Genomic DNA, 51,106 nt, shown 5'->3' with positions numbered 1-51,106 from the left:
TGCTTTGGTTTGTTGGCGGCGGGCGATCTCCGGGGATTCAGGGAGGGGCGGGGGGCGGGGGATCTCTTGGGGCGGTTTTGGCTGGCCCCGGGCCCGGCCCGCCTCGTGCGCGGCGCGCCGCGCGCCGTCCTGCTCGCTGTTCATTCTGTCTCCTCAAGGTCCCGCAGCACCCGCTGGGTGCTGACGGCGATCAGGTCCGCGCTGTGCGCGTCGCGGACCACGACGTCGACGAGCTCCTCGCGCGGGTCGGCCACTGCGGCCCGGACGGTGACGGCGATCTCGAACTCGCTGTCCGGTTCGGCGTTGCCGACGTAGCAGAGCTGCTGGTCGACCGTCCGGCGCCGCAGGAACGACCGGTCGCTGCGGCCCAGCGCGCGCCACTGGCGCAGCACCGCCTGGTCGACGAAGGAGAAGTAGGACGCGAAGTAGACGAGTCCGACGCCGTTGAGGTCCCGGGTGATGTCGATGCCGTACCGGGTGGTGAAGCCCTGGGCGACGGTGCGGTACTCCCCCGCCGTGTCCTCCTGGAAGGTCAGCACGCGCCGGGCGCGGCCGTAGAGCGGGCGGGGCGAGTACTCCTCGGGCAGGGCGGGCAGCCGGGTGTGGTGGAAGTCCGGCGGCGAGGCCGGCACCAGGCCCCGGTTGCTGTCGGCGTGCCGGCGGCTGACCCAGCGGTTGAAGTTCTCCACGTGCAGGCAGCCGGGCGCCGGGCCGCGGTGGAAGGCGGCCGGGTCCCAGGGCTCGGGCGGGTCGCCGGCGGCGGTGGTCGAGGAGATCCGGTGGACGGTCAGCACCGACTCGCTGCCGAAGTCGAACGAGCGGGAGAGCACGTCGAGTTCGTCGCCGAAGGTGGGGCTGCGCAGGTGGAAGTCCCGGCTGCCGCGCACCCGGTAGTAGAAGAACGCGAGGTAGGCCGGGTCTCCCCCGGCGCCCTTGGCCGCGAGGACGTCGGTGTCGCAGAGCGCGCCGACGGTCTCCCAGGTCCAGTCCCCGACCTGGCCGAGGAAGAGCGAGTTGTGGCCGCACATGGCGGGCGAGACGGTGATCCGGCGGCGGACGGTGCCGGGGTCCAGCACCTGGAAGGGGGCGTGGGCGGCGCTGGGGGCCGGGGAGTGGGCGGGGGTCGGGTTCATCGGGTGGTCTCCGGTCGGCCGGCCGCGTCGATGCCGGCCAGGAAGTCGGCGAGGACCTGGTTGAAGCGCTCCGCGGCGGTGAGGCTGGGGAAGTGTCCGGCGTCCTCGAACTCGTGGAAGCGGACGTCGGGCAGGGTGCCGTGCAGCAGGTGACCGGTCTTCAGCGGGACGACCGTGTCGTGGCGGCCGTGCACGATCAGCGCGGGCGCCGTGAGGCCGGGGAGCCCGGGCAGCAGGTTCGTCGCGAGGTCGAACTCGTCGAGGTAGCGCAGCCCGATCCGGGCGTCGAGGCTCTCGCAGCGCAACAGCAGCTCCTCGTGGCCCTGGCGGTGGCCGGCGATCGGCGCGGTGCCGGGCTGGGCCAGCAGGTGGTCGAAGTCCTCCCGGGCGACGAGGGCCAGGCGGTTCATCTCGCCCTGCCGGTTGCCGATCCGGTAGGACCCGCCGATCAGGGTCAGCGAGGCGACGTCGTGCGGGTGGCGCAGCGCGAGGGACATCGCGGGCAGCGCGCCGAAGGAGGCGCCGGCCAGGTGGACCGGGCCCCGGACGTCCAGGGTGTCGAGCGTGCGGCGCAGCAGTTCGGCCAGGCCCTCCACCGACAGGTCGGCGGCGGCCGTCGTCGCACCGACGCCCGAGTGGTGCACGGAGATGACCTGGTGGCGGTCGGCCAGGGCGGCGAACTGCGGGCCGAAGAAGCCGGCGCCGATGTTGAAGGGGTGCAGCAGGACCAGCGGGCTGCCCCCGCCGGCGGTGAACACCTCGACGTCGCCCTCGCTCAGGGCGACCAGGTGACGCTGCACGTCCGGCTGGTGCTCGCGCAGGACGGCGTGGTTGTCGCTCAGCGGCCGGTGGCCCTCGTCCAGCGCGGCGCGGACGTCGGCCGGGAGGGCGGCGGCCGGGTGGTAGGCGGCGGTCGCCGGGTGCGCGGCGGCGCCGGGCCCGTCGGCCGGGACGAGCAGCGGGGCCGGGCCCCCGTCGCGGTGCAGTGCCGCCAGCCGGCGGCCGGCCTCCGCCGCCCGCTCGGTCCCGAGGCCGAGCGGCACGGCCAGCCGGACCAGCGCTGCGCCCGCGTCCGGGTCGGTGGCCAGGTGCGGGGCGGCCCGGACACCGGTGTGGCGGTAGCTCCAGGCCAGCCAGTCGGCCGCCGGGTTGGGTGAGCGGTCGGCCCCGGGCAGCCGGGCCGCGTCGATCAGCACGCAGTGGGCGCCGGCCGCCACCACCGGCAGGCCGGCGTCGGCGAGGATCCGCCGCAACTCGCGGACGGCGGCCATCCGTTCGGCCACGGCGGCGGCCGAGCGCTCGCGGTCGGCCAGGGCCGCGGCCATCAGCCGGCGCTGGGCGACGCCCGGCTCGCGGCCGCGCCGCATGACGTCCTCGTGGAGCAGCTCGGCGAGCCGGCTGTCGTCGGTGGCGACGATCCCGCCGTGGTCGATGCCGAAGTCCTTGGACAGGCCGAGGGTGACGGCGGTGGCCAGGGCGAGGATCTCCTCCGCGACCTCCCACACCTTGCGGCCCCGCTCGCCGTCCTCGTGCTCGGCGACGAAGGCCGCGTTCTCCAGCACGCGCGTCGCGTCCAGGACGAGCGGCACCCCGTGGGCGTCCGCGGCGGCCCGGACCCGGCGCAGGTTGGCCAGCGACAGCGGGAGCCCGCCGAGCGCGTTGGTGCTGGTCTCCACGCAGACGAAGGAGACCGTGCCCGGGTTGGCGGCGAGCGCCCGCTCCAGCGCGTCGACGTCCACGTCCCCCCAGAGCGGCTGCGCCCCGTTCGAGGCGGCGGCCGGGACGACCAGCGGGGCGAAGCCGTGGTCGATCTGGCTCAGCGCCCAGGTCGGGAAGAGCGCGTTCTGCACCACCAGCCCGCGCCGGCCGGGCCAGGCCCGGCAGAGCAGGGCCTCGGCGGAGCGGCCCCGCAGGGTCGGCACGACGTACCGGAAGGGCAGCAGGGCCGCGAGGTCCTCGGCCGGGCCTGGCCGGGCGGCCGTCTGCGCGCGCAACGCGGCCATGCCCTCGGCCACGTAGGCGGTGTCGAGTTCCGTCCAGGAGTCGGTGACGAGGTCGATGTCGGCCTCGCCGGAGTCCAGCAGCAGCGGGTTGTGGCCGTGGGCGGCCAGGCGCCGCGCCCGTTCGGCGGCGGCCTCGGTGACGAAGGCCTCGGTGACGGCGGCCTCGGCGACGACGGCGGGGTGCGGGGCGGGCGGCGGGGCCGTCGGGCGGGCGGGCGCCCGGGTCGGGAGCGGGGCCGGGACGGGCACCGGGACGTGGGTCGGTGCGGGGACGTGAGTAGGTGCGGGGGCCGGACGGGCGGTCGCTGCCCGGGCGGCCGGGGGCCGGCCCGCCGCGACCTCGGGGTTGGCGATCATCAGGATGAGCTCGCCGACGTCGGTCGGCTCCCCGTCGGCCGGCCGGCACAGGTAGACGGGCAGGTTGACCGGCCGGAACTTGTTCTTGAAGCGGAAGTTCCCGTCCCCCGTGAACACCTCGGCGGCGCGCAGCTCGGCCAGCGCCTGCTCGGCCGCCGGCTCGGCGTTCGGCGAGGAGCAGAGCCGCACGCCGAGGCTCGCCCCGAAGCTGAACATCGTGCAACCCTCCTCGGCGAGCAGCTCCACGATCCGCACGATCGTGTACTCCAGGCCGCCCTTCGGCGTCTGCTCGGAGTAGAACTCCAGGTCCAGCAGGTAGCCGTTCTCGGACGGGATCCGGGTGACGATGACCGCGCTGCACAGCTGTCCCCCGGAGTGTGTGAGGAACATCCGGTGCCGTTCGGCGAGCACCCCGCGGCTGATCTCGTCCCGCACGGTGGCCACATACGGATTGACCATGTCCTTGGTGGCGCACCAGCCGTCGATCAGCCCGGCGATCGCGGTGTCGGTGGCCGGGTCGGACCCGACCCGGTACTCGCGCACGCCCGCCCCGGGCATCCGCGCGAAGCGCTGCACCATGTAGCGCAGGCGCTGCATCCGGGCGCCCGAGAGGCTGAACTCCTGGATGGACTCCATCCGCTGGACCACACCGAAGGGCGTGGCCGAGTACGCGCGCCCGCCCACCTCCGTCAGCCGCACCATGGAGAGCAGGTTGGGCTTCAGCCCGTGGCCCTCCGCGTGCTCGGTGTACTCGCGGGTCAGCTCCGCGAGGTCCTGCTCCGAGCCGACGTAGCTCCACGCCAGCAGCGAGCCGTCCCGCTGGGAGAAGTTGAAGTAGGCGCTGCGGGCCGAGCCGAGGAAGACCAGCGGCGCGATGTCCCGGCCCGGCAGGCCGCCCTCCTTGGCGTGCCGGCGGTCCAGCTCCGCGATCACCGCGGCGATCTCCGGACGGTCCGCCAGCTCACGCTTGCGCACCACCACCGGGCCGCCGACCGCGGGCTCGGCCGCGAGGTCCGGCGCCGGGCCGCCGGCGGGGGCGGGGGCCGGCGCGGCCAGCAGGGCGGCCGCCGCGGCGCCGTGCGCCGCGGACAGGTGGCCGGCCAGCGCGCCCACCGTGGGGTGGTCGAACAGCAGGGACTTGCGCTGCGGACCGAACCGCCGCTCCAGCGCGGCGACGACCCTCAGCATGTCGAAGGAGGTGAAGCCCTGGTCGGCGAAGCCCGCCCCTGGGTCGACGGCTCGGTCGACCGTCGCCTCGATGAAGCCGGCGAGTTGAGTGTCCGTCAGATCACCTTCTCCGGTGTGGTGTTGTTCCAGGACGACGGGGGTGGCACGGGTGACGGGGGCCGTGGGGGCGGCAGGGGCGGCGCGGGTGACAGGGGCGGCGGGGGCGGCGGGGAGCGAGGCGATCGCGGCGGCGACGCCGGCGCTCAACAGCTCGACGGAGTCCTGCTCGTAGAGCTCGGCCGCCTTGAGGTCCAGGCTGTAGGTCTCGTTGAGCATCCGGGCCAGGTCCATCCGGAAGACCGAGTCCAGCCCCAGCTCGCCGAAGGGCTGGTCGGCGGGGAGCTCCTCCTCGGGGATGCCGAGGATGTCGGAGAGCAGCGAGGTGACGGTCCGCCGGATCTCCGGGAGCCCGACGCCGGGCGCGGCGGGAGCCACGGGGGCCACGGGGGCCATGGAAGGTACGGGGCTGGGGGCGGGCAAGGGCGCGGGGGCCGGGGCAGGGGCGGGCTCGGCTGCGCGGGGCTCGGGCTCCGGGCCGGTGGGCGCGGCGAGCGGGGGCAGCTTCACCCTCCCCCGGGCGGGCGCAGCGGGTACCGGCGTGCGGCGGTCGGCCGGGGCCCGCACGGGCGACGGCGCCGCGGACGAGGACGGTGACGCTTCGATGGTGGCCTCCAGACTCGGTTGCGGTGCGCCGGCGGCGAACCAGTGACGGGTCCCGGCGAAGGGAACAGCGGGCAGCGGGGTGCGGCGCGGCAGCGGCCCGGCCCAGAGGCGGGCCCAGTCGACCGCGGCGCCCTCCACCCAGGCACGGGCCTGCCCGTCGAGGTCCGCGTGGCTGTCGAGGTCCGCGTGGCTGTCGAGGTCCACGTGGTCACGATCCACGTGGTCACGATCCACGTGGTCGCGGTCCGCAGGGTCACGGTCCGCATGGCTGCGGTCCACGTGACCGAGGTCCGCGGGGCCGGCAACGCTCTCGTGGTCGCGGACCGCCCGGGCGGCCCGGCGGGCGGTGCCACGGTGGGCACCGGACGGGCAGGTGCCCCCGGCCGCCGCACGCAGCCCGTGCACCAGCTCGGCCCGGTCGCGCACCACCAGGGCGAGACGCTCGGGCCACTCCTCGCGCCCGGTCTGCAGGGTGCGGGCAACTGCCGCGAGCGCGGGCTCGCGAAGCTCCAGGTGGTCGGCCAACAGGCCCGCGTACTCCTGGAGTTGCGCGGCGGTGGGTGCGGACAGCACCACCAGGCGCGGGCTGCCGTCGTCGGCGGCGGGGACCGGCCGGGGCCGGGGCGACTCCAGCACCACGTGGGCGTTGGTGCCGCCGAAGCCGAACGAGCTCACCCCCGCGCACCGCACGGGCACGCCGTCGGCGCCGGCCGTACCCTCCCACCGGAGCGGACCGTCGACGATCCGCAGCGGTGTCCCGGCCAGCCGGATGTGCGGGTTGAGCCGCTCCAGGTGCAGGTGGGGCGGGAGTTCGCGGTGCTCCAGGCCGAGCAGCACCTTGATCACCCCCGCGATGCCCGCCGCCGCCTCCAGGTGGCCGATGTTGGTTTTCACCGATCCGACCGCGATGTGCGGACGGTCGGGCAGCTCCCGGCCCCGGTCGGCGTAGAGCGTCGCGAGGGCCTGCTTGATGCCCTCGATCTCCACCGGGTCGCCGAGGCTGGTCCCGGTGCCGTGCGCCTCCAGGTACCCCAGCAGGTCGGGATCGGTACCGGCCGCGCGGTGTGCCTGCACCAGGACCCGGGCCTGGGCCTCCGGATTGGGCGCGGTCAGCGAGCCGGCGCGGCCGCCGTGGCCGACCGCCGACCCGGTGACCACGCCGTAGACGTGGTCACCGTCGGCGAGCGCCCGCTCCAGCGGCTTGAGCAGGACGACCCCGCAGCCCTCGCCCCGCACGTAGCCGTCGGCCCCGGCGTCGAAGGTCTTGCAGCGGCCGTCGGCGCTGAGCATCCCGGACTGCCGGAAGGCGCTGAACAGCGCCGGACTGAGCAGCACGTTGACCCCGCCGACCAGGGCCTGCTCGCACTCCCCCGCCGCCAGCGCCCCGACCGCCCGGTGGATCGCCACCAGCGAACTGGAGCAGGCGGTGTCCACCGACTCGCTCGGCCCGTGCAGGTCCATCAGGTAGGAGACCCGGTTGGCGAGGACGGCGTGCGCGACACCGGTGGCGCTGTGCGCCTCCACCGTGACGGCGGCTTTGCCGAGCAGGTCGGCGTAATCGGAGGTCGAGACGCCCGCGAACAGGCCTGTCGCGGTGCCCGCGAGGTCGGACGGGCGGTAGCCGGCGTCCCAGACGGCCCGCCAGGCGGTCTCCAGGAACAGCCGCTGCTGCGGGTCCATCAGGGCAGCCTCGCGCGGGGCGATGCCGAAGAAGCGGGTGTCGAACCGGCCCACGTCGGCGAGGAACCCGGCCCGGAAGGGGGCCGGCCCCGCCGCCCGGCCGAGCTCGGCGCGGTCCGGCGGCACGTCGGTCACGAGGTCCCGGCCGGCCATCAGGTGGTCCCAGAACTGCGCCGTGCCGGCGGAGCCTGGCAGCACCGCCGCCATGCCGACCACCGCCACCGGGAGCGGCCGGGCGCCGGAGGGCCGTGGTGCGGGGGCGGGTGTGGGCTCGGGAGCAGGCGCCGCCGCGGCCACCGAGGCGGCGGGCTGCGCTGCGGCGGCGGGCTCGGCGGTGACGGCGGGCTCAGCGGTGACGGCGGGCTCGGCGGTGACGGCGACCGGCTGCGGCGTCTCCCGTCGTTCCGGAGCGGGCTGCGGCTCTACCGGGGCGGGGAGGGGCTGCGGCCGGTGGCGCGCCGCGACCTCACCGGCGTGGTGGCGGACCAGGTGGACCGCGAACGAGGCCAGGTCGGGGCACTCGAAGAGGACGGTCGGCAGCAGGTCGAGGCCGTAGAGCTCGTTCACCTGGTTGATCAGTTCGGTCAGCGTGAGGGAGTCGAACCCGAGCTCCAGCAGCTGGTCGTCCACGTTGACGTCCTCGGGCTCGACCAGGAGGAACCCGGCGGCCATCGCCCGCAGTTCGCGCTCCACCTCGGCCGTCGGCACCTCCTCGTGCGCCGGCGCCTGCCCGGCCGCCGGTGCCTGCCCAGTCGCCGGTGCCTGCCCGGGGGCGCGTGCCTCCTCGGGTGCACGTGCCTCCTCGGGGGCACGTGCCTCCTCGGGGACGGGCAGGGGGGCCGGCCGCTGGACGACCGTGACCCGGGTCTCCCGGCCGCCCAGGGCCGACTCCAGCGCCCGCAGCCCGTTGGCGGTGCTCATCGGCGCCATGTCCCAGCGGCGGGCGAGCAGCTCCCGGGTGGCGGCGTCCACGCTCATGCCGCCGTCCTCCCAGAGCGGCCACGCGATCGAGACGGTGTGCCCGGCGCGCAGGCCGGCCGCGTGCCGCTGGGCCCGCTGCTCGGCGAACTCGTCGAGAAAGGCGTTGGCATAGGCGTAGTCGAGCTGGCCCGGGTTGCCGCTGTAGGCCACAACGGAGGAGTAGAGGGCGAAGAAGTCGAGCGGCTGGCCGAGCGTCGCCTCGTCGAGTGCCAGCACACCGGCCGTCTTCGGGGCGAGCACGGCATCGAGGTCCGCCCGGTTCTTGGTCACCGCGCGGGCGTCACGGGTGACCCCGGCCGCGTGCACGACACCGCGTAGCGGGCCGTACTGCGTGACCGCCTCGGCGACCAGCCGGCGCATCCCGTCCCCGTCCGCGACATCGGCGCGCAGGTAGCGGACGGTACCGGTGCCCCGGTCGAGCTCGTCCACCCGGGCCTGGCGCCGGGGGTCCAGCGCGGAGCGGCCCACCAGCAGGACGGTCACCCGCGCGCGGGAGGTCAGCAGCCGGGCGGTGTGCAGGCCGAGCGGCCCGGCGCCGCCGGTGACCAGGTAGACGCCGTCCGGGCGCGGCCGCAACTCGGCTGCGGGCGCGGGCATGTGGTCGAGCAGGCCTCTCAACTGCCGCTCGCCGCCCTGGTAGCGGACCTCGGCGACGGCGCCGGGCCGGCACCCGGCCAGCTCCGCCACCAGCCGGGCGGCCCGCTGCTCGGGCGGTGCCACCGCGTCGGCCCCCTCGAAGGCCACCCGGGCGGCGCCCAGCCGGCTGTGCTCCAGCGCCAGGCTGCGCAGCGCGGCGCCGACGGCCGCGTCCTGCGGCCGGGACGACGGGGTGGGGGCGGTGAACCCGTAGACCACCCAGAGGTCGCGCGGGGCCCCCGTCCGGGCGAGCAGGGCCGTGCTGAGCGCGACCAGGGCGTGGAAGCCTCGGTCGAGACCGGTCGACAGGTCGTCACCGCCTTGGCCGGCCGCGCCCTCGGGGGCGCAGAACACCAGGCCGTCCGGCTCCAGGCCGCGCTCGGCGAGATCCGCCACGAGCCGCCGGCACTGCTCCCGGTCGGTGAGCGCCAGACGGTAGCCGCCCGTGTCGTCGGTGCGGGCGTAGTCCGGGGCAGGGGCGAGTGCGACGACCTGCACCCCGTCGGCGGCGAACCGCCCGGCCAGCGCCTCGGCCGGCCCGGGTTCCTCGGCGGCGACCAGCACCACGCGCGGCGCCGGGGCACCGACCACCGGTTCCGGCGCGGGCACCGGCTCCCAGACCGGGCGGGCGAAGTGCAGCAGGGCCTCCTCGCCCGGCTGCTCGGGGTCGCTCTGCGCGTCGGGGGCCTGCGGTGCTTCCTCGCCGAGGCCCGGCTGCGGCGTGGCGTCCGTCGCGGGGTCTTCCCCGACCTCCCCGACCTCCCCGGTGGCCACGGCGGCCCCTGCGGCCCCTGCGGCGGACGGCTCGGCCAGCCAGTAGCGGGCGCGGTCGAAGGGGTACGTCGGGAAGGCGGTGCGGCGCGGCCGGGGGCCGGACCAGAGCGTGCGCCAGTCCACCTCGGCCCCGGCCAGCCAGGCCGCCACGGCCGCCGCGCGGTCCGCGCCGTCCCGGAGCGGTGCGGCGGTGCGGGCGGCGGTGCCCGTCCGGACGCCGGGGGCCGGGCGCCCCTCGGCGAAGGCGCGCAGGCCCTCGGCCAGGGCGGGCAGGCTGTCGGCCAGCACGACCAGCCGCTCCGTCAGCTCCCGGCGTCCGGTCTGGCTGCTCCAGGCGAGCGAGCGCAGGGTCGGCGCGTCGTCGCCGGCCCCCGTCCACGTCCCGGCCCCGGTCACGGCCGCCACATGGTCCGCGACCCGGCCGGCGAGCACGGCCAGCCGCTCCCGCGTCCGGGCGGACAGGACGAAGACCTCCTCCTGCCCGGCGGGCTCGGGGGCGCTCACCGGCGCGTCCGCGCCCAGGTACTCCTCCAGCACCAGGTGGACGTTGGCCCCGCCGGCGCCGAACGAGCTCACGCCCGCCCGGCGCGGCTGGGCACCCGCCCGCCCGTCCTGGTCCGCCGCGGGCCGGGGCCACGGGGCGGCTTCGGTCAGCGGCCGGAACGGCGAGGTGTCGAAGTCGATCCTCGGGTTGATCCGCTCCAGGTTGGCGCTCGGGTAGAGCACGCCGTCCCGGAGTTGCAGCAGCACCTTCGTCAGCCCGGCGATCCCGGCCGCGCCCTCCAGATGGCCGATGTTGGCCTTGACCGAGCCGATCGCGACCGGCGGACCGTCCCAGCCGGTACCCGCCTGCCCGTCGGGCGCGGCGCCGAAGGCCCGGGCGAGCGCGGCCACCTCGATCGGGTCCCCCAGCGCGGTGCCGGTGCCGTGGGCCTCCAGATAGCCGACGGTGTGCGGGTCGACCCCGGCCGCGGCGAGCGTCCCGGCCACCAGATCGGCCTGCGCGTTGGGGTTCGGGACGGTGTAACCGCTGGTCTTGCCGCCCGCGTTGGCGCGGCTGCCCTTGATGACGGCCCAGATCCGGTCACCGTCGGCCACCGCGTCCGCCAGCGGCTTGAGCAGGACGGCGCCCACCCCCTCGCCGGGGACGTAGCCGTCCGCGGCGGCGTCGAACGTCCGGCAGGCGTCGCCGCCGGCCAGCATGCCGCGGGCCGACAGCGCGACCAGGTGGGCCGGGTGCAGGATCAGGTTGACGCCGCCGGCGACGGCCATCCGGCACTCGCCCCGGCGCAGGCTCTCGCAGGCCAGGTGAACGGCGGTCAGCGAGGACGAGCAGGCCGAGTCGACCGCGAAGCTGGGCCCGGTCAGGTCGAAGTGGTAGCTGGCCCGGTTGGCCACCGACCAGTACGCCGAGTGCGCGGCCCCGAACTCGCCCCGGGGCCAGCCGGAGGCCGCCGCGACCTGGCCGTACGAGCCGTACATCAGGCCGACGAAGACGCCGGTCTCCGGGACCCGGGTGTGCGCGCCGAGATAGCCGGTCTCCTCCAGGAGGTTCCAGCAGGTCTCCAGGAACAGCCGCTCCTGCGGGTCGATCGCGGCCGCCTCGCGCGGCAGGATGCCGAACAGCTGCGGGTCGAACTCGTCGACGCCGTCCAGGAATCCGGCCCACCGGCCGTAGCTGCGGTTCGGCCGGCCGCGTTGGGGGTCGAAGTGCTCCCGCCAGTCCCAGCGGTCGGCCGGCACCTCGGTGATGTGGGCGGCACCGGCGGCGAGGTTGCGGGCGAAGGTGTCGAGATCCGGGGCGCCCGGGTAGCGGCCGGTGACACCGACGACCGCGATGTCGAGGCTGCCGTCGCGGGCCCGCTCCTCACGGGCCTGCTCCTCACGGGCCTGGTCTTCGCCCGCGTCCTGTGCGGCCGCCGGGCGCACCGCCTCCGTTCCCGTCACCGCGTCGGCCGGCTCCGGTGCCTGCTGCGTGTCGGCGGGGGCAGCCGTGGCGAGCGGCTCGGGGCCCGCCCCCGTGCGGGTGAGGACGGCGGTCAGCGGCTCCGGCCGGACGGCGAGGAGGTGGGCGGCGAGCCGCTCGATCGTCGCGTGCTCGAACAGCAGGGTCGCCGGGAGCTCGCCAAGGTCGGCGGCGAGCCGTTCGACGATCTCGGCGCCGATCAGCGAGTCGATGCCGAAGGTCTCCAGGGTGTCCCGGTCGGTGAGTTCGTCCTCCTCGCACTTGAGGACCCCGGCGAAGACCCGCTTGAGGTGATCGCGGGCCCGGCGCTCCAGGTCCGCGTCGGCCGTCGCCGGGACCATCGGGGCAGGCTCCGGGGCCGGGACCACGGCCGCCGGGGCCGGGGCACCGGTGAGCGGCATGCCGTGCCCGGCCAGCCGGGCCGGGTCGGCCTTGATGACCAGCGCCTGCCCGGCCCCGCCGGAGAGCACGCGCTCCAGCGCCGAGGCGCCCTCCGCCGGGTCGATGGAGCCGACGCCCAGGGCCGCGAACGAGCGCTGGTGGTGCGCGGTGGCCACGGCGCCGACGCTCCCCCAGAAGCCCCAGTTCACCACCGACACCGGGAAGGCGCAGCGGCTGCGGGCCGACCAGACGCAGGCGTCCTCGAAGGTCGCGGCCGCCGCGTAGTTGGCCTGTCCGGGCGAGGCCACGAAGGAGGCCGCGGAGGAGAAGAAGACGCAGAAGTCGGGCTGCTCCCCGGCGAGTGCCCCGACCAGGACGGTGGCGCCGGCCGCCTTGGGGGCGAACACCCGGGTGAACTCCACCTCCGTCATCCGGGCGAGCGGGACGTCGCGCAGCTCACCGGCAGCGTGCAGGACGCCGTGCAGGGCGCCGAAGGAGTCGCGGGCCTCGGCCACCGCGGCCCGGACGGCGTCCGGGTCGGTGACGTCGCCGCGGACGTAACGGACCTCGCCGCCCAGCCGGGCGATCTCGGCCGCCCGGGCCGTCACCTGCGGGTCGTCGGCGGGCCGGCGGCCGAGCCAGACCAGCCGGGCGCCGTACGCGGCGGCGAGGTGCCGGCTCACCGCGCCGCCCAGGCCGCCGGTCCCGCCGGCCACCAGGTAGACACCGCCCTTGCGCAGACGCGGACCGGCGTCCCCGGTGGCGGCGTCCGTGGGGAGGGGCGCGGCGAGCGGCTCGAAGCGGCGCAGGTAGCGGTGCTCGCCGCGCAGGGCGACCACGGGGTGTATGCCGTCCTCGGCGGCGATCCGCCGGGCGGTGCGGGAGGGGTCGGCGGCGAGGGCGTCCGGGGTGACGTCCACGCAGTTCACCTGCCAGAGCGGGTGTTCGGCCGCCACCGTGCGGGAGAGCCCGACCAGGCCGGCGCCGTGCGGCTGCACCCGGTCCCCGGGGGTGACCGGCAGGACGCCGTGCACGACGAAGGTCGCGGTCAGCGGGCGGGCCGCCTGGCCCACCCGGAGCAGTTGCTTGAGCAGGTAGAAGGCGGCCAGGGTGACCGGGTCGCCGCAGGGCGCGGTGTCGGCCGGCTCCGGGACGGCGCCCGCGCGGCCGGCGAGCACGTAGAGCGCGTCGAACGGGCCGGGGACGGGTGCGGCGCCGCCCAGCGGGATACGGACCACCTCGTCGTCCGGGTGCAGCGCGGCCAGCGCGTCGGCGAGCGGGCCGTCCCCCTCCGCGTGGGCCAGGGCGACCCGGCGGCCGCCGCCGGCCGGCGGCCGCTCGCCCGGTCCGGCGTCCTCGGACCAGCTCGGCCGGCAGACCAGCAGCGGGTACTCGGGGGTGGCACCGGCGGCGGGCGCGGCCGCCGGTTCGGGCGCGCCCGGGGAGCGTCCGGGGGCCTGCGCGCCGGGCCGGACCGGGGAGGTGACGGAGGCCGGGGCGGTGACCGATGCCGGGACTGTGACGGGCGCCGGGGCGGTGACCGACGCCGGGGCGGTGGTCCAGTGGCTGGTCCGCGCGAAGGGGTAGCCGGGCAACGGCACGTTGCGGCGCGGCCGGTGGGCGTGCGCGGCGGCCCAGTCCACCTCGCGGCCCGCCAGGTACTCCTCGGCGAGCCGCCACAGCCGCTCGCCGTGGCCGTCGGTGGCCGGGCGGCCGCCGCCGAGGAACTCCTCGGCCTGTTCGCGCAGTTCGGCCGTGCTCCGGACCACGAAGGCGGCCCGGGCCGGGAAGTGCGCGCGGGAGAGCGCGAGCGTGCGGGCGGTGTCCTCCAGGTCGTGCTGCTCCGTCAGCCACCCGGCCAGCCCGCGGACCCGGTCGTGCAGGGCGCCGGCCGTGCGCGCGGAGACCGGCAGGACGACGGCCTGCCCGGACGGGCCGGCGGCGGGCGCGGCCTGCGGCGGCGCCTCGGCCAGCACCACGTGCGCGTTGGTCCCGCTGAAGCCGAAGCTGCTCACCGCGCCGGCCCGCCGCCCGGACGGACCCGGGAGCCAGGGCACCGCGGCGGTGGCGACCCGGAACGGCCCGCCGTCGAAGTCGATCACGGGGTTGGCCTGCTCGAAGTTGAGCGACGGTGCGATCACCCCCGCACGGAGCCCGAGCACCACCTTGATGAATCCGGCGATGCCCGACGCCAGGGTGGTGTGCCCGATGTTGGACTTCACCGAGCCCAGGTAGCAGACGCCGGCCTGCCCGGCCCGGTCGCGGAAGACCCGGGTGAGGGCCTTCACCTCGATCGGGTCGCCCAGCACCGTGCCGGTGCCGTGCGCCTCCACGTACCCGACCTCGTCCGGGGCGAGGCCGGCCCGCCGGTGGACGTCCGCCAGGAGCGCGGCCTGGGAGTCGGCGCTGGGCGCGGTGATGCCGTTGGTCCGGCCGTCGCTGTTGGTGCCGGTGGCCTTGATCACCGCGTACACGGTGTCGCCGTCGGCCAGCGCGCGCTCCAGCGGCTTGAGCACCACGGCGCCGACACCCTCACCGAGGACGATGCCGTCGGCCGAGGCGTCGAAGGGGGCGCAGCGTCCGGTGGGCGACAGCATGCCGGTGCGGCTGGTCCAGACGTGCATCCGGGGGGTCAGCATCACCGCGACGCCGCCCGCGACGGCGGTGTCGCAGTCGCCGGCGCGGATGGCCGCCACGGCCTGGTGCACGGCCACCAGGGAGGAGGAGCAGGCGGTGTCGATGGCGACGGCCGGGCCGCCGAGGTTGAGGTGGTAGGCGATCCGGGCGGCCAGGATGGAGGGCGCGTTGCCGAGGAACGCCTGACCAGTGCCGTCCTGGCCGTTCTCCTCCAGCAGGCGCAGGTAGTCGCCCGCGCCGGAGCCCACGAACACCCCGCAGCGGGCCCGTTCGGTGCCGGGCAGTGCGTAGCCCGCGTCCTCCAGGGCCGACCACGCCTCCTGGAGGAAGAGCCGCTGCTGGGGGTCCATCAGCTCGGCTTCCATCGGGGAGAGGTGGAAGAAGGAGGCGTCGAACCGGTCGACGTCGTCGAGCAGGGCGGCCCACTTGCTGTAGGTGCGGCCCTCGGCCCGCTGGTCGGGGTCGAAGTGCTCGGCGACGTCCCAGCGTTCGGCGGGGACCTCACGGATGCTGCTGCGGCCGGCGACCAGGTTGGACCAGAAGGTGGTGAGGTCGGGGGCGTCGGGGAAGCGGCCGGACATGCCGATCACGGCGATGTCCACCGGCCCCGCCGGCTCGGGCCGGGCGACGGAGGGGGTGACGGGCGGGACGGCGGGCAGGGTGACGGGCGGGACGGCGGCGGGGCCGGCCGCGGGTGCGGATGCGGACGCGCCGGCCGATGCGGGTGCGGACGCGGTCCTGCCGGGGACCGGGGCGAGGACCACCTGCCCGGGACCGGCCAGGGGCCCGGGCGCGTCCTGGGGCATGCCCTGAGGCACGTCCTGGGGCGAGTCCTGCGGCCCGGCGGCCCCCGTGGGGCGGAGCTGCAGCGGGGGCGGTGAGCCGGCCGACCGGCCCTGCGATGGCCCGTCACCGGGCCGGTCGGCCGGGGTCTGTGGGGGAACGGCCTGCCCGGCGGCCTGCGCGGCGGCCGACGGGGCAGCCGGGCGGACGGCGGCGGCGTGCAGGGCGCGGCCCCGGGCGGATTCGGCGCCGACGAAGTCGGCCAGCCGGTCCAGCGTCGGGTGGTCGTAGACCGCCACCGAGTCCAGGTCGAGGCCGAAGTGCTGGTTGACGTCGCGGACGATCTCGACCGCCCCGAGCGAGTCGACGCCCATCTCGCTGAAGGTCAGCCGGGCGTCGATCTCGTCCCGGTCGAGGTACAGGTGGCCGCAGAGCGTCTCCATGACCACGGCGACGACCTCGGCGCGGTCCGGTCCCCCGGCCTCCGGCAGCGGGGTCGGCAGCGGGGTCGGCTCCGGCGTCGGGTCAGGTGCCGGGGCCCGGACCGGTGCCGGGGCGTCGGCAGGCGCCCGGGAGGTGGCCGCCGGGGCAGCCGGAGCCGGCGGAGCCGCGCTCGCCGGGTGGGCGTAGCCGCGCACCTTCGCGCTGTGCTCGTGCACGCGGGTCACCGCGTCCTCGCCGAGCACGACACGGTGCAGTTCGGCCTCGCGGGCCACCACCGTGCCGAGTTCGGCGAGGGTGCGGCCGGCCAGCTCGCGTTTGAGGGCGCGCACCGGCAGGGCGGGCTGGGCCGCGACCGCCCGGGCCAGGTCGAGCGCGGCGGGGAGGACCTCGTCCCGTGGCAGGAAGGTGACCTGCGCCCCGCGCCGCTCCAGCTCGGCGCCGCTGAACGGCCTGCCGGTGTAGAACATCTCGGTGGCCAGCGACCGCCCGAACCGGCGCTCCAGCACATAGGTGGCGCCCATGCCGGGGGTGAAGCCGTACTTGAGGAAGCTGGCCGCGTACGTCCCCTCGCGTGCCATCAGCACCAGGTCGGCGTGCAGGCCGAACATCAGCCCGCCGCCGGCCGCGTGCCCGGACATCGCGGCGATCACCGGGCGGTCGCAGGAGAGCAGGCCCTCGTAGAGGAAGGGCACGTCGGTGAAGCTGCCCCGGCCGCCGGCCAGGCGCTCCAGAGCCTCGGGTGTGCCGCCCATGCTGAACGCCGGGCCGCCGCCGGTCAGCACCACGGCCTTGACGCCGTCGTCCGCGCGCAGCTCGGCGAAGGCGGACTCCAGGCCGCGCACGGTCTCCTCGGTGAACATGTTGGTGTCGCCGTGCATGACCACCAGGGCGATACCGGGATCGAGGATCCGCAGCTCGACCGCGGGCCCACCGGCCCCGGGAAGGCCCATTGGCGCCACCGGCTGATCCCCCGTCCGCTGCTGTGCCGTCGACTGCTGTGCTGTCCGCTCCTGCACCGTCGGCTGCTCCGTCTCTGCCATGGCCTTCCCGGCGGCGGCCGGCTCCTGCGGCGCGCCGCGCCAGCGGCCCAGCCAGCAGCTCTCCTCGGTGAGGGGGTGCGTGGGCAGCGGGATCCGCCGGGGCGCGGGCCCCCCGCCCGGGCCGCGGTGCGCCTCGTGCCAGGGCACCTCGGCGCCCGCCACCCACGCGGCGGCCAGCTCCCTCAGGCGCCCCTGCCGCAGGAGCTGCGCGCAGGCCTCGGACGAGGGCGGCGCTGCCGCCGGGCTGCTTCCCGGCCGGTCCGGGCCGCCCGTGAAGAGCCCGGCGTCCTCGGGCGGCGCACCGTCCGGGAAGGCATCCAGGAAGGCGTCCAGGCCCGCCCGCAGGCGGTCGAGCGCGGTGGCCCGGTCGTCCGCGACCACGGCCAGCCGGTGGGGCCGCGCCGTCCGGCCGACCTGCAGGGTGTGCGCGACGTCGGCCGGATCGGGGCCGGCGCCGGGGGCGGGCCGGCCGGCGGCCACCAGTTCGGCGATCCCGCGAAGCGAGCCGTCCGGGGCGAGGGCGGCCGGTGGAAGGTCGCAGGCCAGTTCCTGCCCGATCCGCCGGGCCAGCTCCAGCAGGCTGGACGGGTCCAGCCCGAGATCGCCCAGCCAGGCGTCCGGGTCGACCTGGTCGGTGCGCACGCCGAGCAGGTCGGCGGCGAGCCCGACGAGCGTCGCGGTGGGCGGCTCCCCGGCGGGTCCCCCGGCGTGGCCGGCGTCCAGGTGGGCCCGCAGCAGCCGCGCCTGCGTGTGCAGGGCGGCCCGGTGCGGGGCAGAGATGACGAAGAGCAGCGGCCCGTCGGGGCCGGTTGCCGGTCGGGCGGGGGCCGGGTGCTCCTCGACCACCAGGTGGGCGCCCGCACCGCCGGCGCCGAACGCGCTGATCCCGGCCCGCCGGGGGCCGCCGTCCGCCGGCCCGGCCCACTCCTGGGCCTCGCGCTGGATGCGCAGCGGCGAGCCGGTGAGGTCGAGGTGCGGGTTGGGCTCGCCCGCGTGCAGGGACGGGACGAGCCGGCGGTGGCGCAGTTGCAGCAGCACCTTGGTCAGGCCGGCGATCCCGGCGGCGCTCTCCAGGTGCCCGATGTTGGACTTCACCGAGCCCACCGCGCAGCTGCCGGGCGTCGCCGCGCTGCCGGCGAACGCCTGGCGCAGGCCCTCGATCTCCACCGGGTCACCCAGTGACGTCCCGGTGCCGTGGGCCTCGATGCAGCCGATCGTGCCCGGGTCGACACCGGAGCGCCGAAGGGCGGTGCGGATCAGCTCGGCCTGCGAGTGCGGGCTCGGGACGGTGAAGCCGCTGGTGCGCCCACTGTGGTTGACGGCCGACGCGCGGATCACGCCGTGGATGTGGTCACCGTCGGCCAGCGCCCGGCGCAGCGGCTTGAGCAGGACCGCGCCGACGCCCTCCCCCGGCACGTAGCCGGTGGCGCCGGCGCCGAAGCTGCGGCAGCGGCCGTCGTCGGAGAGGAACTGGCCCTGCGCCAGCTGGAGGTACTTCTGCGGGTGGACGGTGACGTTCACCCCGCCCGCCAGGGCCAGGGTGCTCTCGCCCCGGCGCAGGCTCTCCACGGCGAGGTGGATCGCCGTCAGGGAGGACGAGCAGGCGGTGTCCACGGCCAGGCTGGGCCCGGTGAGGCCGAAGGTGTAGGAGACCCGGTTCGGGACGGCGGCGTGCAGGGCGGTCGGTGCCACGCCCTGGTCCTGGAACAGCTGGTAGTGGTTCCACATGACGCCGGCGAAGACGCCGACCGTCTCCCCCGTCAGGGTGGGCGCCGGGCGGCCGGCGTCCTCCAGTGCCTGCCAGCAGATGGTCAGGAAGAGGCGTTCCTGCGGGTCCATCCGCTCGGCGTCGCGCCGGGAGATGCCGAAGAACTCGCGGTCGAAGAGGTCCACGCCGTCGAGGAACCCGCCCCAGCGGCTGTAGGTGGAGCCGGGCCGGCCGCGTTCGGGGGTGAAGTAGGCGCTGTGGTCCCAGCGTTCCTCGGGGACGGGGGTGATGCTGTCGCGGCCCTCGGCGAGGTTCTGCCAGAACACGTCGAGGTCGGGGGCCTGCGGGTAGCGGCCGGCCAGCCCGATGATCGCGACGGCGTCCTGGGACTCGGCGGCGTGCGGCGGCTCGGCCGGCTGCGGGGTCCCTGCGGCCGGGGCCTCGGGCCGGTCGTGCGCCCGGACCGGAGCGCCGGCCAGGGCCTCGTCCGCGACCGGGGCGGCAGGGGCGGCATCGGCGCCGGTGAACGGCGCGGTCACCCGGTCCGGGGCGCCGTGCACCGCCACCGTCGTACCGCCGGGGCCGGCCAGGACGCGCTCCAGCAGGTCCAGGGCGTCGGCGGTGGGCATCGGCCACGTCCCCCTGGTGCGGCGCGCGTGGTCGAGGGCGTCGGGGGTGAGCTTCATCGCGCCGTCGGCCCACATGGGCCAGCCGATGGCGTGGGTCCGCCCGGGCCGGTCCGCACGGCCGGCGCGGGCCTCGGCGAAGTGCTCCAGGTAGGCGTTGGCGAAGGCGTAGTCGCTCTGCCCGGGATTGGCCTGGGAGGCGGACAGCGAGGAGTAGAGCACGAACAGGTCGAGCCGGTCCCCGGCCGTCGCCCGGTCGAGGTGCACCGCGCCGAGGGCCTTGGGTGCCACCACCGCCGGCGGCGCGCCGTCCGGCTTGTTGCGCACCAGCGAGTCCGCGGTGACGCCGGCGGTGTGGAACACGCCGTCCGGCGGCCCGAACCGCTCGCGGACGAGGGCGAGCGCCGCCTCGACGTCGGCCCGGCGGGTGACGTCGGCCGTCAGGAAGGCGACCTCCGCGCCGGCGGCGCGCCACTCCTCGGCCCGGGCGGCCTGCTCGGCGCTCATCGGGCGGCGGCCGACCAGTGCGATCCGGGCGGCGTAACGCCGGGCCAGGTGGGCCGCCAGGACGGTGGCGAGGGCCCCGCCGCCGCCGGTCACCACGTAGACGCCGTGGCGCTTCAGCGGCAGGGGCGCGTCCGGGCCGGTGGCGGGCAGGGCGGCGGGCGCCAGGCCCCGCAGCTCGCGGCGCCCGTCCAGGTGCCGGGACTGCGGCGCCGTCCCGCCGGCGGCGAGTTCGGCCAGGACGGCGTCCGCGACGGCGCCGGCCGTCCAGTGCTGCACGCCGACGCAGCGGCAGGCGAGGGCGGGGGCCTCGGCCGTGACGCACCGGGCGAGTGCGCCGACCGCCAGGTGCTCCGGCGCGCCGCCACCGGCCGGGGCGGGGTGGACGAAGAGGAGCTGCGCGGCCCGGGCCGGACGGCGGCCCAGCACGGAGCGCGCCAGGCGCAGCACGGTCAGGGCCGGGCCGTGCGGGCCGTCGGACTCGGCCGGGGCGGGCTCCGCGGCGGCCGGGACCACCAGGGCCGCCGGACGGATCCCGCGGGCGTCCAACTCCGACCAGAGCTGGTCCAGTTGCCCGGGGTCGGCCGGGTCCAGGCGGTATCCGGTGGCTCCGGCCTGCTCGAACACCGGCCCGGGGCCGACCTTGACGACCGTGGCGCCGTCGCACCGGGCGGCCAGCTCGGCGGCCAGGCCGTCCGGCCCGCCGTCGGGGGCGAAGAGGAGAAGGTCGCCCTCGGGCCGGGTGGCGGCCGGGGCCGGGGCGGGGTACCAGCGCGGCCGGAACAGGGCGGTGGCTGACGGTTCGGGCCCGGCGGCGGTGGCAGCGGCCAGGGGGACGGTGGCAACGGCGAGGGCGGCAGCGGCGGAGGGCTCCGGTGCGGTGGTGACCGTCGCGCCGGCGGGGTGGGTCTCGGCGAGGTGGGCGGCGAGGCTGTCGATGTCGGTGAACTCGAACAGGAGCGTGGGGTAGAGCGGGCTGCCCACGGTCTCCTCCAGCAGAGCGCTGATGCGGACCAGGTCGGCGGAGTCCAGCCCGAGCTCGTAGAAGCCGGTGCCGCTGCCGACCTCGGCCGGGTCCCGGTCCAGCGCCTCGCCGGCGAGCTGCCGCAGCCGCGCGGTGTAGGCGGCGACGGCGTCGGGCCCGGCCGACACCGCCCCGGCCGGTTCGGCCTGGGGGGTCGGGGCGCCGGGGGCGGTCGGGGCGGTCGGGGCGGTCGGGGCGGTCTGGGCAGCCGTCTCCGGTGCCGCCGCCGTCGACCGGGCCGCGGGCTCGTCGAGCAGCCGGGTAATCAGCTCCGGACGGCGGATCCGCTTGCACGTGAGTGCGCCGAACTCGGCCAGCAGCAGGCCCTGTTCGTCGTAGAGGCCGTAGTCGCTGCGGATCACGTCGCCGGAGCCGGCCAGCCGCTCGACGCCCGGCACGTAGAGGTGGACCGTCCGGCCGAGCGGCCGGGGCGCCCGGAACCGGTCGATGTAGACCGGGATGAACGGCTCGCGGGAGACGGCCTCGGTCTGCCCGTACGCGGCGATGGTGGCGGCGTCGAGCAGTGCGGGGTGGAGGTGGAAGGCCGCCGGATCGGGTGCTTCGGCGTCGGTGGTCAACTCGGCCAGCAGATAGCCGTCACCGACGTGCAGCCGGCCGTGGCAGGCCATCGCCGGACCGTGCCGGATGTTCTCGTCCCGGGCCCGCGCGTACAGCTCGGCCATGGCGTACCGGCGCACGGCGCCGGAGCGCAGGGCGTCGAGGTCGATCGCCGCGGGCTGCGCGGTGCCGGCCGGCGCGGTGACGGCCGCTTCGGTACCGGCCGGTGTGGTACCGGCGGCTCCGGAGCCGGACGGTGCGGTGTCGAAGCCGAGGAGGGCGGTCAGGTTCTCCCGCCACGGCGAGCCGGGCACGCCCGACCAGCGGCTGTCGGCCCGCACCGGGCGCTGCCCGGAGGCGTCGGCCGCACCGACGGTGATCCGGATCTCGCGGTCCCGGCCCTCCGTGGTGGCCACCGCCTCGGTGAACAGGATCCGGGTGAGGACGGCCCGTTCGTGGTCGAGGCCCTGGCTGCGCAGGATGCGCAGCAGGATGTCCAGGAAGGTCACCCCGGGCATGACCGAGACCCCGTGCACATGGTGGTTTCGCATGATGAAGTCGGTGGCCGTCAGTACCACGCGGCACTCGATCGGTCGGTCCGTCACGGCCGTGTTCCCCTCTGCCCGAGGCTTTCTGAGATCGCGTCGTCGTCACCGGCGAAGCGGAGGTCGAGGATCGAGGCCACCGGCCCCGGGGAGGCCGGCACCGGCCCGGGAGGTACCGCCCCGGGAGGTATCGGCCCGTTCGGCACCGGCCCGTGCGGCGGCCGGGCGTCCGGCCCGCGTTCCAGCCAGTGGCGGCGCCGTTTGAGCTCCGGTTGCGGCAGCGGCTCCCGGACGGGGTGGTGGTCTGCCCGCAGGCCCGGGTCGAGCTCGCCGACGACGGCGTGCGCGTTGGTCCCGCCGAGGCCGAACGCACTGACGCCGGCGATCCGGCGGCTCCCGGCCGGCCAGGCGGAGAGTCCGGTGTTCACCCGGAACGGCGAACCGGCCAGGTCGAAGCGCGGGTTGGGCCGTTCGCAGCCGACGGTGGGCGGGATCGCCGCGTGTTCCACCGCCAGCAGTGCCTTGATCAGCCCGGCGATCCCGGCCGCGCTGAGCAGGTGGCCCAGGTTGGACTTCACGCTGCCGATCGCGCAGCGGCCGGCCTCGGCGGTGCCGTCGGCGAAGGCGTCGGTCAGGGCCCGCAGTTCGATCGGGTCGCCGATCAGGGTGGCGGTGCCGTGCGCCTCGACCATGCCGATCTGCCCGGCCCGCAGCCCGGCGTCGGCCAGCGCGCGGCGGATCACGGCGGCCTGGGCCCTGGGGTTGGGCGTGGTCAGGCCCATCGTCCGGCCGTCGTTGTTGACGGCCACCGCGTCGATGACGCCGTGGATGCGGTCGCCGTCGCGCAACGCCGCGTCGAGGCGCTTGAGCAGCAGCACCCCGCAGCCCTCGCCCGGGACGAAGCCGTCCGCCCGTTCGTCGAAGGTCCGGCACCGGCCGGACGGGGAGAGTGCCCGGGCCGCGCTGAACTCCAGGTAGGGCTCCTCGTCCAGGAGCACCTCCACGGCTCCGGCCAGGGCCAGTTCGGACTCTCCGGCGAGCAGGCTGCGGCAGGCGAGCTGGACGGCGACCAGCGCGGAGGAGCAGGCGCTGTCCACCACCATGGCCGGGCCGCGCAGGTCGTACTGGTGGGCGATCCGGGCCGCGATGAAGTTCTGGTCGCCGCCGAGTCCGGCCGGGCCGCCCGCCCCGGCCCGGTGCCGGTAACCGGACATCCGGGCGCCGGCGAAGACGCCGACCTGGCGGCCGGCCAGCTCCTCCTCCGGGTAGCCGGCGTCGCACAGGGCGCTCTCCGCGCCCTCCAGGAAGAGCCGCACCGCCGGGTCGAGGCCGGTGGCCTCCTCCTCGGTCATGCCGAAGTGGTCGGGGTCGAAGTCCTCGATGGCGTCGAGGAAGCCGCCCCACCGGCTGATGCTGCGGCCGGGTTCGTAGGAGGGGCGGTAGAGGCGCGCGGTGTCCCAGCGGCCGGGCGGGACCTCGGTGACCGCGTCCGCCCCGGTGGCCAGCTGCTCCCAGAAGGCGGCGAGCCCGGGGGCGCCGGGGAAGCGGCAGGCCATCCCGACGACCGCGATCCGGTCCGTCCGGCTGCCGACGACGGGCTCCGCGGCAGCGGGCGGCGCGGTCGGCTCGACCGGAGCGGGCGGCGCGGGCCGTGCAGCCGCGGTGGCCGGTCCAGCCGACGCGGGCCGGGGCGGGAGCACCCGGGCCAGGTGGGCGGCGAGCGCCTGCGGCGTGTCGTGCTCCAGCAGCACCGCCGGTTCGAGCGGGCGGCCGGTGCGGCGCTCGATCTCCACCACCAGCTCGCCCAGCATCACCGATTCGACGCCGAGTTCGGCGAAGGACGCGGTCGGTTCCAGCTCCCCGCGCGGGACGCCCGCGACCGCCTCGAACACCTCGGCCAGCCACCCGGGCACCGCACCCGATTCCAAGTCCGGGACAGGCAGGACAGGATCGGCCTCGGGGGGAGCCGGCTGCGCGGCCTGGTCCACCGGCGGGGCCGCCAGGACGACCGCCGGGCCGTCGGAGGCCATCGCCCAGTCGAGGACGGCGAGTCCGTCGGCCGTGGACAGTTCACCGAGCCCGGCGGCCCGGGCGGCCGCCCTGGCCTCCTCCCCCGCGGAGCCGTCCGCCCAGACCGGCCACTGCACCGCGCGGACCCGACCATGGCCGAGCCGGGCCAGCCGGCCGGCCGTGAAGTCCGTCGCGGCGTTGGCCGCCGCGTAGTCGCTCACCCCCGCCGCCAGCCGGGGCAACGCCGAGGACGCCGAGGAGAAGACGACGAGAAAGTCCGGCCGGTCCTGGGCGCAGAGCTCGGCGAGGGTCTCCAGCCCGTCCGTCTTCGGCTCCAGCACCTCCCGGATGTCGTCGCACCGCTTGTGGACGAAGGCCGCCGGGCCCCGGGAGCCGAGCCCCGCGCAGTGCACCACCCCGGCGATCGGACCCAGGCCGGTGCGGGCCTCGGCCAGGAAGGCCGACAGCCGTGACCGGCCGGAGAGCTCACCGGTGAACACCAGCACCCGGGCGCCCGCCCGCTCCAGGTCGCGGACCGTGCCCACCGCCTCGGCGGTGGCCACGGGCAGCCCCGGGTCGTCCCACCGCTCCCGGGGCGGCAGTTCGCGCAGACCGGCGAGGGCGATCCGGCGCGCTCCCCGGGCCACCAGGTGACGGGCGACCGTCGCCCCGAGGCCGCGCGTGCCGCCGGTGACCAGGTAGGCCCGGGCGGGGTCGGCCGCGAACGGCACCGCTGCCGGCGCCTCGACGGTGCTCCACTGCGGGAGCAGCCGCCGGCCGTCCCGGTGGCAGACCTCGGCGGGCGGGTGCCCGGCCGCCCACTCGGCGGCGATCGACTCGGCCCGGGGCAGGTCGGTGTCCAGATGGGTCGCGCGGACCCTCGGGTACTCCACGCCGAGCATCCGGACGAACCCGGCGACCCGGGAGCCGGCCGACGACGGGCGGGGGCCCGGGACGCCCTGGAGGCCCTCGGTCACCTGGAGCACCCGCAGTTCGCCCCGGTGAGCGCGGATCAGCTCCTGCAGCAGGGCGATCCGCGCCGTCCACGGGCCCGGGCCGGTGTCCGGCCGGCCCACGTCGGTGAGGTCCAGCACTCCGGCGAGGGAGGGAAGCCCGGCGAGGGCGCGCCGTGCGGAGGCCTCGTCGTGGAAGGCCGGCACGCCGTCACCCCGGTCCGCGCCCTCGCGCAGCAGCACGCAGTCGGCCCGGGCACCGAGCAGCGCGACGGTCTGCGCGGCCAGCGCTTCGCTGCCCGGGCCGGCGAGCACCGCCACCGTCCCGGGCGGCACCGCGCCCGCGACCGGCTGCGGGCCCGCCGTCCACCGGCGCTCGCGCAACGGCACACCCAGCGTGCTGTCCGGGCCTGGACCGGGCACCGCCGCCGGCACGGCCGTCCGCGGCCCCGTCGGGACGGCCTCCCGCGGCCCCGTGGGTGCGGCCGCGTCTGGGAGGACGACCGGCTCGGGGAGCCAGCAGCGCCGGGCCGCGAACGGGTAGCCGGGCAGCGGGGCGATCCGGCGCCCGGCGGCCTGCGGCAGGGCCTGCCAGTCCCAGGCCGTCCCGGTGACCCAGCGCCGGGCGAGCTCGGTGAGCTCGTACCCGGCCGGGTCGACGCGCTCGGCGGGCAGGCCCGGCCCGGACGGACCGCTCACCCGCCCGCGCAGCTCGGCCGTGCCCCGGCCGGACGCGAACGCGGCGAGCCGGTCGGCCAGTTCGGCCGGCGAGGAGACCACCAGGGCGAGCCGCTCGCGCAGTTCCTCGCGGCCGACCCGGCTGGTGTGGGCCGCGTCGGCGAGGACCGCCCGGCCGTCCGCCGGGGCGGGGGCGCTCCGCAGGTGGTCGGCCCACCGGCCGGCGAGCGCGGTCAGCGCCTCCTCGGTGCGTCCCGACAGCACCACCAGCTGCGGCCCTGCCGGGTCGGCTGTCTCCACCGCGCCGGGCGTCTCGACGCCGGCCACGGGCCGCGGGTACTCCTCCACCACGAGGTGGGCGTTGGACCCGCCGGCGCCGAAGGAGCTGACCCCGGCCCGGCGCGGACCGCCGGACGGGCGGGGCCAGTCGGCGGCGGAGCGCTGCACCCGGAACGGGGAGGATGCCCAGTCGATCGCGGGGTTGAGCTCGTCGGCGTGCAGTGAGGGCACCAGCCGGCCGTGCCGGAGCTGGAGCAGCACCTTCGTCAGCCCGGCGATGCCGGCCGCCGCCTCGGCGTGCCCGAGGTTGGACTTGACCGTCCCGATGGCCACCTGCCCCGGGGCCAGGGCGCCGAACGCCTGCTGGAGTCCGGCAATCTCCACCGGGTCGCCGAGCGCGGTGCCGGTGCCGTGCGCCTCCAGGTAGCCGACCGTGCCGGGCGCCACGCCCGAGCGGGCGAGCGCCTCGGCCACCACCCGGCCCTGTGCGGCCGGGTCGGGCACGGTGTAGCCGTTGGTGCGGCCGCCGTGGTTGACGGCCGTGCCCTTGATCACGCCGTGGATCCGGTCCCCGTCCGCGACCGCCCGGGCCAGCGGCTTGAGCAGGACGGCGCCGACCGCCTCGGCGGGCACGAAGCCGTCGCCGCCCGCACCGAAGGCCCGGCAGCGGTGGTCGGAGGAGGTCATGCCCATCGCCCGCTGCTGCACGAACTTGTTCGGGTGCAGCGAGAGGTTCACCCCGCCGGCCAGCGCCACCTCGCACTCGCCGTCGCGCAGGCTGCGCGCGGCGAGGTGGATCGCCGTCAGCGAGGCGGAGCACATGGTGTCGACGGTCAGGCTGGGGCCGTGCGCGTCCAGGAAGTACGAGACCCGGTTGGCGATGCCCGCCGGTGTCGAACCGGCGGCGGTGGGAGTACCGGTGAGGGCGTGCTCGACGCCGAAGTACGGGTACTCGTGGTGCATCGAGCCGACGAAGACACCGATCCGGGAGCCGTGGGCCCGGCGCAGCCGGTCCCTGGGCCAGCCGGCGTCCTCCAGGGTCTCCCACACCACCTCCAGCAGCAGCCGCTCCTGGGGGTCCATCAGGTCGGCGTCGTGCGGGGTGATGCCGAACAGCAGCGGGTCGAAGCGGTCCACCCCGTCCAGGAAGCCGCCCTGCATCAGCTCCTCCCCCGGCCGGCCGGTGCGCCGCTCGGCGGGCAGGCCGGTGACCAGGTCCGCGCCGGCCAGCAGCTGGTCCCAGAGCGCCTGCACGGTGGCCGCGCCCGGGTAGCGGCCGGCGAGGCCGATCACGGCGAGGTCGTCCGCGGCCGCGGCGGCGGGCACCGGGCCTGACGCGGCCTCGGCGGCGGCCGCCGGGGCGGCGAGGGCGGCGACGCTGCGGGCGACACCGGCCAGGTCGCGCTGTTCGAACAGGAGGGTGGCCGAGGTGATCCCGAACTCCGCGCGCAGGTCGGCGTTGAGCCGTGCCACCAGGAAGGAGGTGAGGCCGTACTGGTCCAGCGGCGTGTGCGGGTCGATCGCGGCCTGGGGCAGACCGGACACCCGGGCGTAGAGCTCCACCAGGCGGCGTTCGACGCGGGCGACGTCCCGGCCCGACGGCACCGGTCGGGCTTCCACGGCGGGCACGGCGGGCCCGGCGGGAGCCGGTCCCGGGAGCGGGGCGCCCGGACGGGCGGCCGGCGCGGCCGGGAAGGGCTCGGTGGGCAGCGGCACCCGGCGGGCCGGCACCGACCACTGCGCGGGCCAGTCCACCTCCGCACCCGCCAGCCAGGCGGCGCCGGGCCCGTCGGCCGGTGCGGAGGGCCGCCCGCCCGCCAGGTAGTCCGCGAGCGCGGCCCGCAGCGCGGGCAGGCCCTCGGCGCACTCGAGGACGAGCCGGTGCGCGTGGTGGGTGCGGCCGGTCTGCAGGGTGTACGCGAGGTCGGCCGGATCGGGGTCCGTGCTGCGCAGCCGGTCGGCCAGGCGGGCCGCCGCGCCGCGCAGGGCGGCCTCGTCGCGGCCGGAGAGCACCGCCAGCAGCGGACCGCGCGGGGTGTCGCCGCCGGCCGGGGAGAGTTCCGCGACCGTCGCCGGGCGGACGACCGCGTGTCCGAGCGAGCCGGTCGCCCCCGCCGCGTTGACCAGGGCGCGCGCAGGCGCGGCGCCCTCGGGCGCGGGCCAGGGCAGCCGGCGGTCGGCGAGCCGGACCGGCAGGGTGTCCCAGTCGACCAGGCGGCTGAGCTGCCCGGCGGTCGGCGTCGGGGCGATGGTGCGATGGCGCAGCTGAAGCAGGACCTTGGTGAGCTGGGCCAGTCCGGAGGCGGCCTCCAGGTGGCCGATGGCGGGCTTGAGCGTGCCGAGCACGACGGGGCCGCCGGGGCGGTCCCGGAAGAGCCCGCCGAGCGCCTCCACCTCGGCCGCGTCGGCGAACGCGGCCCCGGTGGCCGCGCATTCGACGTAGCCGACCTCCTCGGTGGTGACCCCGGCCCGGTCCAGCGCGCGGGCCATCGACTCCTGGAAGGCGGCTACGTCGGGGGCGCCGAAGCGGTTGGAGCCGCCGGCGAAGTCGATCCAGCTGCCCTCGACCACCCCGTGCAGGTGGTCGCCGTCGCGGCGCGCGTCCTCGACCCGGCGCAGGAGCAGCGCGCCCACGCCCTCCCCGGGGGACCAGCCGCTCGCGGCGGCGTCGAAGGCGCCCCGGACGCCGTCGGGGGCGACCAGTCCCAGGCCCGCCAGCAGCGCCGTGTGGTACGGGTGCGCGACCAGGTTGGCCGCGCCGACCACGGCGGCGTCGCAGTCGCCTCGGTGCAGGGCCTCCAGGGCCAGGTGCAGGGCGGTGAGCGAGGAGGAGCAGGACGTGTTGACGGCGACGCTGGGCCCGCGGAACCCGAAGAGGTGCGAGATGCGGTTGGGGATGTCCGCGGCGACGGCCGACACCTCGGCGCGCCCGGTGCGCTCCCAGCGCGCGGCGCCGACGTGCTGGTGGTCGTTCCACATGGTCGCCACGTAGACGCCGACCCTGGGGGCCGCCCGGCGCAGCGAGTCCGTGGTGTGCCCGGCGTCCTCCAGGCACTGGTGCACCGCGTGCAGTAGCTGGCGCAGCTGCGGGTCGAGCGTGCCGGCCTCGGCGGGCGAGAGCCGGAACAGGGCGTGGTCGAAGCCGTCGATGTCGTCGAGGTAGCCACCGGGGACGGTGCCGGTGTCGGCGGCGCGGGCGGGGGGCGCGGTGGCGATCGAGCGGCGGCCGTCCAGGAGGTTGCGCCAGAGCTCCTCGGGCGAGCCGGCCTGCGGGTAGCGGCCGGCGAGGCCGATCACGGCGGCGGGGGTGACGCCGGCGCGCCGGGCCGGCCCCGGCAGCTCGGCCGGCGCGGCCGCTGCCACCGGCGCGGGCCCGGGTGCCGCGGGCGGGGCGGCGGGCAGGTCGGCGGCCCGGCCGCCGAGGAAGGACTGCAGGAACTGCTGGCCGTCGTCCAGCCGCAGCTGCGTGCGGACGCGGTCGAAGGCCACGCTCCCGATCGGGCACAGGCCGACCCCGGTCTCCTGCTGGGCCTCCATCAGGAGCTGTCCGACGTAGCCGGCCTCCAGCAGCAGGAAGCGGCCCGCGTCCGCGCCGTAGAGCGGCTCGATGCCCCGGGGCTGGCCGATCAGGTAGAGCTCGAACGCGGCCCGGTCGTACAGCGGCCGGTTGTAGAAGAAGTGGGCCGAGCGGTCGAGTGCGGGGGCCGGGTTGACCAGGCGCAGCGCGTGCGCGACCGGGTCGTGGTAGTAGACCCCGCCGGGCAGCGACTCGACGGCGCCGGGGCGCACGTGCAGGTAGGTCTGGACGGCGTAGGTGTCACCGGCCGAGGGGTAGCCGCGCCGCTCGCGGCCGTCCGCCTCGCTCGCGCGCAGCCGGTCGAGCAGCGCGCACAGCTGGGCGTAGGGCAGCGGGCCGGGGCCGAACTCCCGTCGGCTGGCGCGGGCGAGGTGGTGCCCGGCGGGGCTGTCGGGGGCGGGCAGCGGTACGGCGGGCTCGGCCGGGGAGGGCCGGCGCAGGTTCCACCGGCCGTCCTTGAAGGCGGCGCGTTCCTCGGGCGAGAGCACGTCCACGGACTGCGGGGCCGCCGCGGGCGCTGGTTCGGGAACGGCGGCTTCGGGAACGGCGGGTTCGGGAACGGCGGGTTCCGGAGCGAGCGTGGCCTGCGGTGCGGATCCTGGCACGGGTTCGGGCTTGGCCTCGGGCACGGGCACGGCTTGCGGGGCGGGCGCCGGGACGGCGCCGAGTTCGCGGGCGAGCCGGTCCGCGATCCCGGCCGCCGTCGGAGTGTCCAGCAGTGCGCTGACCGGGATCCGCACCCCGTGCCGCTGCTGGAGGGTCCGGGAGATCCGGACCATCGTGAAGGAGGTCGCGCCCTGGTCCCAGAGGTCCTGGTCAGGGTCGACCGGCAGGCCGTCGAGCAGCCCGGAGGCGATCTGCGCGATCTCCTCGGCGAGCCCGGCGGCGGACACGGCAGGAGCGGCGGGGACGGCTGGGGCGGCGGCGGACACGGCGGGGGCAGGGGCCGCAGCGGGCACGGGGACGAGCCCGGGGGCGGCCGTCGCCAGCGGCCAGGGCAGCGCGGCCCGGTCGAGCTTGCCATTGGCGGTCGCCGGGAAGGTGTCCAGGAAGACCAGATGGTTGGGGACCATGTAGTCCGGCAGGGCCAGCGCGGCGTACGCCCGGAGCTCGGAGACCGGCGGCGGGTCACCGGCGGCCAGCAGGTAGCCGACCACCTTGTGGTCCCCGGAGGCGCTCGGGCGCACCAGCACCACGGCCTCCCGGACGGCGGGGTGGCTGCGCAGCCGGTGCTCGATCTCGCCCAGCTCGACCCGGTGTCCGCGGATCTTGACCTGGGTGTCGGCCCGGCCGAGGAAGGTCATCACGCCGTCCGGGCCGAAGGCCGCGCGGTCGCCGGTGCGGTACATCCGCTGGCCCTCGCGCCGCACGAACGGGTCGGGCAGGAAGCGCTCCTCGGTGAGCTCCGGCCGGTTGTGGTAGCCGAGCGCCAGGCAGTCCCCGCCGATGTAGAGGTCGCCCTCGGTGCCGATCGGGCAGGGCTCCAGCCGCTCGTCCAGGACGTAGTACCGCGCGTTGTCGATCGGCCGGCCGTACGGGATGCTCCGCCAGGCCGGGTCGACGGTGCCGATCCGGTGGTAGTTGGACCAGACGGTCGCCTCGGTGGCGCCGCCCAGGCTGACCAGTTCCGCGCGCGGGAACACCGCCCGCAGCTGGTCGGGCAGCGACAGCGGGGTGTAGTCGCCGCTGAGGAAGACCAGGCGCAGGTCGTGGGTGCCGCCCGGGTCGCCTTCGCCGCCGGTGCCGCCGCCGGCTGGGTCGGGCAGCAGCGGCATCAGCTGGGCGAGCGTGGTGGGCGCCGAGTTCCAGAAGGTGATCGGCTGCTCCAGCAGCAGGTCGAGCAGCAGCGCCGGGTCCTTCTGCTGGGCCTCGTCGGCGATGTAGACGGCGGCGCCGCTGCCGAGCAGGCCGAAGATGTCGAACACCGACAGGTCGAAGCCGAGCGAGGTGACCATCAGCCCGAGGTCGCCGGGCCCCAGGCCGAACGTGCGCCGGCACCAGTGCAGCAGGTTGGCCACCGGGCGGTGCGCGACCGCGACGCCCTTGGGGCGCCCGGTGCTGCCCGAGGTGAAGATGACGTACGCCGTGCTGTCCAGCCGGGCGGTCGGCCGGGGCGCGGTGGCGGCGGGCACGATGTCGTGGTCGATCTCCAGCACCCGGACGCCGTCCGGGAGGGCGAGCGGCCCGGTGTCCGCGGTGGTGAGCAGCAGGGTGGCACCGGTGTCCGCGAGCATGCCGGCGGTCCGCTCGGCGGGGGCCGCGGGTTCGACGGGCAGGTAGGCGGCGCCCGCCTTGAGGATGCCGAGGACGGCGGCGACCAGGGCCGGGCCGCGCCGGGCGCCGATCGCCACCACCTGGCCGGTGTCGACGCCGAGCGCGCGCAGGCGGTGGGCGATGCCGTTGGCCCAGCGGTCGAGTTCGCGGTGGCTGACGGTGCCGCCGGGGTGCAGCACGGCGGGCGCGTCCGGGGTGCGCCGGGCCTGGTCCTCGACGTACAGGTGGACGGGGCGTTCGTCGGGGACGGGCACGGCGGTGTCGTTCCAGGTGTGCAGCACCAGCTCCCGGTCCTGCGGGCTGAGCACCCGGGCAGGGGCGGGCTCCGGCTCGGTCGCGGTGGCTGTGGCGGTGGCTCTCGCGGTCTCGGTCTCGGTGGCGGTGGCGGTCCCGGCCGCGGAAGCCGTGGGAGAGGCCGCCGTGAGGGCCTCGCCGAGCCCGGCCAGCAGGTGCCGGTAGGCGGCGAACATGGCCTCCAGGTTCGCCGGGGCGAAGTCGCCGGGCACCGCGTCCCAGTGGTAGTGCAGTTCGTCGCCCTCCTCGACGCAGATGCTGTCCAGGCTCACGTCCGGGGTGTAGGTCATCCACCGTGCGGTGCGTGCCCCGGGCGGTGGCGCGTGTTCGGTGAGTTCGAGCAGCCCGGTGTGGACGACGGGGAAGGCCAGGCCTGCGCCGGCCCGTTCCCGCATCACCACGCGGCGCAGTTCGGCGAGCCCGTCGGCGCCGGCGCCGAGCGTGTCGTCCTGGTCCATCCGCGCCTGGTGGGCGGCGGCCCGCCCGGCGAGCGGGAGTGCGGCCGGCCCGTGGTCGAGCCAGCTCAGCCGGGTGTGCTCGCCCGGGCGGCGGTGTTCGTCGTCGGGGTGCCAGCGGGCGGCGACCACCGTGAAGTCACCGTCCACCCGGCTCGCCAGGGCCTCGGTGAGGACGGCGAGCAGCGCGGCGTCGGGGCTCAGGCCGCGGCTCTCGGCGGCCGCCCGGGTGCGCTGCCACCCGGTCAGGACGCCGGAGTGGCGGATCCGGCGGCGGTCGGCTCCCCCGGCCGGGGCCGGGCCGGCGGGCAGGGCGGCGAAGCGCTCGCGCCAGTAGGCGACGGCGGCCGGGTCCGGGGCCGCGGATTCGGCGGCGGGGGCCGGCAGGGCGGGCGGGGCGGTGGTCCGCCCCGCGTATCCGGCGACCAGCTCGCGCAGCAGCAGGTGGAGGCTGCGGCCGTCGACGACGGCCAGGTCGATGGCGCAGTGCAGGGTCGCCCGCCCGGTCGCGGCCCGGGTCACCCGGAGGTCGAACTGCGGCCAGCGGCCGAGCGCGAAGGCCGTTCCGGCCATCCGGTCGCGCAGCGCGTCCGCCACGGCCCGGCCGCCCGGGCCGTCGGGGGTGTCGGGGGTGTCGGGGGTGTCGGGGCCGGCTGGGCCGTCCGCGGGGAGGTCGATGACCGGGATCCGGCGGCGCGGGCCGGCCGTGCGGCGCACCCGCAGTTCGCCGTCGGACGACAGGTGGCTGCGCAGCACGTCGTACCGCTCGGTCATGGCGTGCCAGGTGTCCTCCAGCCGGCCGATGTCCAACTCGTCGAGCTCGAAGGCGTGGTAGACCTGACAGCCGTCCCAGGCGGCGGCGCCCTGGGCGCGGGCCACGTAGTAGGCCTGCTGGAGCTGGTTGAGCGGCCGGGACTCCTCGTCGGTGCCGGCGCCGCAGGCCAGGTCGCGCAGGGTGTTGCCGAGGGCGGTGAAGAGGGTGTCGGCGGCGCCGGGGGCGAGCAGGGTGTCGGCGACGTCCCAGCGGTAGTGCAGGGCGCCGCCCGTCTCCCACATCTGGTGTTCGAGGGCGATGCCGGCGGTTCGGCCGGCCGCGTGCGCCAGGTGGGCTGAGAAGCCGTCCGGCGTGGCGCTGCCGGTGTCCAGCAGGCTGGTGAAGACGACCGGCAGGGCGGCCGGCGGCGCCGACCTGTCCCGGGCGCGCAGCTCGCGCAGGACCTCCACCCCGGAGACGCCGGTGTGGGCGAGGTCGGCCCAGAGGCGGTCGTGCAGGGCGCGGGCGGCGGCGTCGAAGGAGTGGTCGGGCTGTGGTGTGACGGCCAGCAGCGCGGTGGAGGTGAACGGCCCGACCAACTGCTCGGTGCCGGCCGGCAGCCGGACCCGGTCGGTGGTGGTCAGTACCAGGGTGAACGGCCGGCCGGGGGCGTCGGCGGCCAGGACTTCGGCGAAGGCGGTGAGTACCAGCGCCGTGGGCGACACCCCCAGGCGCGCCGCGTGCGCCTTGAGGGCGTTCCACTGGGCCGGGGTCAGGGCCGCGCCGAGCGAGCGGCGCGGGTGGCCGCCGAGGCGGGCCGGGGGCCGGGCCAAGGCGGCCGCGGGGGCGGCCGTCGCCCCGGCGAGCCGGGCGCACCAGTGGTCCAGGTCGGCCTGGTGGGCGGGGGTGGAGCGCCGCTTGTGCAGGGCCAGGACGGCCTCGCGCAGCGGGACGGCCGGGGCGGGCAGCGGGTGGCCGGGCTGTTGGTAGCACTGCCACCAGTGGTCCAGCAGCACCTGGAGGCCGTGGCCGTCGGTCAGCATGGCGTCGATGTCCAGGTGGACGGCGCCGGCGCCGTCCGGGCCGAGCGACACCTCGACGTGGTGCGGCTGCCAGCCGGTGTCCCGCTGCCAGGCCGGGTCCGCCAGCCGTTCGCGGACGGCGCTCAGGTGGTCGGCGAAGGCCTGCGGGGCGGCGGCGGTCAGGTCGTGCACCGGGACGGCCGGGTGCGCCGTGGGCGCGATCCGCTGGCGGCCGTCCTCGTCGACCAGGATGCGCAGCATGTCGTGGTGGGCCACCACGCGGTGCCAGGCCGCGGTCACCCGGGCCGGGTCGAGTGCGGGCGGCGCGAACTCGCGGTAGATCCGGCAGCCGACCGGGTCGGTGCCGAGATCCGGGTCGCGGCCGACCAGGTAGGCCTGCTGGACGGGGGTGAGCGGGAGCGGTTCGTCGTGCCCCGGCGTGCCGGGGGCGGCCGGCTCCGGCACGGGCCTCCGGCCGCCGCCGCCATCTTCCGTCAACTCGGCGATCTTGTCGATGAGTTGACGAGTGGTGGCACCGCCGCCGATCCAGTCGACCGCGATCTTCACCCCGAACGCGGCCTCGATGCCGAGTGCCAGGCGGGTCGCCGCGAGCGAGGCGAGCCCGTGCTCGCGCAGCGGCAGGTCCGCGGCGGGCCGTGGTGCCCCGGCGGGCCCGACCTCATCGACGAGACGGGTGACCGCTGCGGCGATCTCGTCGCGGTTCAATGGGTTCCTCCTTGACGGGCCCGGCAGGGCGCGGCGCAGCGGGGCAGGGGCAGGGGCAGGGACAGACACGGGACTGGACAGACGCAGGCGCAGGGCGGAGCAAGCGCAGGGGTGTCAGATTGGGTGCTCGGCGAGGAAGGCGTCCAGCGTCTCGAAGAGCGCGGGTTCACCGCGGAACAGCGAGAGGTGGTCGCCGTGCGGGCGCACCACGCTCACCGAGCCCGGCAGCGCGGCGGCGACCAGGGCGGACGCGCCGGGGTGGGCGGTGTCGTCGTCCGCGCTGGTCACGACGAGCGCGGGCGCGCTCACCCGGGCGAGGTGGGGGCGCAGGTCCGTGCCCATCACCGCGTTGTTCAACGCGCAGTAGCGGCCGAACAGTTCGACCGTCGCGTACGGGTAGAGCACCAGGTGGGCGAGGTCGGCCGGGACGCTGTCGCCGATCGAGCGGCAGAGGGTGGCGTGGATCGTCCCGGCCAGGTCCGGGTCCTCGCAGGCCATCTCCAGCAGGGCGTGCAGGTTGCGCTGGTGGTCCGTCCGGGGGCTGTCCGGGCCGAGGTGGACGTCACCGTGCCAGAGACTGAGCGAGGTGATCCGCCCCGGGTCCAGCGCGGCGGCCGCGACGGCCGGCACGGCCCCGCCACACAGGCCGACCACGTGTGCCCGGGCGGCGCCGGCGCGGTCGAGGGCGGCCAGCAGGTCGCCGGCCTGGGCGGTGACGTCGTAGCCGGGCGGTGCCGGGTCGCCCGGGCCGGCGAAGAGGCCGCGGCTCTCCCAGGTCACCACGTAGTGGGTGCGGGCGAGTTCGCGGATCCACCGCTCGGCCAGCCGGGCGGGCATGCCGGGGGCCAGGGCCAGCACCACGGCGCGTTCGGCGGGCCGCCCCGCGGTGAGCACCCGCAGTGGCGCACCGTCGGGCGCCGTGGCGTCCAGCCGGGTGCAGAACCCCTCGAAGTCGGCGGCGACGACCTCGTCGACCGCAGCGTCGACCACCGCGTCGACGACGGCATCGGCCGCGGCGTCGGCCATGGCGTCCGTACTGCCCGGCAGGCCCGCGAGGTCCAGCCGGGCGGCGACCACCCGGGCGAAGGTGTCCGGCTCCCCCGTCTCGGCGCGCACCGCCACGGGCGGGGCGCCGAGGCGGCGGGTGACGGCCGCCAGCAGCGGGCCGAGGGACCGGGCCCGGGACCCGGCCGGGACGGTCACCGGGGCCAGCACGTCGAGCAGCGGGCGCAGCGACAGCACGGCCTCGGCGAGCCGGGCCGCCGGAGCGGGCGCGAGGCCCGCTCCGGCGCCTGCGTCAGACCGGGAAGACATGGCCCCGGGTGGTACGGTCCGTCAGCCGGTTGTGCCCGTGGACGTCCTGGCCGGCCACCAGGACGGCGCCGTAGCGGTCCAGCGAGACCTCGCCGCCGTACTCCTCGATCACCTCGGTGTCCGGGTAGACCCGTACCGAGGTGGGGACGTAGCGGGAGGCGAAGCCCATCCGCATCCGCTGCTCGGCCCCGTCGTTGGGGTGCGAGGCGTGCATCAGGGTGGACCAGAACATGATCGCCTCGCCCGGCTTCATCACCATCGAGACGGCCTTGGACTCGTCGGGGACGAAGTTCTCGTCCTTGCGCAGCTCGCGGTAGTCGTAGCCGAAGAAGCCGCGCCGCACGCCGTCCTTGTCCTGCTGGTTGATCCGGTCCGGGTCGTAGTGCATCTTCTTGGCCTCGTCGTAGTTCATCTGCTCGTGCGAGCCGGGGATGAACTGCAGGCAGCCGTTGTCGACGGTGGCCTCGGTGAAGGCGGTCCACACCGTGATGGTGCCGCCGAACTCCTTGAACTCCGGCGGCCACAGGATCTGCGGCTTGCCGGAGGCGTTGGCGAAGGTGTCCGCCTGGTGCCAGTCGGTGCCCTCGTCGCCGGGGTACTTGGGGAAGAACTCGGTGCGCCAGCAGAGCACGTCCGGGCCCAGGGCGCCGACCACGCGGTCCACGATCTCGGCCCGGCCGATGTGGTCGGCCAGGAACGCCGAGTCCAGGTGGCGGTCGTAGTTGGAGATGTTGGTGTTGCCGGAGGAGGCGGCCTCGTCACCGTAGACGGCCATCGAGCGGTCCATCAGCGCCAGCCGCTCGCGCCGCCACTGGGCGGTCATCTCCTCGGGCTCGTAGACCTTGAACGGCCCGAAGAAGCCGTTGGTACGGAAGCTCTCCAGCTCCTCGGCCGACAGCGCGAACGCGCGGCCGTCTGCTGCCCGGGTCATGCCTGCTCCTTCACGGGGTTGTCGTGGTCGCCGCCGGCGCCCTGCCCGGGGTGGCGGCCGCTCTGCTGCGCCACGCACGCGGCCAGCCGGGCGATGCTCGCCTCGCCGTCCAGCTCGGCGCCGGTCAGGCGCAGCGCGAAGCGCCGGTTCAGCTGGGCGAGGATGCGGGTGAACGCGAGCGAGGTGGCCCCGGTGTCGAAGAGGTCGGCCTCGGGGGCGGGCGGGCGGGGGCCGCGCAGGACCTCGTGGACGATGGCCGTCACGGCGTCGAGGACGGTCGGTCCGCCGGGGGCGTACTGGTCCGGGAGGGCGGCGGGCTCGGTGTCGAGGAGCCGGTGCAGCGCGTCCCGGTCGGTCTTGCCCTGCGGGGTGAGCGGGAGGTCGTCGACCACCCGGTAGAGCGAGGGCCGCAGGTGGGCCGGGAGGCCGGCGGCGGCGTGCCCGGCGAGGTCGTCGGGCAGCGTGGCCGGGTCGACGGCCGGGTCGGCGGGTCGGCGGGGCTCGGGCACCACGAACGCGGCCAGCCGGACGTCTCCGTCGACGTCGTGCGCGAGGACGACGGCCGCGCGCACCAGGGGGTGGCCGAGCAGCCGGTGCTCGATCTCGCGCGGTTCGATCCGGAAGCCCCGGACCTTGAGCTGGTCGTCGATCCGGCCGAGGTAGCGCAGCTGCCCGTCGGGGGTGCGCACGGCGAGGTCGCCCGAGTGGTAGTACCGGGCGACGGGCCCGCCGCCGAAGGACTCCGTGGTGAAGCGCTCGGCGGTCAGCTCAGGCCGGTTCAGGTAGCCGCGGGTGACGCCGGCACCGGCGATGAGGATCTCGCCGGGAGTGCCGTCGAGCACCGGGGCGCCGTCCGGGCCGGCCAGGACGAAGTCCAGGTCGGGCAGCGGGACGCCGATCGGGCTGTGCTCGGGTGTGGCCAGGTCGGCCGCGGTGATCGGCCGGTAACTCGCGTGCACGCAGGTCTCGGTGATGCCGTACATGTTGACCAGCCGGGGCGACGCGTCCCCGTGCCGCTCCAGCCAGCCGGCCAGGTCGCGCACGTCCAGGCGCTCCCCGCCGAGGACGACCAGGCGCAGCGCGAGAGCGTCCGGCCCCGGCGCCTCGGCGTCGGCGGCGGCGAGCTGGCGGAAGGCGGAGGGGGTCTGGTTGAGCACGGTGACCCGCTCGGCGCGCAGCAGCGCGTGCAGCTCGGCGGGCCGGCGGGTGGTGTCCTTGTCGACCACGACCAGCCGGCCGCCGTGCAGCAGGGCGCCCCAGAGTTCCCAGACGGAGAAGTCGAAGCTGGCGGAGTGGAAGAGCGTCCAGACGTCGTCGGGGCCGAACCCGAACCAGTCCCGGGTGGTGTCGAACAGGCGGACCACCTGGCGGTGTTCGACCAGGACGCCCTTGGGCAGGCCGGTCGATCCGGAGGTGTGGATCACGTAGGCGAGGTCCCGGTCGGCCGCCTGGGTGCGCTCGCGCGCTCCGGCGCCGGCCGGCGTGGCCTCGGCGGTGATCGGCACGACCTGGGCGGTCAGCGCGTCCGGCAGCGCCTTGGCCGCCGGGCCGGTGGCCGCCACCACCTCGACGCCGGTGTCGGTGACCAGGTGGAGCAGCCTGGCCTCGGGGTAGTCGGGGTCGAGCGGGACGTAGGCCCCGCCGGCCTTGAGGATGCCGAGCAGGCCGACCACCAGGTCGGCGCCGCGGTGGGCGGCGAGCCCGACGAGCGTGCCGGGGCCGACTCCGCGCGCCGTCAGACGGGCCGCCAGCTCCTCGGCCCGGGCGTCGAGTTCGCCGTAGGTCAGCTGCCCGGAGGCCGCGGTGACGGCGATCCGGTCGGGCGCCTCGCGGGCCCGGTCTTGGAAGATCTCGTGCAGCGTCCGGCCGCTCATGGCCGACACCTCCTGGTCCTCGGCGGGCGGGTCAGCCCGCGGACGGGTACTGCGTGGCGTACAGGCCCCAGTGGTGCGGTGTCAGGGCGACGTCCTGCATGGTGCCCTGGACGAACATCCGGGCCCAGGTGCCGCCGGAGCCCTTCTCGGGCGCCCGCTCCCGGAAGAAGATCTCCCGGACGCTCTCGTTCTGGACGTGCAGCTGGAGCAGGCGCTGGTAGGTGCCCAACGAGCGCAGGTGGATCAGCCAGTGGATGCGGTCCGCCGGGCCGAACGCCTCCTCGTACAGGAGGACGGTGGCTTCGCCGGCCAGGTTGTCGTTGATCGCGGCGGCGGCCTCGCGGGCGAACTGGCGGGCCTCGGAGCGGTAGTCGTACTCGATCTGGGCGGTGCGGTGGATGAGGAGGCCGGCGTTGGCGGAGTGCAGCAGCTGGTCGTCGCCCTGGCCGGTCTGGTGGCGGGCCGACGGGAGCACGACGGCGGTGCCGGTGTCCTTGAAGACGGAGCTCTGGCGTTCCAGGGTGCCGTCCACCGCGGTGCCGTACATGCCCCAGAACTGCGGCAGCAGGACGGCCTCGCGCAGGGTGCCGTCGACGAACATGCGGGCCCAGCTGCCACCGCCCTTCTCCTCGCCGATCCTGATCTTGCCGAAGAGGTTGCGGTAGCCCTCGTCCTGGCTGCCCATGCGGACCAGCGTCTCGTAGCTGTCCATCGACTTCAGGTGGATCAGCCAGTGCACGAGGTCCTTGGTGCCGAAGGTCTCCTCGTAGACGAAGACGCTCGCCACGCCCTGCTGGGTGGTGTTGATGTACTCGGCGAGTTCCCGGGCGAACTCACGGGATTCCGAGTGGAATTCACCGCGGACCTGGGCGGTGCGTTCGACGATCATTCCGGAGTTCCCGGAGTGCAGGATGTGCTCCGGCGCCAGAACGGTCTGGCCGCCGGCCGGCGGCACGGCCGCCCGGGCGTTTTCAATGGATTCCGGTGCTCCGGTCTCCGATGTCGACATGGGGCCCTCCTGATCGAATGCGAGCGAATTCCGGAGCATTCTGGAATTCGCCTGTCAGAGACTATTCAGCCGGGGTGTCTTTTTCCTGCTCACAATTGCGCACGCCGTAGTTCGTTCGTCCGGTCGGCCAGCACGGCGGCGGCGCCCGTCATCAGGTGGCCGGCGATGACGTCCACATGGCGCCGGCGCCAGTCGGCCAGCTCGGTGCCGGCGACGAGCTGGTTGAACGCGCCCATCGCCGGGCCGCAGTGGATCTGGTAGTTGACCTGCTGGTCGGGGGCACCGCGCAGGGCCAGCCGGGTCGAGTGGACGAAGTACCAACGGAAGACCAGGGCCATCCGGTGGCGGGGGCTGCGGGCGGCTCGGGCCAGCTCCTCGGGAGCGGTGCGGGCCAGGTGTGCCTCGGTCTCCCGCCAGACCTCCTCGACCGGGCGGCCGAAACACTGTTCCTCCAGCGAGCGCCGGGTCGCGGCGTCCAGCCCGTCCAGGCCGTCGTGCTGCCGGTAGAGCTGGTAGAGCTTGTTCGCCCGGGCCGGGAACAGCGTGCCCTTGCGGACCACCTGGACCCGCGCGCCCAGTTCGAACATGTCGCCGGCCGGCGCGTAGGCGGTGTCCTGGACGTCCAGCCCGGCCAGCATGTCCTTCACCGCGTCCGCGGTGCCCGCCTCGGGGGTGCACTGGTTGACGGAGCCGGTCAGGACGAAGTCGGCGCCCATCAGGAACACCGCCGCCACCGCCTCGGGGGTGCCGAGCCCGCCGGCCGCCCCGACCCGCACCCGCCGGTGGTAGCCGTACTCGGCGCCCGCCCGGTCGCGCAGCCGGGCGACGGTGGGCAGCAGGGCCAGCGCCACGGCGCCGTCGGTGTGACCCCCGGAGTCGGACTCCACACAGAGGTCGCCGCTGACCGGCAGCTCCCGGGCGATCTGCGCCTCCTGCGCGGTGAGCGCGCCCTCGGCGAGCAGCCGGCCCACCAGCGCCGCGGGCGGCGGTGCCAGGAAGGCCTGGGCGACCTCCGGCCGGGAGACCTTGGCCACCACGTGGCGCCCGGCCCGGGGCCGGCCGTCGGCGTCCCGGCGGGCGCCGCTGAACCGGGCCCGGACCAGCGCGGGGGTGATCCGGGTGAAGCCGGCCGCCTCCACGCAGCGCACCCCGGAGCGGACGACGAGCCCCGCCAGCACCCACTCCCGCGCCGGGTCGGCGGGCGTGTGCAGCAGGTTGGCGCCGTACGGGCGGTCGGGGCCCAGCTCCCGGGCGATCCGGGCGAGGTCGCGCTCGATCCGGTCGAGGCCGAGGCCGCCGGTGCCGAGGAAGCCCAGCAGGCCGGCGCGGCCCATCCGCAGGACCAATTCGGCCGAGGAGATGCCCTTGTACATCGAGCCCGCCAGGTACGCGGCCCGCACACGGTGGTCCGCCCGGAACTCGGCACTGCCGAGGCTCTCCGGCCGGAACACCACCGGGGCCGGAGCCGCTTGCGGGCCGGCGGGTTCCCGGTGGACGGGCTGCGGACGGACAGGCTGCGGACGGACAGGCTGCGGGCGGACGTGCTGCGGGCGGGTCGGGGGCGCGGGTTCCGGCGGCTGCGGGGCGGTGGCCCCGCGGTCCTTCAGGGCCGTCTGCCAGAGCCCGGTCAGCACCGTGCCCGGCCCGCACTCGCGCGCCTCGCGCACGCCGAGGTCGATCAGGCGCGCCATGCTCTGCGCCCAGTGGACGGGTTCGGCGATCTGACGGGCCAGCAGCGCGGCCACGTCGCTGCCGTACGGCGCGGCGGTGACGTTGGCGATCACCGGTACGGCGGGCGGGCGCAGCGTGAAGCCGGCCAGGTGGGCGGCGAACGCGGTGGCGGCCTCGCGCATGTACCGGGAGTGGAAGGCGGTGCGGACGGCCAGCGGCACCGTCCTGGCCGCCTTCTCCTCGCGCAGCCGGGCGGCCACCGTTCTCAGCTCGGCGGCCGGGCCGGAGAGGACCAGCTGGGTACTCGCGTTGTGGTTGGCGATGTCCACCGCGTCGGCGCCGTAACGGGCCAGGGCCTCGGCCAGTTGCTCGGCGGGCAGGCCGACGACGGCGATCATCCCCCCGTCCCCTCCCCCGCCCGCGGCGCCGGCCGGGACACCGCCGGTGGCACCGTCCGTGGCTCCCTCCGCGGCGCCCTCCGTGGCACCGTCCGCGGCGCCGGACATCAGCTCGCCGCGCCGTTTGACCAGCCGCAGCCCGGTCTCGAAGTCGAAGCAGCCCGCCGCGAACAGCGCCGCGTACTCGCCCAGGCTGTGGCCGGCCAGGACGTCGGGCCCGGGTTCGCCGTCGGCGCGGGCGGCCAGCACGGTGAGCGCCTCCACCGTGAAGAGCGCCGGCTGGGCGTAGCGGGTGTCGGTCAGCCGCTGGTCCGGGTCGTCCAGGAGGAGCGGTGCGAGCGGGTAGCCCAGGACGGTGTCGGCCGTCGCCAGCTGCTGCGGGAAGCGCTCGATGAGCCCGGCGCCCATGCCCCGCCGATGCGATCCCTGTCCCGGGAAGATCCAGGCGCGCACGGGTGTCCTCTCGTCGTCGGAGTCGATCGGAGTCGTCGGGGTCACGGGAACCGTCGAGGTCACCGGAGCCGCCGGGGCGCCGGCCAGGCGCGGTGCCGGAGGGGCGGAGCGCCGGGCCGCAGAGCCGGGTTCAGCGCGGCGGCAGCGGCGCGGTGGGGCCCGTCCCGGCGGTCCCGGCGGTCCCGGCGCTCCCGGCCGTGTAGCCGGCGATCCGCTCGTGGACCGGGCCGGTGGTCATCAGCCGGACGAACTCGTCGACCGCCGTCCGCTGGGTGCGGTCGTCGAGGATCCACAGCCGGCGCATGTAGCTCTTGAGGTCGGCCACCGTGTCCGGGGGCAGTTTGGAGGCGCGGAAGAGCAGCCGGCGCAGCGCCGGCGCCGGGTCGTCGGCGAGTTCGTCGACGAGCCCGTGGGCCGCCGCCTCCCGCGCGGCGACCGGCAGGGTGCCGAGCGACATGGCGTACGCCCGCTGGAAGCCGACCCGGCGGATCAGGAACGGCAGGACCGAGCAGGGCAGCAGCCCCCACAGCGCCTCGGGGAGGCTGAAGCGGCTGCGGCCGGTGGCGTGCACGAAGTCGCTGGCCGCGACCAGCCCGACGCCGCCGCCGACCGCCTGGCCGTCCACCTGGGCCACCACGATCCGCCCGATCGTGGTGAGGCGCTCCAGCAGCGCGAAGTAGTCCTCCCCGCCCTGGCGGGTGTCCGCGGCGTCCGGCCGGGCGGCCTCGGCCACGCCGGAGAGGTCCATACCGCTGCAGAAGGTGTCGCCCTCGGCCCGCAGGACGACCACCCGGCAGTCCTCGGCCTGTTCGGCGAGGTCCAGGGCGGCCCCGAGTTCGGTGATCAGCTCGCGGGTGATGCTGTTGCGCTCGGCGGGCCTGGTGAGCGTGACCGTGAGCCGGCCGCGGTCCCGTTCCAGGCGCAGCGTGCGCGGGCTGCCCGCGGCGGGCGTGGTCAGCTCCACCGGTACCTCCGGTGGAATCCGCTGATCTCGTCGAGGACCAGCAGCCCCCGGCCGGCGAAGGCCCGCTCGTAGACGGGCCCGTGGTCGGCGGGGTCGAAGACCTGGTCGCGGACGCCGGCCATGCGCAGCGCGCCGCCGTCGGCGATCGTCTCGTACTCGGGCATCGAGAGCGGGTAGCGGTCCTCGATGGCGGCGTCGATGCCGAGGGCGGCGAGCTGCGCGCCCGCGCCCTCGGGCACCACGCCGCTGTAGAACTCCGAGGCGCAGCCCGAGCCGTAGGAGAACAGTCCGACCCGGCGGGCCCCGGCACCGGGTCCGTCGTGGTCGATCATCGAGCACAGGGCGAGGTAGAGCGCGGCGGAGTAGACGTTGCCGACCCGGGTGCAGTAGTCGAGCGAGGGGGCGGTGCGCTGCTCGAAGTCGGCCTCGGTCTTGGCGGCGCTGTACCCCTTGAGGGTGCGCAGCAGGGTGCGGTGGGCGCCGCGGACCATGCCGGCGAAGGGGGTGTGCAGGACGAGGCGGTCGAAGGTGGTGACGATGTCCGCCCCGGCCACGCGCTCGGCGTAGTGACGGTAGCTCTGTTCCAGGCAGGTCAGGTAGGAGAGCAGGGAGAGGTCGGAGTTGCCGGCCTCCAGGTCCGGGCGGGGGCGCAGGGTGTCCATCACCTCGAAGCTGTGGAAGCCGCTGGCTCCCGGGTCGAGGGCCAGGATCCGCGGCCGGCCGCCGACGATCATCGCCACGGCGCCGGCCCCCTGGGAGGGTTCCCAGTAGGTGTCGCGGGCGGCGGCGGAGGCCGCGTCGGCGGCGATCACCAGGGCCTTGGCGTCCGGGTCGCCGCCGACGGCGAGGATGGAGGCGGCGCTGCGCAGTGCCGCGGTGCCGCCGTAGCAGGCGTGTTTGGTCTCGAAGGAGCGGCATCGGCGGCCCAGGCCGAGGGCGTCGTGCACGTAGGTGCTCAGCGGTTTGCCGTAGTCCAGGCCGGATTCGGTGCCGACGACGACCAGTTCGATCCGGTCCCGTTCGGCCGGGGTGAGGGCGTCGACGAGCGGTTTCGCGGCGTTGACGGCGTTGCTGACGGCGTCCTCGCAGGGCAGGTTGACCGACTTCTGGCGCATCATCAGGTTGCCGAAGCGGCGCACGTCCAGCCCGCGGGCCTCGAACAGGGTCCGCACGTCGAGCGAGGCCCGGCCGACGTAGGCGTTGACCGCCTCGATGCCGACCTCCATCTAACCGGCCGCCGGCGCGTGGTGCGGGACCAGGACGGTCTCCTGGAGGGTGCCGTCCAGGAACATCCGGCCCCAGGTGCCGCCGCCGCGGCCGGCCGGGATCCGCGGGCCGGTCAGGATCTCGCGGAACTCGGGGTCGGTCCGCTCCAGTTCGACGATCAGGCGGTAGTCGTCGAGGCTGCGCAGGTGGATCATCCAGTGGATGCGGTCCTGGGTGCCCCACTGCTCCTCGTAGAGGAAGACGGTGGCGTGGCCGGCGAGCTTCTCGTTGATCCGGTCGAGCCAGGCGAAGGCGAAGTTGCGGCCGTCCTTGCGGAACTCGAACTTGACCTGTCCGGCGCGGTGGACGATGACGCCGGCGTTGGCGCTGTTCAGCTGCTGCTCGACGGGCTGGCGGCTCTGGTAGCGGGCCGGCACCGCGAAGAGGCCGCCGAGGTCCTCGTCGTGGTCGGCGTGGGTGAGGCCGTGCTGGGGGACGATCACCTTCTCCTGGAAGGAGCCCTGGACGAACATCCGCTCCCAGTTGCCGCCGCCCTGCTCGGTGAGCCGGTCGTTGGTGGCGACCTCCTGGAACTCCGTGTTGTGGTCGACCATTTCCAGCAGTTGGCCGTAGTCGTTGGGGGCCCGCATGTGGATCAGCCAGTGCAGCCGGTCCTGGGTGCCGAACAGCTCCTCGTAGACGAACGTGGTGGCGTTCGGGTGCAGCGCCTTGTTGGTGAAGAACTGCAGATCCCGGGCGAACGAGCGGCCCTCGGTCCGGAATTCGTAGGTGAGCTGTCCGACCCGGTGGATGATCAGCCCGGAATTTCCGGTGTGCAGGAGCTGCTCGGCCGGCTCGGCGACCTGTTCGGCGGCCGGCGCAATATCGGTCCACGCCATGGGGGATTCCTTTCTGCCCGGTTCCGCGGGATGGGCCGGTGGCCGGTCCGCACACCCGGCTCCGCGGTGCGGCCACGCTAACCGGGCCCGGAAAGGGGGCTCTGCTCAATGTTGGGCAACCCCTCGCGGCCGCAGATCGACTAGACTCCCGCACAAGCGGACCGCGTGGTCCTCTTGGCTCGACGCGGGCTGTGGCTGCTCACGGCCCCCTGATTGGAGTGCGCCTTCATGACCTCTGTCACCAGCGAGTCCCTGCGGTTCGACAAGGACGCGGACGAGTACGACGCGTACCACGGCGGCCTGGAGCGCGGGCGCAAGGCCGCCGCGGACCTCTCCCCCCACCTGCTCCCGGGCCCGGTGCTCGACATCGGCCTGGGCACCGGCCTGGTCGACGTCGGCCTGACCGAGCTCGGCCACAGCGTGCTCGGCGTGGATGTCGCCCCGCAGATGGCCGCCCGCGCGCACAGCCGTCTGGACGGGCGGGTCGTGGTCGGCAGCGGCGCGCACCTGCCGTTCGCCTCCGGCTCGCTGCCCAACGTGATCATGGTGCACGTGCTGCACGTGGTGGACGACATGCAGCGCGTGCTCGCCGAGACCTCCCGGGTGCTCGCCCCCGGCGGCCGCCTGGTCACCGTGCACGGCGTCCCCGTCGCCGAGCCCGACGACCTGGTCGCGGCCGAGGCCCCGCTGAACATCCTCAAGCCGCAGGTGCCCGACACCCCCGAGCGGCTCGCGGACGCCGCCGCCAAGGTGGGCCTGCGGGTGCTCCAGGAGGCGTCGGTCAACCCGTACGAGATCGACCTGACGCCCAACCAGTACGCGGACAGCATCGCCGGCCGGGTCTGGTCCTACCTCAAGGACGTCGACCGGCAGGACTGGCAGCGCCTGGTCGTCCCGGTCGTGGCGGCCCTGCGGGCACTGCCGGACCCCGACCGCGAACGCCACCAGGTCTGGCGGGTGCCGCTGACCGTCCTCGAGAAGAACTGACCGGCCGGGGGGCTGACATGGGATCCACCACCACCGACGGACAGCCGGGCGGCACGCCCGGCCTCACCCTCACCGACCTGCTGCGCGAGCGGGCGGCGGCCGACCCCGACGGCGTCGCGATCATCACCGACGACCGCGCCCCGCTCACCTTCGGCGACTGGAACCGCCGGGCCGACGCCGCCGCCCACGGGCTGCTGCGCCTGGAGGAGTCCCGCCGCCGCCGGATCGCCCTGTACTTCGGCGGGCTCGACTGGATCGACTACTCCATCGCCTACCACGCCGCCCAGCGGGCCGGCGCGACCGCGCTGCACCTCAACGACACGATGCCGGCCGACGAGGTCGCACACCGGCTGGCCGAGTGCGGCGTGAACGGCATCGTGCACGGCACCGCACTTGCCCCGCCGGCCGGTTTCACCGGCTGGACGGCCGACCTGAAGGAGCTCGACACCGGCCGCGACGACCCGCCGGCCCAGCAGCCGCGCATCGACGGCATCGCCGACATCCTCTACACCTCGGGCACCACCGGCCGGCCCAAGGCCATCACCGTCCCGCACGGCAACATGATGTTCGGGCGGGCCAAGCCGACCATCGACGCCCTCGGCCACGCGGACCACCTGCTCGCCGCGATGCCGCTGGGCACCTCCTCCAGCCAGGGCACGGCCTCGCTGTCGCTGCTCTCGCGCAGCATCCTGCTGGTCGCCCCGCCCGACGACCCGGAGCGGATCGCCGCATCGGTCGCCCGACACCGGGCCGGCTCGATGATGATCACACCGGCCACCGCCCTGGCCCTGGTGGGCGCCCGCGTCCACGAGCGGCACGACCTGTCCAGCATCCACACCGTCACCACCGCCTCCTCCGCGTTCCCGCCGGCCGTCGCCCGTGAGCTGCTGGCCATGCTGCCCGGGGCGACCCTCGCCATGGCCTACACCTCGCTGGAGGCCGCGCCCGCCGTCACCCTGCACCTGTTCGACCCGGCCAGGCCGCTGTCGATGGGGCGCCCCGCCCACGGGACCGAACTGAGGATCACCGACGAGCAGCAGCGGCCGCTGCCGGCCGGCGAGGTCGGCGAGATCTGGATGCGCACCGGCGCACCCAGGCGCCGCTACCTCGACACCGACCTCGACCAGCGGTTCAACATCGGCGACTGGACCAGGATGACCGACCTCGGCCGCGTCGACGAGGACGGCGAACTGACCTTCTTCGACCGCTCGGCCGACGCGGTGCGCAGTGGCGGAACGCTGATATCCAGCATCGCCGTCGAGGCCGAACTGTACGAGCACCCGGACGTCCGGGAGGTGGCCGTGATAGGCCTCCCCGACCCGGAACTCGGCCAGGCGCTCACCGCCGTCCTGGTGCTGGCCGGCCAGGACCGGCTCGACGACGTCCGCGTGTTCGCCGAGACCCGGCTGGCCAAGGCCGAACACCCGGCGCGCTACATCGTCACCGACAAGCTGCCCCGCAGCTTCCTCGGCAAGGTCCTCAAACGCGAACTGCGCGCCCGCTACGGCCAGCCGGCCTGACCGGCCCACGGCCACCCCACCCCCGACCACCCCGACCGCACCGTCCCGCCAGGAGGAGATCCCGATGCCCCTCGACCCCGCGCTTCTCACCGTCCTCGGCTGCCCCGACCACCCGGACGCCGGCCTGCGCCCCGACGACGACCACCGAACGCTGACCTGCCTGGAGTGCGCCCACGCCTTCCCCGTGGTCGGCGGCGTCCCGGTCCTGCTGCCGCCACAGCCCCGGCAGTAGCGGCCGGCCGCCGTGCCCGGCGGGGCCCGCAACCTGTGGTGGGCTTCCCCGGGCTCGGGTCCGGGCCCGAGCGGGTGACCCCAGCCGGCCTCCCGGCCGCACCCGGCCACACCGGGGCGCTCGGCCCGCTGTCGTCGGGCCCGTCCCGGTCGGGCACGATAAGGCCGGGCGCCTGCTGCACTCCGTCGGGGCGCCTGCCGGCACCGACCCGGCCGACGGGCGGGGGCGATGACCCCCACCCCCGCGCCGGGACGGCCCCGCCGCCGACACCACCGCCCTGGAGGTACCGCACCATGCCCAGCACCCCCGCGCCCGGCGCACCGGCGGCGCGCTCGCGCGCCGACGCCGTCCGCAACCAGCGGCTGCTCACCGACGCCGCCGCCCGGTCCTTCGCCGCCGGGGGCCTCGGCGTCCCCGTCTCCCAGATCGTCCGGGAAGCGGGCCTGGGCAAGGGCACGGTGTTCCGCTGCTTCCCCACCAAGGACCACCTGGTCGCCGCCATCGCCACCGAACGCCTCGACGAACTCACCGAGCTCGCCGACTCCCTGGGCTCCGAGGCGGACCCGGCAGCGGCCCTGTACTCCTTCATGCAGGCCGCCGCCCGGCTGTACGCCGCGGACCGGGGCTTCTTCGAATCCCTCTCACTGCCGCCGCACGCCCACCCCGAGGTCCTGACGGCCGAGGGGAAGCTGACCGACGCGGTGGACACCCTGCTGCGCCGGGCCCAGGACGAGGGCGCGGTACGGGCGGACATCAGCACCGTGGACGTCCTGCTGCTGCTCGGCGGCATCCGGCAGGCCGCCGCACCGCTGCTGGCCACCCTGCCCGACCTCTGGCAGCGCTATCTCGACGTCGTCTTCGCCGGCCTGCGCGCGCCGGCACCCGACTCACCCGCACCCGCACCCGCACCCGGCTCGGCCGGCGCGGGCACCGGCGCCCCGTCACGGGCCCACTACCGCCGGGCCGTCGAGGCACTCGGCGCCCCCTAGCGTCCGCCCGCGACCCCGGGCCCGGTCCCCCGACCGGGCCCCGCGACCAGCACGGCCCGCCCGACCGCACCGCCTGCACCACCGCACCACCCGCACGGCCTGCAGCACTCGCACCACTCGCACCGCCACTGCACCACCGCCCGCACCGCCGCTCGCCCCGCCGGGAGCGCCCGGTGCGGCACTGTCCGCATGAAACGGACCACATGGTCCGCTTATGATGCTACGATCCCGCGAGCCGGCACCGCCGGGTCCACCGACCTGCTGTCCGTCAGGAGCGCATGTGACCACCTCACCCGCGAAGGACACTCCCCCGAGCCCGGCCGCGGCACCGCTCGGACCGGGACGGCCCGCACTGATCATCGTGTTCCTGTGCCTGGCCGACCTGATGGTCGTCCTGGACGCCACGATCGTGAACGTCGCCCTGCCGTCCATCAAATCCGGCCTCGACATGAGCCAGGGCGACCTCCAATGGGTCGTCAACATCTACGCCCTGATGTTCGGCGGCTTCCTCATCCTCAACGGCCGCCTCGGCGACCTCTTCGGCCGCAAGCGGCTGCTGCTCGCCGGCGTCGTCCTGTTCACCGTCTCCTCCGCGGTCAACGGCCTGGCCACCGACGCCACCCTGCTGATCGCGGGCCGCGGCGTCCAGGGCCTGGCCGGGGCGATGATCGCACCCGCCGGACTCTCCATCATCAACACCTCGTTCAAGGACGCCTCGCTGCGCACCAAGGCGCTCGGCGCCTGGGGCACCATCGCGGCCGCGGGCGGCGCGCTCGGCCTGCTGCTCGGCGGCCTGCTGACCGCCTCGCTGTCCTGGCACTGGATCTTCTTCATCAACATCCCGATCGGCGCCGTCGTCCTGTTCGGCTCCCGGCTGATCCCCGACTCCCGGCTCAACGAGGACGGCGACCGCTCGGTCGACGTGGTCGGCGCGGTGACCGTCACCGGCGGCCTGCTGCTGCTCGTGCTGGTCCTGAGCAACAGCGAGTCGTGGGGGTGGACGTCCACCCGCACCCTGCTGACGGCCACCGGTGCGGCGGTCCTGCTCGCGATCTTCACCGTGGTCTCGCTGCGCGGCCGCTCGCCCATCGTGCGGTTCGGGATCTTCCGCATCCGCTCCCTGGCCGTCGCCGACCTCGTGCTGCTGATGCTCACCTCGGGCGTCTTCTCGATGTTCTTCTTCTCCTCGCTCTACCTGCAGGGCATCCTCGACTACAGCCCGCTGCGGGCCGGACTGGCCTTCCTGCCGGCCGCCACCGGCGTGATGCTGGGTGCCGGCCTGGCCCAGCCCACCGTCTCGCGGCTGGGGCCCGTCCCGGTCGGCACCGCCGGCCTCACCGTCAGCGCGGGCGGCATGCTGCTGCTGGCCCGCCTGCCCGAGTCCTCCAGCTCCTACGCCGGCGACCTGCTGCCCGGCCTGCTGATGCTCTCCGTCGGCCTGGGCATCGCGTTCGTCCCGGTCACCCTGCTGGCCACCTCCGGTGTCCCCGAGGAGGACGCCGGACTGGCCTCCGGCCTCTACCAGACCACGCAGGAGATCGGCGGCGCCATCGGCCTGGCCGTCCTTTCGGCCATCGCGGTGCGCCGCACCGCCGGCGAACTCGACGGCGTCGACTCGCCGGACACCGCGACCCAACTCGCCGCCCAGGTCTCCGGGTTCAGGGCCGCTTTCGCCGTCGGTGCGCTGCTGCTGCTCACCGGCGCCATCCTGTTCGCCGCCCTGCTGCGCAAGCGGCACGTCGAGGCGGTACTCAAGGACATGGCCCCGCCGGAGACGGCCGAGCAGGCCTGACACACGCCCACGACCGAGGGCCTGTGAGCGCCGCCGCGCCTCACAGGCCCTCGGTCGTGGGTGCCGGGGGGGGGGGGGGGGGAAGGAGGGGGGGGGGGGGGGGGGGTTGGGGTGGGGGGGGGGGGGGGGTCGGCCCCCACCCACCCCCTAGGGCCGCGGACTCCGGCGGCCGCCG

16 protein-coding genes are annotated in these 51,106 nt (G+C 75.9%); 5 read left to right on the top strand and 11 right to left on the bottom strand.

Annotation, left to right across the window (positions count from 1 at the left end):
* Positions 1 to 140: 140 nt before the first annotated feature.
* The 11 genes from ACZ6NC_RS00420 to ACZ6NC_RS00370 all read right to left on the bottom strand — a co-directional run bounded on the left by ACZ6NC_RS00420 (position 141) and on the right by ACZ6NC_RS00370 (position 45,411).
* The gene (locus ACZ6NC_RS00420) at positions 141 to 1,133 is read right to left on the bottom strand and encodes an LnmK family bifunctional acyltransferase/decarboxylase (RefSeq protein WP_465727365.1); all 993 of its coding nucleotides are present in this window, start codon (positions 1,131 to 1,133) and stop codon (positions 141 to 143) included.
* Positions 1,130 to 21,730: an SDR family NAD(P)-dependent oxidoreductase gene (locus ACZ6NC_RS00415; RefSeq protein ID WP_465727363.1), complete on the bottom strand. Its 20,601-nt coding sequence runs from the start codon at positions 21,728 to 21,730 to the stop codon at positions 1,130 to 1,132. Before ACZ6NC_RS00415 ends, ACZ6NC_RS00420 begins: the two co-directional genes overlap by 4 nt.
* On the bottom strand, positions 21,727 to 34,692 hold the full coding sequence (locus ACZ6NC_RS00410; RefSeq protein ID WP_465727361.1) for an amino acid adenylation domain-containing protein: 12,966 nt from the start codon (positions 34,690 to 34,692) through the stop codon (positions 21,727 to 21,729). Before ACZ6NC_RS00410 ends, ACZ6NC_RS00415 begins: the two co-directional genes overlap by 4 nt.
* A gap of 114 nt (positions 34,693 to 34,806) precedes the next feature.
* Positions 34,807 to 36,006 carry an alpha/beta fold hydrolase gene (locus ACZ6NC_RS00405; protein ID WP_465727359.1) on the bottom strand — a complete coding sequence of 400 codons (1,200 nt, stop codon included), beginning with the start codon at positions 36,004 to 36,006 and terminating at the stop codon, positions 34,807 to 34,809.
* Positions 35,990 to 36,937 (bottom strand): chlorinating enzyme, encoded by a 948-nt coding sequence (locus tag ACZ6NC_RS00400; RefSeq protein WP_465727357.1) that lies wholly within the window; start codon positions 36,935 to 36,937, stop codon positions 35,990 to 35,992. Before ACZ6NC_RS00400 ends, ACZ6NC_RS00405 begins: the two co-directional genes overlap by 17 nt.
* On the bottom strand, positions 36,934 to 38,811 hold the full coding sequence (locus ACZ6NC_RS00395) for an amino acid adenylation domain-containing protein (RefSeq protein ID WP_465727355.1): 1,878 nt from the start codon (positions 38,809 to 38,811) through the stop codon (positions 36,934 to 36,936). Before ACZ6NC_RS00395 ends, ACZ6NC_RS00400 begins: the two co-directional genes overlap by 4 nt.
* Before the next feature lie 31 nt (positions 38,812 to 38,842).
* Positions 38,843 to 39,820, bottom strand: coding sequence for a DUF6039 family protein (locus ACZ6NC_RS00390; RefSeq protein WP_465727353.1), 978 nt, complete (start codon positions 39,818 to 39,820; stop codon positions 38,843 to 38,845).
* Positions 39,821 to 39,909: 89 nt separating this feature from the next.
* A complete protein-coding gene (locus ACZ6NC_RS00385; RefSeq protein ID WP_465728287.1) occupies positions 39,910 to 42,342 on the bottom strand; it encodes a PfaD family polyunsaturated fatty acid/polyketide biosynthesis protein in 2,433 nt (810 codons plus the stop codon).
* 130 nt (positions 42,343 to 42,472) lie between these two features.
* Positions 42,473 to 43,306 (bottom strand): enoyl-CoA hydratase-related protein, encoded by an 834-nt coding sequence (locus tag ACZ6NC_RS00380; RefSeq protein WP_465727351.1) that lies wholly within the window; start codon positions 43,304 to 43,306, stop codon positions 42,473 to 42,475.
* The gene (locus ACZ6NC_RS00375) at positions 43,297 to 44,532 is read right to left on the bottom strand and encodes a hydroxymethylglutaryl-CoA synthase family protein (RefSeq protein ID WP_465727349.1); all 1,236 of its coding nucleotides are present in this window, start codon (positions 44,530 to 44,532) and stop codon (positions 43,297 to 43,299) included. Before ACZ6NC_RS00375 ends, ACZ6NC_RS00380 begins: the two co-directional genes overlap by 10 nt.
* A complete protein-coding gene (locus ACZ6NC_RS00370) occupies positions 44,533 to 45,411 on the bottom strand; it encodes a DUF6039 family protein (protein ID WP_465727347.1) in 879 nt (292 codons plus the stop codon). It lies immediately after the preceding gene.
* 228 nt (positions 45,412 to 45,639) lie between these two features.
* Here ACZ6NC_RS00370 and ACZ6NC_RS00365 point away from each other — a divergent pair, with 228 nt between their 5' ends.
* The 5 genes from ACZ6NC_RS00365 (at position 45,640) to ACZ6NC_RS00345 (ending at position 50,931) form a co-directional block, all read left to right on the top strand.
* Positions 45,640 to 46,398 carry a class I SAM-dependent methyltransferase gene (locus tag ACZ6NC_RS00365; RefSeq protein ID WP_465727345.1) on the top strand — a complete coding sequence of 253 codons (759 nt, stop codon included), beginning with the start codon at positions 45,640 to 45,642 and terminating at the stop codon, positions 46,396 to 46,398.
* A 17-nt stretch (positions 46,399 to 46,415) separates the two neighbouring features.
* Complete coding sequence (locus tag ACZ6NC_RS00360; protein ID WP_465727343.1) at positions 46,416 to 47,918, top strand: class I adenylate-forming enzyme family protein; 1,503 nt, start codon at positions 46,416 to 46,418, stop codon at positions 47,916 to 47,918.
* A 64-nt stretch (positions 47,919 to 47,982) separates the two neighbouring features.
* The gene (locus tag ACZ6NC_RS00355) at positions 47,983 to 48,150 is read left to right on the top strand and encodes a Trm112 family protein (RefSeq protein ID WP_465727341.1); all 168 of its coding nucleotides are present in this window, start codon (positions 47,983 to 47,985) and stop codon (positions 48,148 to 48,150) included.
* Between the two features lie 293 nt (positions 48,151 to 48,443).
* Positions 48,444 to 49,139 carry a TetR/AcrR family transcriptional regulator gene (locus ACZ6NC_RS00350; protein WP_465727339.1) on the top strand — a complete coding sequence of 232 codons (696 nt, stop codon included), beginning with the start codon at positions 48,444 to 48,446 and terminating at the stop codon, positions 49,137 to 49,139.
* 280 nt (positions 49,140 to 49,419) lie between these two features.
* The gene (locus tag ACZ6NC_RS00345) at positions 49,420 to 50,931 is read left to right on the top strand and encodes an MFS transporter (RefSeq protein ID WP_465727337.1); all 1,512 of its coding nucleotides are present in this window, start codon (positions 49,420 to 49,422) and stop codon (positions 50,929 to 50,931) included.
* Positions 50,932 to 51,106: the final 175 nt, after the last annotated feature.

The organism is Kitasatospora sp. NPDC041988, from assembly GCF_055588525.1.
Note: the sequence above shows the minus strand (reverse complement) of the source record. Positions and strands in the feature narration are given on the sequence as shown.

Coding starts and splice junctions, on each gene's coding strand:
- ACZ6NC_RS00395 (WP_465727355.1), bottom strand. CDS start 38,811: ATGAGCGGCCGGACGCTGCACGAGATCTTCCAAGACCGGGCCCGCGAG.
- ACZ6NC_RS00365 (WP_465727345.1), top strand. CDS start 45,640: ATGACCTCTGTCACCAGCGAGTCCCTGCGGTTCGACAAGGACGCGGAC.
- ACZ6NC_RS00420 (WP_465727365.1), bottom strand. CDS start 1,133: ATGAACCCGACCCCCGCCCACTCCCCGGCCCCCAGCGCCGCCCACGCC.
- ACZ6NC_RS00360 (WP_465727343.1), top strand. CDS start 46,416: ATGGGATCCACCACCACCGACGGACAGCCGGGCGGCACGCCCGGCCTC.
- ACZ6NC_RS00350 (WP_465727339.1), top strand. CDS start 48,444: ATGCCCAGCACCCCCGCGCCCGGCGCACCGGCGGCGCGCTCGCGCGCC.
- ACZ6NC_RS00400 (WP_465727357.1), bottom strand. CDS start 36,937: ATGACCCGGGCAGCAGACGGCCGCGCGTTCGCGCTGTCGGCCGAGGAG.
- ACZ6NC_RS00355 (WP_465727341.1), top strand. CDS start 47,983: ATGCCCCTCGACCCCGCGCTTCTCACCGTCCTCGGCTGCCCCGACCAC.
- ACZ6NC_RS00390 (WP_465727353.1), bottom strand. CDS start 39,820: ATGTCGACATCGGAGACCGGAGCACCGGAATCCATTGAAAACGCCCGG.
- ACZ6NC_RS00405 (WP_465727359.1), bottom strand. CDS start 36,006: ATGTCTTCCCGGTCTGACGCAGGCGCCGGAGCGGGCCTCGCGCCCGCT.
- ACZ6NC_RS00375 (WP_465727349.1), bottom strand. CDS start 44,532: ATGGAGGTCGGCATCGAGGCGGTCAACGCCTACGTCGGCCGGGCCTCG.
- ACZ6NC_RS00370 (WP_465727347.1), bottom strand. CDS start 45,411: ATGGCGTGGACCGATATTGCGCCGGCCGCCGAACAGGTCGCCGAGCCG.